At 38.2% G+C, this 57671-nt stretch carries 44 protein-coding genes (2 of these 44 cut by a window edge); 21 read left to right on the forward strand and 23 right to left on the reverse strand.

The features are described from left to right. The 3 genes in view from QL995_RS16980 to QL995_RS16990 are tightly spaced (at most 57 nt apart) and all read left to right on the forward strand, a layout consistent with a single transcriptional unit that may run on beyond the window. On the forward strand, positions 1-522 hold the end of the coding sequence (locus QL995_RS16980) for a glutathione synthase (RefSeq protein WP_121955029.1). 1458 nt of this gene lie to the left of the window's left edge; only the last 522 of its 1980 coding nucleotides appear in the window; its start codon lies beyond the left edge, outside the window; it ends in the stop codon at positions 520-522. Positions 523-527: 5 nt separating this feature from the next. After that, positions 528-2387 carry a DEAD/DEAH box helicase family protein gene (locus tag QL995_RS16985; RefSeq protein WP_290294670.1) on the forward strand — a complete coding sequence of 620 codons (1860 nt, stop codon included), beginning with the start codon at positions 528-530 and terminating at the stop codon, positions 2385-2387. Between the two features lie 57 nt (positions 2388-2444). Next, positions 2445-2903 carry an SEL1-like repeat protein gene (locus tag QL995_RS16990; protein ID WP_290294671.1) on the forward strand — a complete coding sequence of 153 codons (459 nt, stop codon included), beginning with the start codon at positions 2445-2447 and terminating at the stop codon, positions 2901-2903. A gap of 130 nt (positions 2904-3033) precedes the next feature. On the opposite strand, the gene QL995_RS16995 is transcribed toward QL995_RS16990, so the two are convergent. From QL995_RS16995 to QL995_RS17045, 11 genes are all read right to left on the reverse strand, one after another. Further along, positions 3034-3192 (reverse strand): hypothetical protein, encoded by a 159-nt coding sequence (locus QL995_RS16995; RefSeq protein WP_290192526.1) that lies wholly within the window; start codon positions 3190-3192, stop codon positions 3034-3036. 13 nt (positions 3193-3205) lie between these two features. Then, on the reverse strand, positions 3206-3922 hold the full coding sequence (locus QL995_RS17000) for a zeta toxin family protein (RefSeq protein WP_290294672.1): 717 nt from the start codon (positions 3920-3922) through the stop codon (positions 3206-3208). A 95-nt stretch (positions 3923-4017) separates the two neighbouring features. Then, complete coding sequence (locus tag QL995_RS17005) at positions 4018-5238, reverse strand: hypothetical protein (RefSeq protein WP_290294673.1); 1221 nt, start codon at positions 5236-5238, stop codon at positions 4018-4020. A gap of 21 nt (positions 5239-5259) precedes the next feature. Further along, positions 5260-6168, reverse strand: a complete 909-nt coding sequence (locus tag QL995_RS17010) for a DarT ssDNA thymidine ADP-ribosyltransferase family protein (RefSeq protein ID WP_290294674.1) — start codon at positions 6166-6168, stop codon at positions 5260-5262. Beyond that, on the reverse strand, positions 6169-6858 hold the full coding sequence (locus tag QL995_RS17015) for a hypothetical protein (protein WP_290294675.1): 690 nt from the start codon (positions 6856-6858) through the stop codon (positions 6169-6171). A 10-nt stretch (positions 6859-6868) separates the two neighbouring features. Further along, positions 6869-8923: a BREX-1 system phosphatase PglZ type B gene (pglZ, locus tag QL995_RS17020; RefSeq protein ID WP_290294676.1), complete on the reverse strand. Its 2055-nt coding sequence runs from the start codon at positions 8921-8923 to the stop codon at positions 6869-6871. Next, entirely contained in the window at positions 8923-12420 is a 3498-nt protein-coding gene (locus QL995_RS17025) for a DNA methyltransferase (protein ID WP_290294677.1), read from the reverse strand. Before QL995_RS17025 ends, pglZ begins: the two co-directional genes overlap by 1 nt. Positions 12421-12444: 24 nt before the next feature. Beyond that, the gene (brxC, locus tag QL995_RS17030) at positions 12445-15924 is read right to left on the reverse strand and encodes a BREX system P-loop protein BrxC (protein ID WP_290294678.1); all 3480 of its coding nucleotides are present in this window, start codon (positions 15922-15924) and stop codon (positions 12445-12447) included. 10 nt (positions 15925-15934) lie between these two features. Then, complete coding sequence (locus QL995_RS17035) at positions 15935-16480, reverse strand: BREX protein BrxB domain-containing protein (protein ID WP_290192518.1); 546 nt, start codon at positions 16478-16480, stop codon at positions 15935-15937. Continuing rightward, complete coding sequence (locus QL995_RS17040; RefSeq protein ID WP_290294679.1) at positions 16481-17263, reverse strand: hypothetical protein; 783 nt, start codon at positions 17261-17263, stop codon at positions 16481-16483. It abuts the gene before it with no gap. A 2-nt stretch (positions 17264-17265) separates the two neighbouring features. Continuing rightward, positions 17266-18141, reverse strand: coding sequence for a WYL domain-containing protein (locus tag QL995_RS17045; protein ID WP_290294680.1), 876 nt, complete (start codon positions 18139-18141; stop codon positions 17266-17268). A gap of 307 nt (positions 18142-18448) precedes the next feature. Between QL995_RS17045 and QL995_RS17050 the strand changes: the two genes are divergently transcribed. After that, complete coding sequence (locus tag QL995_RS17050) at positions 18449-20368, forward strand: hypothetical protein (protein WP_290294681.1); 1920 nt, start codon at positions 18449-18451, stop codon at positions 20366-20368. Between the two features lie 35 nt (positions 20369-20403). On the opposite strand, the gene QL995_RS17055 is transcribed toward QL995_RS17050, so the two are convergent. Continuing rightward, positions 20404-20601: an AlpA family transcriptional regulator gene (locus QL995_RS17055; RefSeq protein WP_290294682.1), complete on the reverse strand. Its 198-nt coding sequence runs from the start codon at positions 20599-20601 to the stop codon at positions 20404-20406. A 125-nt stretch (positions 20602-20726) separates the two neighbouring features. Between QL995_RS17055 and radC the strand changes: the two genes are divergently transcribed. Genes radC through QL995_RS17075 form a run of 4 tightly spaced genes read left to right on the forward strand, consistent with a single transcriptional unit; the run spans position 20727 to position 22474 of the window. Continuing rightward, the gene (gene radC, locus QL995_RS17060) at positions 20727-21200 is read left to right on the forward strand and encodes a DNA repair protein RadC (RefSeq protein WP_290294683.1); all 474 of its coding nucleotides are present in this window, start codon (positions 20727-20729) and stop codon (positions 21198-21200) included. A gap of 12 nt (positions 21201-21212) precedes the next feature. Then, positions 21213-21632, forward strand: coding sequence for a DUF2787 family protein (locus tag QL995_RS17065; protein WP_290294684.1), 420 nt, complete (start codon positions 21213-21215; stop codon positions 21630-21632). Between the two features lie 10 nt (positions 21633-21642). Then, positions 21643-22203: a tyrosine-type recombinase/integrase gene (locus tag QL995_RS17070; RefSeq protein ID WP_290294685.1), complete on the forward strand. Its 561-nt coding sequence runs from the start codon at positions 21643-21645 to the stop codon at positions 22201-22203. A gap of 31 nt (positions 22204-22234) precedes the next feature. Next, the gene (locus QL995_RS17075; protein ID WP_138488857.1) at positions 22235-22474 is read left to right on the forward strand and encodes a hypothetical protein; all 240 of its coding nucleotides are present in this window, start codon (positions 22235-22237) and stop codon (positions 22472-22474) included. A gap of 190 nt (positions 22475-22664) precedes the next feature. On the opposite strand, the gene QL995_RS17080 is transcribed toward QL995_RS17075, so the two are convergent. Next, the gene (locus QL995_RS17080) at positions 22665-23321 is read right to left on the reverse strand and encodes an inovirus Gp2 family protein (protein WP_024596065.1); all 657 of its coding nucleotides are present in this window, start codon (positions 23319-23321) and stop codon (positions 22665-22667) included. A gap of 195 nt (positions 23322-23516) precedes the next feature. Next, positions 23517-24899, reverse strand: a complete 1383-nt coding sequence (locus QL995_RS17085) for a hypothetical protein (protein WP_290294686.1) — start codon at positions 24897-24899, stop codon at positions 23517-23519. A gap of 279 nt (positions 24900-25178) precedes the next feature. Between QL995_RS17085 and QL995_RS17090 the strand changes: the two genes are divergently transcribed. Beyond that, positions 25179-25709 carry a hypothetical protein gene (locus QL995_RS17090; protein WP_182721299.1) on the forward strand — a complete coding sequence of 177 codons (531 nt, stop codon included), beginning with the start codon at positions 25179-25181 and terminating at the stop codon, positions 25707-25709. Positions 25710-25952: 243 nt separating this feature from the next. Here the strand turns inward: QL995_RS17090 and QL995_RS17095 are convergent, their stop codons facing one another. Then, positions 25953-28631, reverse strand: a complete 2679-nt coding sequence (locus QL995_RS17095) for a CHASE domain-containing protein (protein ID WP_290294687.1) — start codon at positions 28629-28631, stop codon at positions 25953-25955. 657 nt (positions 28632-29288) lie between these two features. Here QL995_RS17095 and QL995_RS17100 point away from each other — a divergent pair. After that, entirely contained in the window at positions 29289-30614 is a 1326-nt protein-coding gene (locus QL995_RS17100) for an OprD family outer membrane porin (RefSeq protein WP_165726146.1), read from the forward strand. A 107-nt stretch (positions 30615-30721) separates the two neighbouring features. Continuing rightward, positions 30722-31591 (forward strand): alpha/beta hydrolase, encoded by an 870-nt coding sequence (locus QL995_RS17105; RefSeq protein ID WP_290294688.1) that lies wholly within the window; start codon positions 30722-30724, stop codon positions 31589-31591. A gap of 68 nt (positions 31592-31659) precedes the next feature. Here QL995_RS17105 and QL995_RS17110 read toward each other — a convergent pair whose 3' ends face one another. Further along, positions 31660-32049: a DUF2750 domain-containing protein gene (locus QL995_RS17110; protein WP_007585609.1), complete on the reverse strand. Its 390-nt coding sequence runs from the start codon at positions 32047-32049 to the stop codon at positions 31660-31662. A gap of 236 nt (positions 32050-32285) precedes the next feature. On the opposite strand from QL995_RS17110, the gene QL995_RS17115 reads away from it, so the two are divergent. From QL995_RS17115 to QL995_RS17160, 10 genes are all read left to right on the forward strand, one after another. After that, positions 32286-33329, forward strand: a complete 1044-nt coding sequence (locus QL995_RS17115; protein ID WP_290294689.1) for an alkene reductase — start codon at positions 32286-32288, stop codon at positions 33327-33329. 202 nt (positions 33330-33531) lie between these two features. Further along, a complete protein-coding gene (locus QL995_RS17120) occupies positions 33532-35901 on the forward strand; it encodes a TonB-dependent receptor (protein ID WP_290294690.1) in 2370 nt (789 codons plus the stop codon). 73 nt (positions 35902-35974) lie between these two features. Continuing rightward, entirely contained in the window at positions 35975-37102 is a 1128-nt protein-coding gene (locus tag QL995_RS17125; RefSeq protein WP_290294691.1) for an alkaline phosphatase family protein, read from the forward strand. Further along, entirely contained in the window at positions 37099-38160 is a 1062-nt protein-coding gene (locus QL995_RS17130) for an alkaline phosphatase D family protein (protein WP_290294692.1), read from the forward strand. The genes QL995_RS17125 and QL995_RS17130 overlap by 4 nt, the downstream gene beginning before the upstream one ends. A 160-nt stretch (positions 38161-38320) precedes the next feature. Next, on the forward strand, positions 38321-41620 hold the full coding sequence (gene recC / locus QL995_RS17135; protein WP_290294693.1) for an exodeoxyribonuclease V subunit gamma: 3300 nt from the start codon (positions 38321-38323) through the stop codon (positions 41618-41620). Then, entirely contained in the window at positions 41607-45185 is a 3579-nt protein-coding gene (recB, locus tag QL995_RS17140) for an exodeoxyribonuclease V subunit beta (protein WP_290294694.1), read from the forward strand. The genes recC and recB overlap by 14 nt, the downstream gene beginning before the upstream one ends. Further along, on the forward strand, positions 45182-47236 hold the full coding sequence (gene recD, locus QL995_RS17145) for an exodeoxyribonuclease V subunit alpha (protein WP_290294695.1): 2055 nt from the start codon (positions 45182-45184) through the stop codon (positions 47234-47236). The genes recB and recD overlap by 4 nt, the downstream gene beginning before the upstream one ends. Before the next feature lie 193 nt (positions 47237-47429). After that, positions 47430-48755: a PAS domain-containing methyl-accepting chemotaxis protein gene (locus tag QL995_RS17150; protein ID WP_007585625.1), complete on the forward strand. Its 1326-nt coding sequence runs from the start codon at positions 47430-47432 to the stop codon at positions 48753-48755. Between the two features lie 621 nt (positions 48756-49376). Continuing rightward, positions 49377-50447, forward strand: coding sequence for a hypothetical protein (locus tag QL995_RS17155; protein ID WP_007585627.1), 1071 nt, complete (start codon positions 49377-49379; stop codon positions 50445-50447). A 55-nt stretch (positions 50448-50502) separates the two neighbouring features. Continuing rightward, positions 50503-51564 carry a hypothetical protein gene (locus QL995_RS17160; protein WP_290294696.1) on the forward strand — a complete coding sequence of 354 codons (1062 nt, stop codon included), beginning with the start codon at positions 50503-50505 and terminating at the stop codon, positions 51562-51564. An 85-nt stretch (positions 51565-51649) separates the two neighbouring features. Here QL995_RS17160 and ttcA read toward each other — a convergent pair whose 3' ends face one another. From ttcA to QL995_RS17195, 7 genes are all read right to left on the reverse strand, one after another. After that, positions 51650-52564 (reverse strand): tRNA 2-thiocytidine(32) synthetase TtcA, encoded by a 915-nt coding sequence (gene ttcA, locus QL995_RS17165; protein ID WP_007585631.1) that lies wholly within the window; start codon positions 52562-52564, stop codon positions 51650-51652. Between the two features lie 170 nt (positions 52565-52734). Beyond that, positions 52735-53661, reverse strand: coding sequence for a universal stress protein UspE (gene uspE, locus QL995_RS17170; RefSeq protein ID WP_007585634.1), 927 nt, complete (start codon positions 53659-53661; stop codon positions 52735-52737). 357 nt (positions 53662-54018) lie between these two features. Beyond that, positions 54019-55170 carry a right-handed parallel beta-helix repeat-containing protein gene (locus QL995_RS17175; RefSeq protein WP_169043467.1) on the reverse strand — a complete coding sequence of 384 codons (1152 nt, stop codon included), beginning with the start codon at positions 55168-55170 and terminating at the stop codon, positions 54019-54021. 237 nt (positions 55171-55407) lie between these two features. Then, positions 55408-56145 (reverse strand): FNR family transcription factor, encoded by a 738-nt coding sequence (locus tag QL995_RS17180; RefSeq protein ID WP_007585636.1) that lies wholly within the window; start codon positions 56143-56145, stop codon positions 55408-55410. 67 nt (positions 56146-56212) lie between these two features. Continuing rightward, complete coding sequence (locus tag QL995_RS17185; protein WP_024594369.1) at positions 56213-56884, reverse strand: sulfite exporter TauE/SafE family protein; 672 nt, start codon at positions 56882-56884, stop codon at positions 56213-56215. Further along, positions 56877-57044 (reverse strand): cbb3-type cytochrome oxidase assembly protein CcoS, encoded by a 168-nt coding sequence (gene ccoS, locus QL995_RS17190; protein WP_002963071.1) that lies wholly within the window; start codon positions 57042-57044, stop codon positions 56877-56879. The genes QL995_RS17185 and ccoS overlap by 8 nt, the downstream gene beginning before the upstream one ends. Beyond that, a protein-coding gene (locus QL995_RS17195; protein WP_290294697.1) for a heavy metal translocating P-type ATPase crosses the window boundary here: on the reverse strand, positions 57041-57671 show its 3' portion. 1745 nt of this gene lie beyond the right edge of the window; 631 of the gene's 2376 nt are visible here — the last part of the coding sequence; its start codon lies off the right edge, out of view; its stop codon occupies positions 57041-57043. Before QL995_RS17195 ends, ccoS begins: the two co-directional genes overlap by 4 nt.

Raw genomic sequence — 57671 nt, forward strand, 5'->3', positions numbered from 1 at the left:
AAGCTACTTTTAGCTGCTATTTCAGTATTACGAGAAGAATTTATTAAAAATGGAGCTCCGTCTGTTAAAGGCAGTAGGGCAATGCGCGGTAAGAAAAAAAACTGGATAAAAGCTCAGTGGGTTAATGGCGATAGCTACGATAACGCCCAGAAAGCAGGCGTGGATGGACCTCAAAAAGATAGAACTATAATGCTTACCAGCATGTTAGATAATGATGAATATGTTGAGTTTAATAGGGTTGTAGCGCCAGGTTCAGGAGAGCTATCTGAAAATAAGTCAGTTACTGCAACTGTTTTTAGTATCTATAACATATCAAGACGTAAAGTTACCAAAACGATCATGACAGAAAAGGATGTGTGGGACATGTGTGATTATTTCGATATTCCACATGACGATACCATGTTTGTTTTATATAAACGCGGTGAATATGACTTAGATAGAACACTAGATAAAAAGACTCATAATGAGTTACCTGAAAAATCAGGTGCTTTAAGTGACGAATCACAGTTTTCAGTGAAGTAAAGTTTATGAATCAAGCACAAAAGCACAGAGAGTATCTAGAGAAAATAGTATCTAGTGATACTTTCGAACATCAACAACATGCAGCAAAGAGAGCGTTTTCTCATTTTCAACAGGGTAGTCGTGCTGTTGTTATAACCGCTGAGATGCAATCAGGGAAGTCTGGTATCGCATTAGCATTAGCTGCATTACAAAGGCTGAGTTTATCAGATATAGATATTTGTGAGCGCTCAAAATTAAAAGATACACTTTATTTGGTCACTATGGCCGATTTGTCACTCCAAGAGCAGGCTAAGCAAGATCTTGCTAAATGTAATAATGTTGTTGTGAGTAACTTTACTAATATGAATTTCGCACTCTCAAGCAACTTTAAAGCCCAGCCACCCAAACTCATTATAATAGACGAGTGTCATTATGGAGCCGGCTCAGAGGCCGTAAGGTATGCCAAGGTTTTTGAGTATCTCGAAAAAGAAAATACAAACTGTAAAATTGCTTTTATTTCAGCCACACCTTTTAGCGCGCTTTATTCAGCAGGTGCAGATTCGATTCTTCGTCACGACTTTAAAACCAGTCTCGTTTTCCATAAAACAAGCGATGAGTATTTAGGCATCAGAGAGATGCACCGCAATAATCAAATAGTAAAGTTAACAGAAGAGCAGCGTAATTTTTGTGATGATTCTTTACTACGTAAGCGTTTTATTAGGCAGTTCAAAGAGCATCCCTCATCAGGATGGTCATTGATTAGGGTTCCTAGTAGCCAGGCTAATTTAGCAAAAAATATCCTACTAGAAAACGGTATAGCCGAAGAGCAAATAATGGTTATTGGCCAAAAGCTGGTGGGTGTTGAGGAGAGTGATTTAGCAAGTATTGACGATTTTAAACGTGAATATGAAGCAGCAGCAATGTTCGATGACAAAGTTATCGCTATTACTGTTGCAGGCTTTAGAGCTGGTATTAATTTTGGTCAAGAGATGAAAAGCACGCTCATTAATACTTGGGACAGTACGATTGCTAATATTGCTGCAATTGTCCAGGCTAATATTGGTCGTGCTTGCGGTTATCACAGTAATACACTTGCCAAACACTATACGAACCTTGATGCTATTAAAGCTTATAGTGACTTACTTAACCACCTTGAATTAAATAGTGATAAAAGTGACTTTGAAGGTTTACGTGCAGTTTTTGAAGATATTTGTGCTAAATATGATGTAAGAGGTTTTGATAGAGGGATTCAAATCTCACCAAATAAGGAATATACCGCCCCTTCTCGAAAAAAAGATGACACTCAAACATATTTAACCCAAAGTTATCTAGCCGTTCCAGGTAAATTAGCTATACCGAACTACGATTACTCAAAATACACCCAAAACCTCTTACTGCTTGAGGCTATTGCTCTAATTAAGGCTGAATTTTTAAAAGATGATGGTCCACACCGTAAGCAGGGTAGAGCCCTTAAAGGTGAACATCAGAATTGGATAAAGGCACAATGGGTAAACGGCGTTACTTATGATGATTACACTCCAAGCTGTGCAAAAAGTAGAACAATAGAATTCATGTCATTATTAGATCAAAACCAACAGTTAGAGTTTAATAAAGTGGTTAACCCAGGCGGTGGCGAGGCTACGACTGATAAGCGAGTCATGGCGAGTGTGTTTAGCGTATATAATCTGTCTAAAAAAGCAGACGCATTTAAGCGTTCAATGGATGAAGATGATTTACAAGAGATTAGTAAATTACTGGACGTAGAATTAGACGATACTATAATTTTGTTATTCCTCCGTGGTGAATATTCTGCTGAGTTAACAGTAGAAAAGCGAGATAGCTTAGAAGTGTTGTCTTCAAGAATTCAATTTAAGTCTATTTTTTAAATAACAGTAATAAGTATTCAGTATTATGGTTCGTCAGTATCAAAACAGGGAGAAAAGATGTTTGGGATATTTAAGAAAAAAGTGGATTTAACGGACTTATCAAAAATTACTGATAAGGACCTTAAGATACTTCAAAAAACTAAAAGTGGAAATGAATTTGGTAGGATCATAAGAGAAGCAGCATTTGCTGGCAGTGTCGATTGCCAGACTTTTATATCTATGGCTTCTTTATTACATTTAGATAGTTATGAGAATAAAGACTATCCCCAGGAAGTAGAGGAAACATTTACAACATTTACAACTATGGCCGCAGAAAATAATGATATTGGTTCTCAATTTAACTTAGCAAAGTTTTACTTAAATAAAGTAGACTTGTCAGATGGTAAATTGCACCAATCTGATCACAAATACCTAAAACAGGCGGAGTTTTGGTATGAGAAAGCGGCGCAAAATGGTGATTTAAACTCACAAAAGGCATTAGAGGATTGTGAAGAACTATTCCGTATGGCGGTTTAAATCTGAACTAATACAACTAATACAACTAATACAACTAATACAACTAATACAACTAATACAACTAATACAAGTTAGTACATTTTAAAAGCCGTTCTATTTGAACGGCTTTCATAATAAATCTGTTTGTTAGCTATCTACAGGCTTTCGATTCTTCGATCATCGCACGTTGAATAGCTACTGTTTCTTTGATTACTTTATCGAAGAACTTTCTCTTTTCTTTTGCTGAACCGTTACGTACAAATTCAGAAAAAGGCGTAGACTTAACTTTTTCACGAGATTGAACCAACATGTCATACTCCTATTTATGTTGAATTACTTATACCGGCTATACGCTCTAATGACTTACGATTATACTTTTTGCCAAGTAGAGCGTCAATGTTACTTACATTAAAGTAAGGCTTTTCTTTTGTTCCATCAAGGTTTTTTTCCATAAAAATAATATCAATTTGCTCCTTGAAAATATTTTTTAATTCGCTGACCACACGTTGAGACTCTAAAAACTGATTTACGAAAACCTCAGGTGGAACTCTTCTTCCTTCAACTATTTCGCGAGCCTTAACTAAACACCAGGCTTGTTCTGGATCTTGGTAAACAAATATAATCAAAACATAGCGATCTTTACGTAATGAGCGTTCTATATTCGATTTTGCCTTTTCAAAACTTGAAAGCGTAGAGTCGAGTAAAAAGCTTACCTTTTTCTTTAAAGCTCTATCATGTATAGCTTCCACTAAAATAGTTGCAGGCGTTTGGAATAGCGGTGAGTTTAATCCCTTGTAGTCATCAAACTCCTTTCTTAGTTCATCATTTTCTATGTGAACAACATCAACGCCATGCTCTTTTTTAAATTGAGAAATGATACTTTTAGCAGTCTCAGTTTTTCCTGCGCCAGGGGAGCCTGCCATAAAAACAGATACAGCACTTTCTTCTTCTGGCAAATGATCAATCATACTTTTGGCAAGAGCTTTCTTCATTGCCTTAGCTTTAACTAGCGCTTTGTTTGTAATTTCTGCATCTGTCATAAAATATCAAATCTAAGGTTAATTCACATAAATAAAGGGGTTAAAACCCTCTATAAATCCAGTAGTATACCAAGAGGTCATTCAACATTTTTGGCTTATGCCATCCCCCAAAACTCAGATTTAATATCATCAGCATTATTATTTTTATATATGTTTTCACTTATCAAATAGGCTTGAGATTGATTGTTATTAATCATAAAGTGCTTATTATTCTTTTTATACAGCTTAAATGTATAGTGATATTGGCTCGAATATGTCGCAGTAGCTGAAAATACATTGGTAATATTATTTTGCCCCATAAATTGAAAAATAGCTTGAGCGACATAGTTTAATCTTTCATCTCGGCCCATATTCATTGTAAACATTGAATACGAATCTTGATCATCAAATGCAACAAATATCTCAATAACTTCGTTTGAATCTTTAAAGATAAAGTTAACCACTCTGCCGTCTAGCTTCATATCACCATCTTTATCAATTTCATACAGGTGAGGAGTTTCATTATTAACATACATGACCTCACCATTTTTAACGATGAACATTATATCGACTTCAGCTTCAATAAGCCTCATTCCACCATCGTAATCGATTTTTTGATTACTGATATTATTGCCGGAATTAGAAGTAATACTTAATGAAATCAATTTATTAAGTATTGCAGTCCTAATTTCAAACATCTTTTGAGGATCACGACTAAAGCAACAAAGTATCCCTTTAAAAAAGACAAAAGCTTGTTGTGTAGTACCGCTCTCTGTAACGTTTACAAACTCAGAATGATCAATACCGCAATTTAAAGCATACTCCTGGTGTACTCCGCCCATCTCTTCAAGCTCTTTTATCTCCTCATTCACAAAGTGCTTGATAGCATTCAAATCGTTTTTTAAATGTGTATTGCTTAAAACTTCAGCCCAGCGAGTTGTAAAATGTTCGAAGCCATCATTCGCTAGTTGTCCTCTAATTTTATCGCCATTTTGTTTTTCAAAACTTAGAAATAGCTTTATTCGCTCTATGTTTTGTAAAGCCATCGGAGATGCTCGAACACCATCAACAGATTGCCTTTCTTTCTCCATGTCTATAACTTTACGATAATCATCATACGCCTCAAGGTACCTTTCTTGAATCATGAAACAGCCAGCTCTATTTAAATATACGCTTGAATGGTTTGGGCTTACTTCTAGTGATTTTGTAAAGAATAAAATAGCGTCATCTTGATTGCCGTATTGATGATACTGAAGAGCTTGGCGAAAGTATTGTTCACCTTGTGCTTCTGCCTTGGGGTCCGTTTTAATTCTTGAGAAAAAGCTAAATAGAGACATATTATTTCCTTATAATGAGATTTAGTTAAAGCAGTGCGAAAGAGCATACTGTCGATTGTGAAAGTAAGTATTATTGATCTGAAAATCGGTATTCGCTAATAACTCGATAGGTTTATCCAAACATATTGATCGGATATATTCTTTTGGGATATGGCTATTAACGAGAATTTCAGCTTGTGAGTCAGTAGGGTCACAAACTCGTAAATTGATAGGTTGATTATTAAAAAGCTGTTTTAATGCCAAACTTCCTGAAAGGGATGCCTCAGTTGCTGATGCTATAGAAGAGCTTGCAGCATTTGTGGGGCAAAATAAGCAGTCAAGTTCCCACAGAACGCTAGCAGATATTTCTAACACAGCCCAATTTTCTTCTGGCTGTGCTTGTCTGTATTTATAAAACATTTTGTCGTTAGGGTAGGATATAGATAATGAAATCATGTGAGTTCTGTAGTCAAACCTATTAGCATCGTTGTAAATATGACCTTTAGATATTTCGTTATTATAATCTTTACTATTAAGGCCTATATCCAAAATGCTTTTAATATTTTTTACTTTTGTAAAGTGTATTAATGTAGTAATTCCGCGCTCTTTGCAAAACTGCTTAATAAGGTTTTTATCATCAATATTCGCATACTTGCCTAATTGGAAATGCGTCATTACGGCATCAATTAATTCAAGACGTAGTGAAATAGTATTTTGATGCGTGCCTATTTGAGCCATTGAAGTCGAAAAATGAATGTTAGGGCTGTCTAATTCCAATAGTGGCATCTCAGCCTTTAATTTTACACCACTGGATTTAGCAAAGTTACGGACCAGGAGAGAGCTTTTGTTAGCGAATGATAATTCATTTACTACAAACTCAGCTGCAATAGCTGGGGTGGGTAAAAGGGCTAATGTCTTTTTTAACATAGTTTCAAACATATTAATTTCCATTTAAATAAATAAATCCTTTTGTACAGGGGAGGCGCAACTTTCGATGCTTTGGCTTAAGTGAGCTATAAACTCATCAGCAGAGCGAGTAACTTGTTCTAAAATGCCATTGTTGACTAAAGAAACATACAAAGCTGCAGCTCTAGCTTGGCAATTAACACTTTTTTTAGGATTAAATTCAATATCAGTAAACGCATTATACTGAATAATTTGAGAGTGTAGTTCTTTGTTTAATTTTAAAGCATTAATGTAAATCCAATCATAAAATATAGTTTTAGGTGTGAGTGGCCAGGTTTTTCCATTACTAAAAAAGCCAGTTAAACAGCCGCTCTCAACTAAACGGCTATCTCGTTTAACTTCATGTGTCGGAATTGTAAGAAGCTCTTTAAAAGGGCCGCCATTTTCAAACACTTTAGATGCATGAAAAATATTTTCTAGTGGAACCTCGCGACCATTTTTTAATGTAACTAGCAAATTGAAAGCACTTAGGCTTACACCCAAAGTACTCTCACTTTTAGTAGAGATCTCAAGTACATTTAAATCATTAAACAAGTTATGCGCAGCGTTATGTAAAGAGCGAACAGATTTTTGCTTTTGTGTGGCCGCCATTCCTTTATGCCATTCAAAGTCAATTAGTTTTTCCTGTACATAAGGAAACGGCTTAATCACTTTAAAAATGGGTCTGGAAGCCACTTAATAAACCTTAAGGTGTTGTTATATTGATTACGGGGGTTAAGCACTCTTGTATACTTAAACCACCATGATTGTAATAATCCCCACCCACATAACCTGCAATACCAGGAGCCATAGCTACAGAGACATTCTCGTTCCAATGCCATGGTACTTTTAATTCGTCAGTGCTTACATTGTCTTTTAAAATAGCACAGCGGGCTAAGCGTTTTTTAACCTGATTTTTTGGAATGTTTGCTTCAGCTAATTTACCTGGCACCCATAACCAACCGTGGTCGGTCACAATGCGTATATTTTTCCAGCCAGCAGCTATTAAGCCTTCAATACGGGTGACTACATCATTTAATATGCTATCGATATAGCGCGGCATTTTTAGTTGTTGCTTATGCCCCATGTTGTCTAAATCGCCAGTTTGTAGCCATGCATTAATAGATGGGTTGCCAGTATCTAACTCTTTCAAAAACTGCCAATCTTTTTTTCCTAATGCACTACTTAAGTGGTAAGAGCTAAACTCAGAGTTAGACTCGGTTATCTGAGGAATAAAGTTATCGTTTTCTTGTGCGCCACTTAAAATATCGGCAACAGGTGTTACGGCAGCCTTAGCGGTTGCTGTTAATGAGGGCAGGGCACACCAATTACTTGTTAAATTAATATTTATGTTTAATTTACTAAGCTTATTCTCAAGCATTTTTGCAGTATCAAAACGTAGTCCATCTACAAAAAATACAGCTTGGCCGTTGGTGTTATACGTCGCGGTCGACTCATTAATTTCACCGGCACTACTTGGCTTACCGGGGTAGCCTTCTTCCTTTACTAAGCGTTGAAAGTTCAACGTAACAGCTTCAAGCCAAGGGGTATAAATTACTGCCAGAATATCAGCTACTACTTGCTCCTGGTTTAAATCAGTAGCAGCAGCCATTGCGTTAATAGCAGCAGCATCAGCTTGCCAAAAACGCTCTTTGTAGGTTTGTGCCATTGCCTCAGCACTTGGGCCTGTAAAATTAATTTGAGTATGCTGCGCAACACTTACTAGCTGTTCTAATATATTAAGCCAAGGCGACATATCGAGCTTTTGCCACAACCAGTTTTTACGCTGTTCATGTAATTTAAACAAGGCAGTTAACTGCTGCCTTAACTCGGCTGGCGTTGCACTGATAATGTTAGCTAATTTATTTGCTAATTCAGCTTCATCTTTTAAGTTTTCAGATAAAAAATGGCTTGCCTCAAACGCTAAACCAGTAGGTGTTATAGTTTTAAGCTTTTCAACTAAACAGGGCAGGTTGTGTGCGGTGTCTTTAAATCGCTCCCACACAGCTTGCCATTCGCCTTCAGCCTCACATAAGTTGTAAGTAATAGCGCTTATATCGCTTATTGCATCAGGGTCAAAGTTAAATTGGCTTATACAGGCTTGTTTAAACACAGGCCATTTACTTTCACCCCAAACTTGTTTTTTTGCTTCAGGGTTATTTAACCAAGCTAAAATATCTTTAGCCGGGTCATCCATTACAATACTTATAAAGTCTTGGGCTTCTAGCTTTTTACCTTTTAATTGCTCAGCTGGCGTTTCAAGCAAATCGGGTAAAATATTCAGTATGGCTTCTTGCGTTTTTTTGTCTTTGGCAACATCAAGCTCTAATCCCACACGCGGGTTGGTTAAAAATGAGCCAACACTCCAATCCCTACCTGCAGAGTTGTAAGCCCACCAGCAGCCTCTGTATTGCAATTCGGCTAAAGGTCTCAGTTCGTCGGGGCATTGCTCTATTGCACGTAAGTCTTTACGGCCAACACCTGGTAAATAAATTATCGGGGTTTTACCTTTAGGTAATTCACAATCTTCTAATACTCCAGCTATCGCACATTTTATCCAAATAGCAGGGCCTATACGCTCTTCTGGGTTATAATTACCTAGCTCAATGAGTTCAGGTACATGCTGTTTTATAAACGGCATAGCAGGCTGCCACTGGTATTCAATGTCAGTCCACAAAATAGCCGCAGGGGCCACTTGCACCGCTGAATTATATTTAGCAGAACTTCTTAGCTGTTCAATTAAGTAGTCTATTAATTGCATTAAACTTTATCTCTCGCTGATTTTTTTTCGGCCAGTGTTAAGTGATGATCATTTATTCGGTCGCCTTGTTTGCCGCCATATTCCAAGCCTAAATCATACCAAGGGGCTGACGCTACATCGGTGCCGCGGTCTTTTTTCCAATGAATGTTAGGTTTTGAGCGCAGAATACCAGCGTCTTTTTTACCCACATCTTTTGCTTTCATGAATGGGCGGATATTCAAGCGAACACCGTCATTTAAGTCTGGATTCCAGCCTATCGGTTGTTCCGCTGGTGATTTCCACCGTACGAAGATATCAAGTCCCTGTTCGCCGACAAGTATCGCTTCTAGTTGCTCTCTCAAATTTCGAGCGGCGGTTAGTCTTAATTCTGCATCTTCATCGCCGTCTTTTTCTAATTGGATTTGGGTACTAATCCAATCATCAAGGTAAGTATAAATTAAACGTTCTAATCCTTTGTAATCCAGCGAGTGATAATTCACTAATGCCGAGAATCCATCAGGTAAGCCATCCCATATTTGCCAAATAAATGGGCGATGTTGAAATAGTTTTGAATGTTGATCAAAGAACTTATCACGCAGCCATAAATTTAAGTCACGAGACTTAACTGACTTTAATAAATTGTTTAAAATAGTGGCAGACCACTCATCACCGTAAGCGGCATGTAATACTGCTTCTAATCTGTCTTCCGCTGGACTCTCTCCCCTAACAGTTGGTAAACGTCTATCACCAACAAAAGAAGATAAGCAAACGATACCATCATCATCAATCAAATCATCAAAAATGTTATTTTTTGCAATTACTTCACGCATTTCAGGTGCCAATACCATTTCAGCATCAAGCTCAGCTGGCCAGCGGTACCCTAATAAGCGAGCGACAGCAACTTGTAATACGGTATCGTCTTGGCGTAATTTGCTAATAGCTGTGTTTTTCGTATCTTTATCCCAAATTATGGATGCACATGGGTGCCCATGAAAAATCCATTGATTCAAATCATTCACGAAAGGCTTTGGAAGCCCATTTGGGTATTTTTCAGCAGCAACCTTATTCCACCGTATTGAATCATAAGGTACCTTTGCTACTGTAGCTGAAGATATTGCTAAGCTGGGATTAACTAACCTTAACTCTGATTCGTAGTAATCAGAAGAGCAATATGCCCAAATGCCATCTAAATCACTTTCATTTTTGGGTAAAATAATTGCTACATTTTGATCGAATAACTCACCAGTATAAAGAGTTGTATTTATTTTCCCCATACGTGAGACTGCAATTGCTTTTTGACCCCATGCTTCATTTCCTCTTCTATGAGCATCGTGTAGCCTTTCTTTCGCCAATTCTGCGTACTCATGTAATGCTCCCTTTTCATTCTCCCATAAAAGAACAGATACTCTACCTGTAAACATTTCAGAAGTTGGAGAGTTTTCTTGGAGAGGTGCCCACTTATGTATGCCGACATCAGAAATTTCCCAATGTTTAAAACGAAAACGAGAGGCATCTCCATTTAAGATCCCTGCTAATGCTTTAGTTTTGTTTGCAAGCAATAAAAAAGATGCCGATTCTTCTGTCAAGATTGAAGAGTCAGGGTTTTTTAATTGTAGTTTCTGAGAAATTTCATTTAATTCTAAAGATATTAAATTATTAATTTTATCTTTGACCTTTTGAAAAGCACTAACATTTAATGCTGAGTACTTGTTTGATTCCGAAAAACAGTTCTGGTGAATAGCTAAACACACATTAACTACTTGTCCTGAAATAGTTTCAAACGCTCCAGTTCCTAACCGAGCCAATATATTTAATTGGCTATTATTGAGTATTTTTTTTCTAAATTGCTCGTATGAACCAAGGTAGTTCCATGCTTGAGGACTAACTTCGGCTACCATTCCCCCTGGAGCACATAATTCTAGGCACTTTGAAATCATAGCTGTAGCTAAATCAAAACGCTCAGCATAATAATTCTTCTCTAAAAAGCTCGATAATAATGCGCATTGTTTTCTAGTAGCCAAATAAGGAACATTTGTAACTACAAGATGATATTTATTAGAAAGCAAAGAAGCAGACCTATCGAGACCTTTAGCGACTGTTTTGGACTCAACAGACATGACTGATATATTTGCCATCGCTCTTTCTAATTTAGTCCAAGGGGCGGCTTCCCCCTTTTCCCAATTTGACTTACTTGGATCTATTAAACTGCCCAAAGTTGGAGCATCTTTAAATGTTTGTTGCATCCACTTAATTGAATCTTGTAACTCGTCATCACCTTTAGCTAAATCTTTCCATTCTTTCTGTGCTTCATTAATCGACATGCCTGAACAAGCTAGTTGTAGCTCAGGTAACTGGCGATAACCACCAGCACCAGGATAACGCCATGCTTCAAGTGCTAATGCAAAAGCAGCCAATTCAACACAACGTTGGTCTAGCTCTAAACCATGAATATTTTCAGCGATGACTTTATCAATCGCTTGTTTAGCCGTTAATGCTTCTAACTCCATGCGCATTGGCACTAACATTAGAAATTTAGCGACTAAAAAGTGACCTGATCCGCAACACGGGTCTAGTGTTTTAAGTTCACTTAAGTGTTCAGGCCATTTGTCAAAATCACCCGCAGCTAAAGACCAAGCTGCTTTTTCTGGGCTGTCGGCACTTGTCTCTTTATCTTTACTATCAGCCTTAGTAAAACGAAGGTAATCTAGCGGTACACCAGGAATGGCAGCTAGTTCTCGCAGCTCTTGTTCGCTGGTGGCAGTTAGTAAATCATCAGATGTTAATCGGCGTTTGGCCCACCAAGCCCCTAAAGCGTTGTCGAGTAAAAAACTGACCATATAAGGTTCAGTAAATAACTGAGTTACTGGGCTTAGCTCTTTGGCACCAATTTTTACGCCTGATTCATTAACCTGTTTTTTCTTTTTGCTTTGCCAAAATTGATAACACCAACCAAGTGCGTCAGATGCTTGAAAAGTCTCTTTATCAAGCGCAGCTATAAGCTCTTCCAGGTCATTAACATGGTTAATTGAAAGTTTAACGTCGAACACCGGGGAGTCTGCTCGGAATATTTGCGGCAACATCTTTTGTGCTAAACGGCCTGCTAAATCCCAACCGTCTTTAACTTCAGAACCATCACCTAATGGATCACCTTCTTCAACTAATTCAACACAATCACCCAAAGTAATTGGTGTGTTTTCGTCGTACATTAACAAGTCACTTTGCTCTAAAAAGCGAGCAAACAACATACGATGCCAGTGCTCATATACCATTTCGTTAACAAGCAATTCTGTTTCCTGCTTGCCAGAGTCCCGATTTAACACATCACCTAATTGACGACCGTGAGCACGTAAACGCGTTCTGAGCTTACGCTCTGCTTCACTTAAATAATTAGGAGCGCTGCCATCACTAATACCTAAACGAGTGAGTGCTTCTGTTACTGCGATTTCAACAATATCACGGGCTTTTTCAACGGCTTTTTCAAGCTTGCTGCGTAATGTTTTATCTAATGCTGTTCTCATCTATTTATTCCTTTAGCAAGCTTATTAGCTAGGTACCACAGGGCCATTGGCAAGCTCTGAACGAAGTTGTGTTTCAACGTCTGTTAGCCAAGCTTTAAGATCGTCTTCTGATTCGATCATCGGCTTATTTAAGCGGATGTGTTTTACTTTTGGCGCTAGTTCGCTAATGGCATCTTTTAGGGCTGCATCAAAGCGGCCTGGTAAAGCGGATATGCGGTCATTCCACTGTTCAAAACTTGTTGCTTCTATAGCATCGTATACCGCTGCCGATGAAGATAAATCAACGATAGGCACTGAGGCTAAACTGCGTTTATCTAACAGTACTTGTTTTTTGCTTTCATCTAGCTTGGCCCAATTAGCGTCATCCATTAAGTCGCGTTGGCATGCATTGAATTCGTCTTCATATTCAGATAGTTTTGCTGTAATGGCGTCACGTAATGCTGATTCTGCTTGTTTGAGTAGTGGACTAACAGGGCTAGGTTCAACTAACAAGCTACGGTTGGAAACAATTGATTCCATCTGTTGTTCAATAGTTCTGTAAATCGCTAAATTTTTACAGCGAAGAGCAGCGTTTTTCAGTTCGTTCCATTGGTTAATTCGTAGTTTTGCGAGATCTGCTTGTTCTTGCCACTGAGTAAATTGACTTTGAATTTCGTCTTTAGCATCATACGCTTGTTGTAACTGTTCGTTACCATTGTACATTTCTAAATTAGTTAGAATTGTGGTATTTGGTGCTAATGGCAATGGCGCTTCACCACCTGCACTGCGTGCTATTAGCTTTGCGTTTGCAATAGCAACTGGCAGTTTACTTTGTTCTTCATTTGAGCCACAGTTTTGCCCTTCAGGGAGTAGTGCATTAATTAAGCCACGTACCTTTATTATCTGTACTTTTGATAACGTGACGTTTTCAGGGCGGAACTTAGTTTGGGTCACTGAAGATCTATCTAAGTTTTTAGCATCAACAGCGCGCTCTTGGCCATCTTTTGCATTGAGCACTCCGGCAGCTACCATGGCAAAAAGGGCGCCTTCAATCGTATCTTTACCCCAGCCATAAGGCGCATCTTTAAAGTGTTCTATAATTTCTTTACCCGTTTTAACTAAGCTGATAAAGCGTTTAATTTCAGAGCATACAGGGTGTTTATCTGCTTCATCATTGTGGTCAATGGCTTCTAATGCATTCGGGTCACCTTGAGTACTGGCGCGGCTGTATACTTTTGCCCAACCTTTGTTGTCAGCCATTTTAAATTTACTGTATAAACGCTGGCATGCTAACACACCTGCATTTTGAATTTGCTCGGCTAAAGACTCGCCTTCAACGTCTTGACCACCAGCAAGCTGTACTTGGATTTGGTTAAATATATCTTTTAATATCGCTTTTTTAGTGCGGTCAGCTTCTTTAAAACGATATTCCATTGCTGCGTAGGCTTCTTTACCTGCATCGGTTTTAGCTGTGCCGCGCACATCAATGGTGGTTTCTGCCGCTTTTAATTCAACAATGGCTTTACGAAGTTCGTCACGTTGAGTGGTTGGAACATATATATAAATAGTAGCTGTATCAGGGTTTGCACCTCTGGCGAGATCGTTAAATTGCTTTTCAGATACTTCTGGAGCCCAGGCATATAGCTTTTTATCGGCATCACTTGGTAACTCAGTACCAAACTCTAAGTTAATAGTTCGCGGTTCAGCAACATCACCTTGAATTATTCTCGCTTGTGCTACTTGTTTACGCACATATTGTTGAATTTCTTGGGAGCGAAATACTTCTAGACGTTGTGGATTGCTTTTTAACTCGCTTTCTTGCTGACGATACATATCGTACCATTGCTGGCTTTCTACTGTTTGCAGGCGGTATTCTTCCCCCGCATTTGTTTGCATTGGCATTACCAAACCATCGTCAACCAGTTGAGCTAGTAGTTTAGGTACTTTAGCTCGAAGTTCGTGTTTGCCTTCTAGCAGGTTTTCAAGTAATAGATCAGATAGGGCATCAGCAGTTGCTGCTATGCCATATTCTATATCGTTAGGTAGTTTGCTTATCAGTAATATAAGAGCAAGGATACGCGCTTGTAATTTTTGGTCATTATCACCACCTTTTAAGCGGCTGATGGTTTCGTAAATATCTTTACCAATTACACCGCTATTAAGTAATTTAGTGGCAATTTGATCGTATATGTAGTCGGCTGGTACAACATACCCTAGAGGGTACTCTGCAGTTACTTTTGTTGCTTCGTGTACTACGCGTAACTGGTTACGTAACTGTGAGCCTGTGCCTGTTTTATCAAGTGCAGGAAGTACTCGCTCCCAAAAGCGGCGTCGCACAGGTAGTAATGGGTAATCGGCAACCATCCATTTTTCATCTTCTTTATTGTGCTCAATAATACTGCCACGTAAATGGCGTGAAATTTCACCTAATTCGTTATCTATAACTGTTTGGATTTGTGGGCGGGCTGTTTCTTTCTTTTGAAGAATTACCTTACGTATAACCGAGTCTACGTCCGTATCTTCTAATTGAACGTTAACTTGAAAACGTCCCATCAATCGATGCAAGTTTTCAGTACCAGATAGCGCACTTTGTCCTGTGCCAATAAATAATAACTTGGAGTTTAAGCGGCCATCATCACCACAGGTTTCAACTAATTCTTGAACGTCCATTGCTGTTTCAATACTGTCGCCAATATATTGTTGTACTTCATCGAGAACGACAAGTGTTAATGGCAGATCACCATCAATGGCAAGGGCATCCATAATCGCAGTAACCATTTCTTCGTTACTAATATCCGTAACGACTTGATATTGCGAACGTATCATATCTCTTACTTCTTTGGCATCACTGGCATAACCAGGGAGAGAGCTTAGTAAGGCATTACCAATAAGAGGTGAAACATGAAGGTTTTTTAGCTCATATTCCCAAGAGTTGCGGCCTTCCTTTTGTTTAGAGTTTTGGCTGATATAAGTTTTTACGTTGTCTAATATACCTTCTGCTTTTAGCCACATGACAAATTTAGCCAAATGGTATTGTTCTGGTAGCCCTACAGATTTAAAAATAATACTTAAAAATGATAATCTAACTCTCTTGCCTGCTCCAGAGCCCAGCGTACCTGATGCTGCATGTAAACCATTATATTGGGCTCCAAGTTTAGAAAGTATCTCAAATAGTTCTGAAATATCACTAGGTAAATCAACTAAGCTACGGGCATAGCTACCATCATTTAGTTTTTGATTAGTCCATAAAGCACGGATCATTTTAGCTAAATGTGATTTCCCCGAACCAAAAAAACCACTTATCCACACACCAGCCTGCTTTCCATTTTTTTCTACGCTTGTGTTATATGATTTTAGTATTTTTTTTAAACCTGCGGCATAAGCACCATCACACACGAATGTTCGTAATTCATATTCTAAAATATCGAGTTCTAATTTAGAAAGGTCATCCTTAACAGTTGCAACGCCTTCATTTGCAAGACTACGTATTGTAGGGTCGTTTAAATATACTTCGCGATTTAACATTCACTTATCCTTATGACATTGCTGTGATGGCTGTGGCGTGATAACCCCAGCCATCTCGGGCATCTAAAAGTTTAAAATTATTATTTTGATATTCACCAGGGAAGAAGACGATTAGTCGACCTTTTACTTCTTGTGCTATTTGCTCTACTAAGCCAGATACAGATGCAAACCCAAATAAAGTACCACAGCCAAGTAAAGCTACGACTGTATTTTCATTTTGCTTTTCAATAAATTGTGACTTTAATTTAATAATTAGTTCTTCAATAAAGTCTTCGTACAATCCCACTAAGTATTCTGGATCTTCGAAATAGGTTTCTTTATAGTCTTGCTCTGCCATCCAGTTTTCAAAGCTGTTAGTGATATCGAGTTGTAACCATGGGTGATTACTCTGTGTTGCACTGGCTTCAAATTCAACAACCCTAGCGCGGAGCTTTAATTCATCTTCTTTGTTATAAACGACGAAAATTGTACGTTCATCAGGCGAGACTGCATTAGGCCAGGGTATGCTGATATGACTTTCAAAGCTTTGCAGTAATTTTGATAATCGGTCTGACATTTAACTTTGTTCCTTTGGTTGAACCGCTTTTGGTAGCTCTATACTGGGAAAGGTAACTTCTATCACTTCACTAATCTGTTTAAAATTAATTAAACCTCTTAATGAAGCTCTATGCGCCAGCTCATATAAATGCTCTTTATCTTGCGATAACATCTTGCACCAAAAGCTGTCAAAAAGTCGTTGACCAGATAAGCCATGGCAATGGGCTAAAAATAATGCATATGCGATATTTACATAAGTCGCTTTAGGCTGCGAACGATATTTCTTTGTTTTACCTTCCAGGTAATTTGCCTGAGTCCATGTACCGTTAATGTTTTGTGCAAATGATTTAAGTGAGGCGGCACTAAAGCGTTCTGGATCATCTTTTGCCAAATGTTGTTCTACTGTTTCACGAGGTAAATGTTCACCCAATTGAAGTGGTAAAATTACACTAGCAGAATTTCTTAAAATAGGATCACGAGCCACGGCAAGCTGCAAAGCTAATATAGGTTGGGCATCTTCTGATAGCTCCCACCATTGGCGGAAAACATTGAATAAAGGAATATCCATTGATATACCGTATAAATCGACAAGGTGCCTAAAGGTTAATGCACGTGATTTTTCGGTTGGCTTATGCAATATATTAAAATTGATTATGTCGTCTTCGTAATCTTTTTTTGTTGCACTTTTATCGCGAGAAAAAAGTAGTGATTTAAGTTCTTCAATCATCATGCTTCTAGCTGAGTGTGCGCCATTTTTGCCAAATTTGAAGCCTATTTGGCTAAGTGTGTTTTCTTCAACCATGTTCATTCCTGATAGCCTGGTGCTATCTCTATATCTTTAAGATTAAGTTGTGATTTATTGCTTAAGTGCAGCTGGTAAGTATTACAGTTTAATGTGCCTTGTTCCGTGCAGTCTACGTTCCATTGTCTTAGTAAATATCCTAATAGAGCAGCTCTTACTTCTAATTTTAATTGCCCGTTTTCCATTGCGTAATCAAGCTCTATTGCTTTTGGGTATTTTAGCTTGGGATGCGGGGTTAAAATTATATCGTAAATGGTGTGCCATTGGGTGTCTTTATCTACTGATTCTTCACAATTTATAGAGTGTTGCAGTATTTTTGGGCATTCAATACGGGTAGTAACAAAATCTCTAAATTCTTGGTTTGATCTATCAAAAGCGCGTACATGCCAGCGAATACCATTATTTACAATAGAATGGGGGATTAACACTTTTGAAGTAGTGTCTGAAGTTAAAGATGTATATTGGCATTCTAAAGCGAGTTTAGAAGTAATAGCACGCATTATAGTGGCGATTATTTCGCTATTTGGGTGTATTAAGCGCGTTGCATCTTGGCAGTAACTGCTGGGCTGAACGCCGTTAGACAAACCATCACCAAAACCAAGGCATAAAGCGCTGAGAATACTCTCAGCGTTATGTTTGAATAAAGGTTTAAAACTTTCTAACCGGTGGTAGCTTTTGGTTGTGTGACTCAATATTAAGTTTTGCGGAACAAGCTCTTTGTAGGATGCTAAATCACGGGTGCACGCGGCTAAGCCAGTTTTAAAGCGCTGAATTAAATCAGCTCTTGCAACTTGGCCAAAGTACTGCAGATTAAAATCTATGAACGCTAGGCGTTCCCTCTGAGCATGTGTGAGTGCATCCAATGCGGTATTAGTCATAAATATACTAAGTCATTATTTTGTAGTAACTATATCAGGCAAATGAAAAGATGCAATCAAAATGAGTTAGTGTGGTGTGTTTCTTAAATAACTACAATAAACATTTGACATTAAATGTTTTTGCAATTAAATTGCGTTTCAAGGGCAGAGGCTTACCTGCGGTTTGTAATGTACTTCTTACAAAACAAAGCACTCGAATCGTTTTCAGATAACACCTACGATATACACATCATTCTTGGACTTAGTAGCCAGAAGTACGCCGTTTAAAATATACAACGGGGCTTTAACTATTTTTAAAGGTTTTAGAATGAAAAACAATACTACAGTTTCAACTACATATATCCCTCTAGAAAAATTTCACATTGTGCCTATTACTGGTTTAACACCAGAAAGCTTAAAATACTCAGCTAAAAAAACTATCAGAGACAGAGAAAAAATTCCTCATACCACAAAGCTTAATATATTAGCGAAAAGCCTCGGTATTAAGGGTGGGTTTGCTAACTACGAAAAAGAGTTTGAAGAAAAGCTTAAACCATTTATGTCAAAGCATAACCTGCACAAACGAGTTAATTTACTTGAGCATAAATACCGTGGAATGCGATTAGGCTACACGCAATTTAACCACCAGCAAGTATCTGAAAGACTGTTTTATTCAAAAGGGCAGATGCCGAGTAAGTTGTTTACTGGGCACGACTTCGATTTTTCAGGCGTTTTTGCCTGGGATATGCATGATCTTTATGAAGTATTAGCTAAAGATAAATATTTAGAAAATATTTTTATACAAAAGCTGCATATTAAGCTCTTTTGTGATGATAGCTTTGAACTTGATAAATATATCGAGGCTATGAAGGGACACTATTTTGTAGATTTTAATGAAGAGCGCTTTAAGGAACTATTATCTTTAGACCTTAATACAAAAATCCCACTTACAAAAAGGCGAACGGATAATCTTCCCTCTTTTTTTGACTCTGCTTCTAATAATTTAAATGAAGCTTCTACTCAAACTGCTGAATACGAAGAAGTGATGGTAAGCATTTCAGATCTGATAATTATTAGTAATATGTTTGAGATTGGTGGTTGCTATAATTTACTTGGTAACAACCTAACAAACTTTTACGACCATGCTTTCGGCTTAGATGTTGAGGTCTATTACGAAAATAGCATGTCTTCGGATGAATCTGAGGTGTATATAAAATCAGCGCAATTTTTACAAAAGATATTAAATCAAAGGTTTCAACAGTCAAATAAGGGATGGGTAAATGTAATTCCTTATAACGATAACCTTATATTCCTCTCTGACGATAACGGTAATTTTGACTTTGTCATCAAAAACCAAAGAGATAAGGTTTTTACACATCAAATATACGGTGATTACCTAAAGCGAGCTGATATACCAAGCTTTATTGAAGACTATCGTTTTAAGCGTTGGGAGTACTTTAACTATAAAGGTAATCGTGAATTAGATAGTCATTTAGCAGAGCAACATTACTATGCCAATGGTGGTTTAACTAAAAACTACCCAGGGCAACATGTAATATTACAAAATTATTATGAAACCTCTGGGGATTATATTATCGAAAGCCGCAGCTCTAATAAGCACTTGTATGGCTTTAAAAAAGTTAAGCTAGCAAATAAAGAGTTAATGGTTTCAGAGCTGATTACCATAGATGAACTAAATGATTTTTTACATAAAAACCATGAATATTTTGCTACCAGAAAGGGTGACTCGTTACCCTCGTTAAATACTGAGGCGGATAAAAATTTAGCCGCAACATGTACCTTTTATGATGTTTTAGCTTATGTAAGCTGGGCAGAAAAAGAAACAAACGTTCCACTAAGATTACTAGCATACGACGAGTACTTAGCTGTTAGGGATAACGACTTAGGGACAAATGCTAGCTTTAAAAACGGTGGCTATATGGCCTTTTATACACCTGACGGCAGGCAGTACCCAGGGCACCCTCCATACATGAATGAGAGTGACTTTGATGCATTAACATTACGGTTTCCTGAAATTTTAACTAATTTTGAAAGAAATGGGTTGGAATTTATAGACTCGAACTTTTTTGCAGAATGGTTATTGGAAGGCGTAAGTATACGCTCAGCAAGTTTAACCTCCTTTTATGGCGACGCTCATGTATTGAGGGCATCTGGACCACGAGATTGTACTGGCAAATATAAAGGGGTAAAAACAGGCTTTAGACTTTGCTATGAATTAAGTAAGTAGGCTTTATTAAAGCTACCCCGCTATGGGGTAGCATTTTAAGCTGCTGTATCTATAGCGTCCCTTTTCCCAATTTTTTCACTTATCCATTCTTCAACTTCACTTTCTACCCAGGCTACAGAGTTACCACCTAGCTCAACTTTCATTGGAAATCCACCAGCACTCATAAAGCGATAAACAGTAGATCGGCTTAAGCCTGTGATATGTAAAACTTCTTTTAATTTGATTAAACGCATGGGATTTCTCCGGTTAGGTTAGTAGTACATATCCTTTCCGGGGGTAGTAATTTTTTACTGGGACGAAACAAAAACGTTAAACATATACATCACTATTTTGCATAAACCATTAAGAGGGCATAACAATGCAAAATAACAAGTCACTATACGAATTTGATCACCCTGTAAGTGATGAACAAATACTTGAAGCGGCTGCTTACATAATCGCTCAAAAGCAATTTAGGCATGGGGCTTTAAGATGTCCGAAAGACAGTGAAGAATATTTAAGGCATAAGTTGGCGTTAATCGAGCATGAGGTGTTTGCTGTACTATTTTTGGATAGCCAAAACCGCATACTTGAATACAAAGAGTTATTTAGGGGGACTATAAACGCAGCAAGCGTATACCCACGAGAGGTAGTTAAAGAAGTATTAGCGCTAAATGCAGCATCCGTAATACTGGCGCACAATCATCCTTCAGGCGTCAGTACGCCGTCACAGGCCGACAAGTTAATTACTACCAAATTACAGCAGGCGCTCAACCTGATTGATGTTTCGATAGTCGATCACATCATCATTGGTGAAACCAGCTATTCATTCGCTGAGCATGGCTTAATTTAAAGGGAGTAGGGTATGGCTATTAAAATAGAGCAAGTGCCAGGATTAAACGTACCAGAATCATTGTTTGGTGTGATCGTTAATGTAGTTGCTAAAGCAGGGGAGTCGGTAGGATATGCTAAGGCGCTAATTATTAATTTTCGTGATAAAGACTACAGTGCTAAAGCCGGTGGCTTTCATCCAGTCGAGGTCAGGCTAGAAAAACGGGGTATTGGTTGGGAGCTTATATACATTACTGATTTTTCATACCAGGGCCGAGTGGACTCTGAATTAGTAAAGGAAATTGATGTGTGTTTTGTGATTAAACGGGTCTATCACATACTGGTGGGCTGGTTGAGTGAACGAGAGGGGAAAGAGCTTTTAACATTGTTTGTGACTAACTTTGTTGAGTATTACAACACAGGTTGCTACCAGGTCAGTATTACAACTGATTAAGGAGTTGGTTATGGCTGAAGTACAAGCGATTAAGGACCTTGATACAGTTAAGTTAATTAGTTACTTGCTCGAAAAACGTTGCTCTAAGCAGATGAGCCATATATGGAATATAGGTTTGAACTTGGCGTTACGTATATCTGATTTATTGTCTGTTAAATTTACGGATATACAAAACGACAGGTTAATTATATTTGAGAGTAAAACAGGCAAGCTAGCAGAGATTAAGCTTAATCAGAAAGCATTAGCGTTTATCCACGAAGTACGCGTAACTCACCCCAATCATGTTTACTTATTTCAATCGTATCGTAATCAACAATCTAAGAGTTCAATACCACGGCCCTTGTCACGCAGGGCTGTTACAAGAGCATTTGCGCTGGTGGGTGAAGAGCTTAATTTAAAGCTAGGTACTCACTCAATGCGTAAAACACGAGGTTACCACCTCTACCATAAAACCCAAGACATAGCGCGTGTAATGAAAATGCTTCGCCATAGCTCCGAAGCAACAACACTGCGTTACATTGGCATAACCCAGGAGGAAATTGATAAAGACTTTGAAGAGTTAGAGCTATAAATTTATTACATATAATAGGAGTAAGTTTGTTATGTCGTTAGAAAAAGCCGTTACATGCGGTGTAGTAGGAAATGAAGTATCTAAACAGATAACCGGTAGTAGTGAGCCGTCACTCGGACGAACGGCTATTGCTGTAAGCTCTGGTGCTGTAGCAGGAGCTGCTGTATCTGGTGCCATAGTAGTTGGGTTAGGTGTGGCATCTGCACCTGTTACGGTGCCATTAGCTCTTGCTAGTGGTTTGTTGGCTGGAGTAGCGAGTTTATTTGATTAGAAGTAAACAAAGAACGCATTTATACAGTGCGTTCTTTTTTTGCTTTTGTAGCGTAAATAGCGCTTCTCGTAATGCTATTTTGGGAACTTACCATCCCTTATATACTAAGGGTTTTAGCTTATTAAGCTAGTTGAAGGTCTCAAAAGCGCGTTAGAACAAGTTATGAGAAGTACAGGTCTTAATTAAAATATCACCTTTGACTATAACCAAAACAACGCTGTCCTAAGCCATATTGTTTCGTATTAAGCTTTGCTAAATAACTAGCTCGTTTATAAAGACTGCTGTAATCCGCTTTAAAATTTGTATTGTTAGCGTCAAGGTAGTAATGAGCATTTTTTGGTAAATGCACAAACTGTAGTACTTCATGAAAAGGTAAATTTAAAGCACTAGCCCATGCAACTGTAATTCTAGTAAATAAATTGTCATTACCGATGTCAATCTTACCTGTGCAGTGATATCTATCCTTATTGAAGAGTAGTACCCAATGATAATGCTGTCTATGTGCAGTGTTTTTCTCCCTTGCCCAAATATAACGAACACTACAAGGGTGTGGTTTTTTACCTTCGCGCTTTTTACGTATCGCATCAGCTTTAATCTGTGCTGTAAGTGATGCAATAAAACGAGTACAAACATCATTGCAATTTAAATCAATAGTATTTGAATAATCAGGTAACCTTAAGTCAACTCTTACTGCAAACGTTCTTTTATGTTCTGTGATAGCGTTATCCATTACTTTTTGAATAGCATCTAAGTAGGGAATAACTAACGGTTGTTTTTCTCTTGCTAGTACGCCGTACTCATTATACAAAGGGCCTTTAATTATTTGGTACTGTGTTGGGTTGTTCATACTGTTTCTCCTGGTATGTATTAGTTCATATCAGGTGTATGAGTTGTAGTTTTTTAATTGGTATTTGTTGTAACAATGACTCCGTGACTAGTAACTCTAATAAATATTACCAAACCGAAACTTACATTAATAAAATTAGCTCAGTTTGTGGTGGTTAATTTCATGAGCACATTACAGAGATGGTGTTTAGCGTATTCATAATTGCTCTGAAGTTATGACTGACTTATAAAAATGAGCAAAGGAATCATGAACACATTGAAATACGGGGTGTTGACCAGATTTTAAATTGGATTTAGGGTCTATAAAATCTACGTCTATATTGGTAATGTTAACTTTATCACTAAAGTCGATACTAGAAGAAATAACTAAATTTTCAATTGAACTTATATCTGGAAGTACAGCTTTAGTCGGGGTTTTTATGAGTTCTATATCGATATTTTTATCTGTACAACCCAAGCTAGTTACCCATGATAAATATTCTTGTTTACTAGGGGTAGTAGGGAGGGTGATATCACATCTATTCTGGTATAAGTTGAATAAAATATAATGAATGAGTATGTTCGCGAAACTTCCTATTAGCACAGAGGTTAAACGGCCATGAATAGCTGCCATGAACTCAAAGTTTGCAGGACTTAAAATCTGATTGAAAGCATCTTCTTCTGAAATAGGCTTAAGTACATGTCCCGTCTTATTCAGTAAGCGTAATAAACCGTAAGAAGCTAACCTGAATAGAACATCGTCGAAGTAATCGAAAACTTGAGTCGGCTGTTGTTTCAAAAATTGAATTTCATCTTTTTGCTTGGTATCACTATCTAACCACTTATTTTCAAGACGAAGTAACTCCATAAAAAGAGATTCTCTTCTATGAGGTGAATCGAGTAATAATGGTAAAAATACCGCTGTGTATAAATTAGGTTTTTTATTCTTAATTTGTGAGATTATTAAAGGGATAACCATCAGGTATATATTAGATGCTTTATTGCCTTTTTTTATTTTAAATACAGAACTACGTTTTAAATTATTAGCTTCACTACCAACTAAGCCTTTTCTTACTTTTGGCTTTAAACTGTGATATTTTTTGATCGTACATCCTGTTACTGGCTGGCTTATTAAGTTCCCATTTTTAAGTAGCTTTATAGCCGTTTTTAGCTGAGGCGATTCTAACCCACATGCTTTAGCTATACTTGCCATTGTAAAGCCTTCTATGTACCCATGTTCATCTTGGTTTAATGCAAAGAAAGACCATACTAATCTAACAGGCACCCTTAGTTTAAATTTCTCGAGCTTTGCCAGCATTTCGCTAGATATTAATTTACTAACATTGTTGGGTTTATCGTAGATAAAACTATATGAAAGTGTTGGTCTTCCACGCTTCAAATGCTCAGATCCGAGTTTTGATATTGCATTAATTTCTTGTAGCTCTTCTAGCACTTTTTTAAATTTATTGTGTGGACACCCTAATTTGATTAAGTCATTTTTAGATACTTCGTCTCCAATTATTCTCCCTGTAATTAAGCGGATTAATATCCACTTTGTATGTGGAGATAAATTAGTTGTTAAACTAAAAAACTCATTCATTTGACTGCTTCTATTTGGGATGTTGATACCTAGTAGTAGAGCAAAACATTTTAATAAACACAATAACAGGGTGTTATTTTATTGAATAAATAAAACATCTAATTAGTGTTTAATTGGAGTTAAAGTAAGTCACTAACTGGTACTTTATTTAAACGCTAATTAATGCGTAAGTTAGAATCTAATTGAAATGCAAAAATTCAAAGAAATATTTGCTAACTAATAGGTATTAAATTATTGTCTTGGATGAAATCTACAAACACCAAACACAAGGAAGAACTAATGACAGGTTGGATTTATAACAAGAAAATTTTGACTTGGGTCAAGGAAGATAACGAAGACTTGCGTAACTGGCTAGCATGCCGCTATGACAGTTACAGTAATTATTTTAAATTTCCAGATGCCACATTAGATAGCTTTATTAGAGATGAAATAAAACGTATAAGTGATAATCAAGATAGTCAAAAAGTTAACCTTGATAAGCTCTATAAAGCATGGAAAAGCTATGAAAGAGGCTTAAAAAATACATCTAATAAAGTGTGTAAACTTCAGCTGGAGGTGTCTAGATCAGCGCGTGATAAACTAAAGGCGCTTAGTGACGCGGATGAAATATCCCAATCTAAATATATTGAAAAGCTAATAAATTACGCTAGGAAAAATCCTAAGTTGATTTCTAAAGATACAAAAGTGCAAGAGCAATACGAACTTAAAAAGAGAACTTTTGATGATATCAGTGAGATTAAAGCTATGAAGGAAGACATATCATCTATAGATGCTAAGGTTACTAGGTTATTAGATGCTTGGGAAGGGTAGAGCAAGCTCAGCGAGGGCGTTGAGGGTGTTCAGAATTTTGTGGCAGTCATAGTTATTTTTAAAGATAAATAGCTTTTAGTATACCTATTAGTATTCCTTTATTTTATTTTTAAAGGTATTATTTTTTATAAACAATGGTTTATTGGTTTTCTATGAATCCCTCTCCCCCACCATTATTCTTAGAACCCAGTTACTAATATCGAAAGGTATTAGTAACTGGGTTTTTTAATGCCTTCGCAATGACTAACTATTAACTAAATAGAGTGTTGATAACATGCCGACAAGTTCATGTTTTTCAATTGGCTTAGAAACGTAACCATCAAATAACTGCCTGTATATTTCTTTTTGCTCTGTAAAAACATTAGCGGTTAATGCGATAACAATTTGTTCGCTATTAAGCGCCTTAATTTTTTTACATGCCTGAAGACCATCCATTTTAGGCATTTGAATGTCCATAAAAATAATGTCTGGCTTGTGTGACTCGTATAATGAGATTGCTTCTAAACCATTGTTAGCAATAATAATGGTGGCTTTTGTAGGCTCAAGCATCGCAGAGGCAACAAGCTGATTTATTTTATTATCTTCAGCTAATAAAATAGTTTTTCCAGATAGGTCAGGAAGCTCAACATTTTTTGTTATTAATGTGCTTTCATCAATCTGTGCTTGTTTTAATGGTAAGTACACATAAAACTGACTACCTGAATCTAATTGGCTTGTTACTTTAATTTCGCCATTCATTAAACCTATTAATGATTTAGTAATAGGTAAGCCAAGACCTGTACCGCCATATTCACGCGTAGTTGATTGCTCTGCTTGTTCAAAGCGCTCAAACAATCGCTCTATAGCCTGCTCAGAAATTCCAATTCCGGTGTCTGATATACAACAACATATTTTGTTTTCGTCGGTTAGCCTAAAGGTTACTGTAACGCCACCTTGGGACGTAAACTTAATCGCATTAGATATTAGGTTTAAAAATATCTGTCTGAGTCTAACGGGGTCGCCCACCCAATACTTATGCTCAATATTAATTATAAATTTAAGGTATATATTTTTATCACTGGCTTGCAGGCCAAGATCAGACTCTAAGTGGTGAATAAGTTCAAAAAGGTCGAATGATTTATATTCTAATGAAAGCTTCCCAGCTTCAATTTTAGAAAAGTCGAGGATATCATTAATAATAGTGGTGAGTGAGCGGGTCGAATAAAGTGATTTTTTCAAATACTCTTTTGATTTTTCATTCAATGGCTGCTCTTGCAGTAACTGTAATGTACCTAGTATGCCATTCATAGGTGTGCGTATTTCGTGACTCATATTTGCTAAAAATTCAGATTTAGCTTGTGATGCCTGTTCAGCTAATTCTTTAGCATGTCCGAGAGCTTGTTCGTGATTAATTTGTTCGGTCAAATCGTATGCTACACCCAAATAGCCAACAATTTCATTTTCGTTATTTAATAAAGAGGTAACACTTATATTAACTTGTATGTGCTCGCCTGTAGAAGAAATGTATGTCCACTGATTGATATCAGGCTCTGTAGAAGTTGCTTTTAAGATAAACACTTCAAAATCAGGGAAAACAGGTTCATTTAACTCTGCACTAAGCTGTTTGGCTTTTTTTATAATTTCTTCTTTTAAATGAAAAATACCCGGGTTTTCAATTCCAATAACGTCTTGCGCTTTATAGCCTAATAACTTTTCAGAGGCGGGATTAAACAAAGTAATTAAGCCATTTATGTCGGTCGCAATAATAGAGTAACTGGCACTGTTTAAAATACTTTGTTGAAGCATACTTATATCGGCAATTTCTTTAGTGCGTAATTTTACTTCTTTTTCTAATTTTAAATTTGTTTGCTGCAGCATATGCTTATTTTGTTTAGCTTTGATAATTCTTCGCTGTGTTCTTTGTGCTCTACGGTAAAAAAACAGCTGAATTATTAAAGTTATAAACATACAAATAAGGGTATAAAAAACACCATTGACAATAGCTTGATATTTACTCGGTAAGTGTAGTGATTCAATAAATGTGTCTGAAGCACTAAGTGTGATTTCCCATGTTCTTCCCATCACTTTAATTACTTTATTTAACTGATAATCAGCCGAGTTGCTTTTAATGCCGTAGCTAAAAAAGTCAGTTTTAACGTTGTTACCTATGTCGCTAATGACTAGCTTATTTTCATCAGCTTGGGAAAGAGAGTCTAAAATATTGTTTATTAATAAAGGGGAGTAAGTCCATCCAATTAATTGCTCTAAACGCTGGGTTTTATCAGTTGGAATACTAATATTTTTATAAACTGGTAGTAAAATTAAAAAGCCTTGTTGCGATTTGTTATCCGCTTGGATTAACGTAATAGGCGCCGATAATTGAACTTGGTTATTAATTGCAGAATTTAATGCTGCTTTTTTACGTGTACTTTCCGATGCAATATCGAGTCCTAGAGCCCGTGAATTACTTTGCTCAGGAAATATATACTGAATAATAAAGTGCTCATCACTTTCGTTAGCTAGTTTATTTAGTTCGAATATTTGGTTAGGCCGATCGGATTTTGCAGTTTTTAAGAATTGAGCTAAGTTTTCGGCATTCACTTTTCTTATAAAGCCAATACCATTTGCTCCAGGGAATTCTTGGGCGTAATTGCGACTGTTAGAGTAATTGGAAATTGTTTGGTAGCTTAAATTATTAACGCCAATGCCGTGTATAAATCCTTTTAAACCGTATAGCCCATATTTATATAGGTCGAATCTGCTAGTAACGCCTGTTGAGAGTGAAAAAAGGCGGTTGTTGAGGGCTTCATTTATTTTGTTATTAACAGCATCTTGATGTGCAGCGTGGGCAAAGTAAGTTAATACAATACCACTGATGAAAAAAATAGCATGAGTAAGCACTGAGATTAATAATCTTTTACTAATCGGTCGTCCTGAAAACATTAACCCATCCTTTATTATGGATATACTGAACGTATATCTGTTTTATCATCGAAATAAATATAGCACTTATTATTCAGGATACAACTTTGTTATTAATTAGAATATATATATTTTATAAAGGTTTAGAGTAGATGTAATGTAAGAGTTGATTTTACTCACCAAGATAAGACGAACATGTATATAAATATAATAATTTTTATGTTTTTTGCTACTTTATAGCGAACAACAAAAGTATTAGCTAAAGGTGCTGATTTTTATATTTATCGATTTTTTAGTGAATATTAGGTGCTCAAAAAACAACGGATAGCTTTTAGTTTTTGCTTATAACTTTACTTTGTTAAGTTTAAATAAAGTAAAATTTAACCAATATTATGACGCTTTTAAAGGGAGCTATCGGTATAGGTACGAGTAAGCAAGAGACGATGCTCACCTTACTTTTATAATTCATCCGAAACAAAACAAACACTTAATATTTTATAATATGAAAATTAAAACATTAAAAACTTATATTGTTCTATATTTTAGTAGCGTGAAAGAAAACGTGATTACTTAAAATGTAATTACCTTATGACATGTTTACCGTGTAGGTCGAAAAAATACACGCTGCTATGCACTGCACAGTTAAAACTTAAACAAAACAAGGTAACGGAGATAACTATGGCTCACCGAGTATCTAAATTACTTGCGGCAACAGGCGCAGTATTAACATGTATTTCTATTCCTTCGTATGCCGCTGTTAATGGGCTGACAGAACAAGATGAATTTAATATAAAACTTAGATCAATTTATTTTGACCGCGACTACGATAACGACGCAAGTGACGATTCAACTTTTGCTCAAGGTATAGAGCTCAATTACACATCGGGTTATATAAATGATTTAGTGAGTGTGGGTGTATCGACTTACACCGTGATGGATATTAATTCTACGGGTTCAGCCGCAGGTAATATTTTACCAGCAGGTAATGAGAGCGGTGGAGTTGACGATAGCTTTTCTAAATTTGGACAATATTTTTTAGATTTTAAATTGGGCAACAACGGTCACGTTAAAGTGGGCGGGCAAAAAACCAAAAGTATGTTGCTTAAAAGCTCTGGGAGTCGGGCTATTCCTAATACTTTTAGAGGCGTTTTTGGCGATTACAAAATTGGTAACACTAAATTATACGGTTACGTTTACGATAAATGGAGCCGTCGACACGATGATAGATGGGAAGACTTTTCTACCGATCAATCGGCAACTGGTGCTATTAGCGTAATTTGGGGCGTAGGTGCTACGCATAAAAAAGACAATCTAATATTAGAGGCTGAATATTTAAATTCGCACAATTATTTAAGTAAAATCGGGTTAAAAATCAGTTACGACATTAAGCTTGAGCAAAGTAAGTTAACCCTTTCAACTGGCATATTTACCTCACAAGATGATGGTGATTTATTTGTAACAGGCGCAGAGGGTGGTGATTTAGATGATGAAGATGCACCTGGTGCATTAACAGGTTTAACCAAAAGTGAAAACGATGGATTTGCCTATTACCTAGATGCTGATTGGAAAAAAGATATTTGGAGTGTAGGTGCGGCATTTACTAAAGTAAGTGATGCTTGGATTGAAGATAATTTCAGTGGCGACCATGGTACAAACCCATTTCCAACTCGCTCATTAATTGGTGCCGATTTAACAAACCAAAATGAAACATCATGGCAAGCTCGTTTAGGAATTGATTTGAAAGCAGTATCGCCTGGCTTAACAACTAAATTTTACTACACAGACGGCAGCGATGCTGAAAACTCTGCATTGGGTAAGTTAGGTGGTACAGCCGACGAAAAATATTGGGCTGTAGATACTCGCTATAAAGTTGAGAAAATAAAAGGCTTAAGCTTACGTTGGTTATTTGTAGATTATACAACCGAAAAATCAGGCAGTGTTGATGGTGTTAAAGGCGATAGAGCTGACCATCGAGTTTATGTAGATTACACTATTAAATTTTAACATGACTTTTAATAAGCCAATGCAAATTTTATGCATTGGTTTTGTTTCCTTTTTTCATTATCTTTATGATAAAACTAACAAATCAATAATAAAAATTAAGCTAATATATGTTTTCTCTTCAACAGTGGCAATCACAGGGTCAATTTACTCAAATTAGTGGCCATCAAATTTTTACTAAAACAGCTGGTGATATAACTAAGCCTGCGCTGCTTTTAATACATGGCTTTCCAAGTGCTAGTTGGGACTGGGAAGGTATGTGGCAAACCCTTAGTGAACATTATTTTGTAATTACACTCGATATGCTAGGTTTTGGTTTGTCAGATAAACCTAAAAATGCAGGCTATAAAATTACTGAACAAGCCGACTTATATACTCAATTTTTAAAAACGTTAAATATTAATGATATACATATTTTAGCTCATGACTATGGCGATACTGTGGCTCAAGAGCTATTAGCAAGACAAGTCGTTAGCCAAAGTGACTTTAAAATAAACAGTGTGTGCTTTTTAAATGGTGGGTTATTTCCTGAGGTGCATAAACCCTTATTTATACAAAAGCTTTTACTTTCAAAGCTAGGTTGGATAGTGCCAAAATTAATGAATAAACAAAAATTTGCCAATAATCTAGTTACTATTTTTGGTAAAAGTACACCGCCTTCAAAACAAGTGGTAGACACCCTTTGGGAGTTGCTAATTTATAAAGATGGTTTAGCCGTTATGCCTAAACTCATTAGTTATATAAAGCAGAGGCAGCAAAACCGAGCACGCTGGGTTGGTGCCATCATAAATAACAATATACCACTTACGTTTATAGCAGGCGCAGAAGACCCCATCTCTGGTAAGCATATGATTGAGCATTATAAAAAGCTGATCCCCAATGCGCGCGTACAAGAGTTTGTAGAGCTTGGGCATTATCCGCAAGTAGAAAATCCAGATGCAATTACGCAGGCTTATTTGAATTTTAGATATTGCCAATAAAAACGCGGCTACTAAATTAAGTGCCGCGTTTATAAATTTTAGAACTCTGAGTATTTAGGCTTTGAACCTTAATATTTTTGCTTTGGTGCTTTTAATTGTTTTTCAAACTCATCTGAAAACAATATCGTGCCATCATCTTCCTCTGTAGGGAAGGCAGCAATAAGTAAGTCATCTTCCTCAAGGCCTGGTGTCCAGCGACTAAACCAGTCAGCAAGTGGGATTGCTTTAGCGCTGCAGCCAGCCCATTCTCCAGTTGCCCATGCTTCTGCAAATTCACGAGTTGGCCAAACTGGCACACAGTCGTCATCTTCGTTGGCAAGCATAACGCAGCCATCATCATCGTTTAAAATCCATACTTGCTTGAACTGTTGTACGGTTTCGAACATATAGGCTAGGCGTTTTTTGGCTCCAAGCCCTAAAATTACTGCGTGTTCTTCGCTTAAATTTGGCGTTGTCATAATTAGCTCACTCTTAATTACTATTGATATTAATATATCTAAATTATATGCACACAAGTATATCGAGTTATATGACAGAGTGTTGAAAAGTTGCTATTTAATTTCAGCAATGCAGATCTAATTTGTAGATTGATCAGTATAATTTCTCACTAATTTGAGCGATCATTCAAAATAAGCTTGAATGTTTGTAAAAAGGCCACATTGTAGTAAGCATATACTTAATGAAGGATTGAAAAATGACAACTGATCTACTTGCTCCGTTTAAATTAAATAACACGATTGAGCTTAAAAACCGCGTACTTATGGCGCCATTAACGCGTTGTATGGCTGACGATAACTTAGTGCCAACACAAGATATGGTTGAATATTATGCTCGCCGTGCCGAAACCGGTTTAATTATTAGTGAAGCAACTATTATTCGTCCAGATGGACAAGGTTACCCAAATACTCCGGGTTTATTTACCAGCGAGCAAATTCAAGGTTGGAAAAAAGTAACTGACGCTGTGCACGCTAATGGCGGCAAAATGTTTGCACAGCTATGGCATGTTGGCCGTGTTGCACACCCTCACTTTTTTGATGGCGATGTACTTGCTCCATCAGCAATTGGTGTTGAAGGCTCTGTCCCTCGTATGCGTGAGCTTACATACATCACACCAAAAGCAGCCACTACTGATGATATTAAAAGTCTAGTTGCTGATTTCGCAAAAGCTGCTGAAAACGCAATTGAAGCGGGCTTTGATGGGGTAGAGATTCACGGTGCTAACGGTTATTTAGTTGACCAATTTTTACATTACGCTGCAAATACACGCAGCGACGAATATGGTCAAACGCCTGAAAACATGTCGCGTTTTGCACTAGAAGTAACCGATGCGGTTATTGCTGCTGTGGGCAGTGATCGTACTGCACTTAGATTAACACCGGGTGCTTACTTTAATATGAGCGAAGATAGCCGCGATAAAGCGGTATTTGATCACTTATTAACAGAACTTGAAAGCAGAGAATTAGCGTACTTACACGGCGGTATTTTTGACGACAGCATGCGCTTTGACTCGCTTGAAGGCAAAAGCATCTCTGAATTTTTACGAGCAGGCTACAAAGGTACATTAGTAGGCGTAGGTAGTTATAGTTTTGAGTCAGCAAAAGAAGCTATTAACGATGCTAAGTTTGACTTAATCGCTATTGGTCGTCCACTTATTGCAAACCCAGATTACATTAGCAAAATTGCAAACGGTGAAGAGTTAGTACCATACAGCGATGAAATGCTTGCACAATTGAAATAAATTACTATTTGTAATAAGTTCTAGAAAATAATTAAGACACCCAAAGTTAAACCTTTGGGTGTCTTTTTTTGTACATATTCCCGCCATAAATCTTCCATATTTGTTTAATTTTTATGTAAATAAAGTTCATCTTCGTTGTCATATTTAAAATTCATACTGTCCGCGTTTTCATATTTCATAATTAAAATCAAACGGGACAACAATGTACGCTTTAAAAAACAAATCGCTTTTGAGCATGGCTATTGCCATGGCTGTATCAACATCTGTTCATGCTAACGACAACACCATAGAAGAAGTAACCGTGGTTGCTAAACCAACAAGCTACGCTAACAATGTTATTGAGCCTGCAATGCTTGAGCAACAAAGTTCGGTATCGAGCATATTATCGGTTATTGATAATTTACCAGGTATTAGCATAAACGAAGGTGATGCATTTGGTGGCGACGATTGGTCTACTACAATCACCATGCGTGGTTTTAGTATTGATGGAAACCAACAACAATTAGGTATGACCGTTGATGGCATTCCCAATGGTGGCTCTAATTACGGCGGTGGTGCTAAAGCTAACCGTTACTTGGAGAGTGAAAATTTAGCAACGGTAGAAGTAGGTCAAGGTACCTCTGATATTAAGTCGGCTTCACTTGAAGCACTAGGCGGGACATTTAACTTTGTAAGTAAAGACCCAAGCCTTGAAAAAGGCACTACCTTTGCTTATACATCAGGGAGTCACGATGCCACGCGTTATTACTTTAAACACGAAACAGGCACTGTTTTTGATAACACACAAGCGTATGTAAGTTACTCGCAAACAGATACAAGCCGCTGGATTGGTTCTGGCAGTAATGGCGGTAAAGACAACCAACACGCAGAGCTTAAGTTTGTATCTAATTTTGACGATTTAACACTTACTGGTCGTTTATCTTACGATGATGTAAGCGAGACAAACTATAACAGCGTAAGCCTTGAGCAGTTTGAACAAACACCCGATTGGGATCAGCTAACATGGAATTGGACGGGAGTTCCGCACTTTGACCAAATGTTTGCAGAAGGTTGGGGAACGCTTCGTGAAAATACCTTAGGCTATTTAAAATTTGAATACGCGATTTCGCCAACTTCATTATTAACCGTTAGTCCTTATTATCATAAAAATTCAGGTCGCGGCGATTGGATCCCACCTTATTTAACAACGCCGGTTGATGAAAATGGCAACCCAACAACCGAGGGTGGCACTAATGCAGGCTCTTATGGTTTTGCTGATAGTGAAGGCAACCCGCTTGCACCAAATGCCGATTGTACGCAAAGTTTGAGCTGGCCATGGGAGTCGGGTCCTGGTTTAAATCCTGCGTGTTACGATGCAACAGCAACGCCGGTTATGTCTTACCGCCATACGCATTACAACAAAGATCGCTTAGGTGTAACGGCAAATTACCAAGCTACATTTGGTGATCACGATATCGAAGCGGGCTTTTGGTATGAGCAAAGCGAGCGTGACGAGTCGCGTGATTGGCACAAAGTAATTGACGCGCGTATTTATCATCACTTTGATAGCACGCCTTACTGGACACAATACAAAAACACTTTTGATACCGATACATTCAAATGGTACCTACAAGACTCGATTAATTTTGGTGACTTAACATTAAATATTGGTGCAAAACAATATTTAGTTGAATTACAAAAGTACGACCACTTTGCTAACGAAAGATCAGATAAAGTAGATAGCGACTCAGACGTGTTATTTAGCGGGGGTGTATTGTATCAGCTAAATAACAGCACAGAATTATTTGCCAGTTACAGCGAGAATTTTTCCGCAATAAAAGACGGTGTACTTGAGCGAGACAGCTCAACACTTACAAACATAGAGCCAGAAACTGCCGACAATATCGACTTTGGTGTACGTTACCAAGCCGACAGATTAACCCTTACAGCAACGGCTTACAGTGTTAAGTTTGATAATCGCATTACCTTTATTGCCCCTGGTAGTGGCACAGACGGCATTGATTACACGATTGGTACAAATGGCTCGTACGTAAATGTAGGGGGTATTGACTCAAATGGGCTCGAGCTTGCAGCAAGCTATATGCTAACACCAAGCTGGAGCGTGTACTCGTCGTATACGAATAGCAGTTCTGAATATTCATCAGATGATCCAAATGCATACGATTCACAAGGCGTAATATTAAGAGATGAAAGTGGTAATGAGGTAGCACCAAGCTTTAGAAAAGGCGACAGCATAATAGATTCATCAGAGGATTTATTTGTGGTATCTACCGATTACTTTAGCGATGGCTTTCGTGTTGGTTTATCGGCTAAATACACCGGTGAGCGCTTAGGCGCATGGCAAGACGAAGACACTCGCACGCGCAATAAAGTAGACGGCTACACAGTACTTGATTTTAATGCAGGTTATTCAACTGACGTAGATGCAGGCCCGTTTAAAGCCATTGACGTATCGTTTGTTGTTTATAATGTTACTGACAAAAGCTACTTAGCAGGTGGTACCGGTAACGGCTCTACTTATTACATTGGTGCGCCTCGCACCGCAGCAGTTACATTTACCGCTGACTTTTAATTAGGTTTTAGTAATTGAATTAAAATATAGCCCATCATTGATGGGCTTTATTATATGAAAGGGCGCAAACGCGATGAAAACAATTATAAAAGTAACACTATTTAGCTTAAGTGTATTAGCGAGCAGCTTTGCAACAGCAGCGCAAAATGTAGTGCTGGTAACGCTTGACGGAGTACGCTGGCAAGAAGTATTTAATGGGGCTGATAATAGCTTAATTAATAATACTGATTTTGTTAAAAAGCCTGAGCAATTAAAGAGACAATTTTGGGCAAAAACAGCAAATGAGCGCCAGCAATTACTAATGCCTTTTTTAACGCAAGTAGTGGCTAAAAAAGGGATTATAATTGGCGATAGAGCTAACGGCTCTACTATGTCGGTAAGTAACCCGTGGTATTTTTCATACCCTGGTTACAACGAAATACTCACCGGTGAAGTTGACGAAAATATAAATAGTAACAACAAAGTGCTCAACCCAAATAAAACTATTCTAGAGCGTTTAGATAATTTACCTGAGTTTAAAGGTAGCACAGCCCTATTTGGCAGTTGGGATGTATTCCCTTACATTGTAAATACTAAGCGCAGTAACGTGTATGTAAATGCAGGTTTTATGTCAATTGAAGATAATTTATTCACCGATGCGCCGCTGTTAAATGCGCTACAAAATGAAATCCCCAGTCCTTGGTATAACGTACGACTAGATAGTTTTACATATCGCTTTGCTAAAGCGTATATGTTGGCTAAAAAGCCTAAGTTGTTAGTGATAAGTTTAGGCGAAACCGATGACTTTGCGCATGATGGACATTACGATCAATACCTTAAATCGGCAAGGCAAAGTGACGCGTTTATAAAAGACTTATGGGCAACCATTCAAACTACAGCGGGTTATAAAAATAACACCACACTAATTATTACTACTGATCACGGCCGTGGCAATAATGCCAATGATTGGCAACATCACAGCTCTAAACGTGCACTTGCTGAGCTAGAGTTAGGTGAAAATACCTACCCAGAAGGAATTGTCGGCTCTGAACATATTTGGCTTGCAGCCATCGGCCCCGCAATAAAAGGACGGGGCTTAATTAAAACTAAAAATGAGCTTAAACAAGTACAAATAGCAGCGACCGTTTTAAAGGCTCTTGGGCAGAATCCAAATGAAATAAATTCAAATATGGCGCCTGCTATTAGCGAGATTTTAAAATGAAGAACCTATTAAAACCATTAACCCTAACTGCCTTGGCGTTGAGTTTGGTTATTAGTGCAAGTATTACTGCCGCGCCATCTAAAATTCTATTTGGTTCGTGTGGGCATCAAGATAAAAACATACCCATATTTAATGCAATTAACAAAGAGCAGGGGGATTTGTTTATATTTTTGGGTGACAATATTTACGGCGATACCAACGATATGGATGTACTTGCCGAAAAATACCAACGTTTAGGGGCAAAGCCTGGTTTTAAAACGTTAAAAGCGCAAACGCCTATCATTGCTATGTGGGATGACCACGATTATGGCCAAAACGATGCAGGTAAAGAGTATCCGCATAAAGAGCAATCACGCCAAATTATGCTTAATTTTTGGGATGAACCTGTAAACTCAGCGCGTCGCACTCGTCCTGATGGAATTTATACCTCGTACATGTATGGTGAAAATGAGCAAACCATACAAGTAATAATGCCTGATTTACGTTGGAACCGTGATGCGCTAAACCATGTAGGTGAGCTTGAATACTACACTAAGCGCAAACTTAATAACCAAGGCCCGTATAGTCCTAGTGAAGTGAAGGGCGCATCAATGCTAGGTGAAGCCCAGTGGCAATGGCTTGAACAAGAGCTTAAAAAGCCTGCTGCAATAAAATTGATTGCCTCAAGCTTACAGCTTTTACCTGATTTTACAGGTTGGGAGTCATGGGCAAACTTTCCTGAAGATAGAAACCGTTTATTTGCATTGATTAAAAAGCATAAGGTAAATGGGGTAGTGATCATCAGCGGCGATACGCACTGGGGTGAAATATCAAAGTATCAGCAAAACCTTGATTACCCATTAATTGAGATGACCAGCTCTGGCTTAACTGAAAAGTGGAAAGATGTAAGCCCTAACAAACACCGAGTAGGGAATTTTACTCATAACGTAAATTATGGTGATTTAAGCATAGACTGGCAGCAAATTGACCCCACTATTTCACTTAAATTAAAAGGCATTGATGGCGAAGTAATAATGCAAAGTGACTTTAGTTTATCAAGTATTAGCCCTTATAAATAAACTCACTACTACGCACAGTATATAAAATAGATGCTGTGCGTATAAAATCTGTAAGTTAGTTCTTAACTCTCTGATTTATTAAAGCCAATTACCCGTTTGCGCTACCCCTAATATTGAAAATATCTTACACTGGTTTTATCTCAAGCAAGGTCAGTGTTATATGCTAAATATTATTCAATCAAACCGGATGGAAGCCCTGCAAGCGCAGTTCCACCAGCTGTTAAAAGTAAACCCATTGCAAAGCCCGTTCGACAAAGAAGTAGTGCTAGTGCAATCGCCGGGTATGTCGCAGTGGTTAAAAATAGGTTTGAGCGAAAACTTAGGGGTTGCGGCGCAGGTAGATTTTCCGCTGCCGTCGAGCTTTATTTGGCAGTTGTATCAGCAATTACTGCCAAATGTCCCTAAAGAGTCGGCATTTAATAAGCCCAACCTTGCTTGGAAGCTGTTTGCCACTTTACCCATCTGTATTGATGAGCCGCTATATTTACCGCTAAAAACCTATTTAGAGGGCGATATTGACGGGCAAAAAACCTTTGCGTTATGCGAAAAAATAGCCGATGTGTACGACCAATATTTAATGTACCGACCGCACTGGATAGCCACATGGGATAGCGGCAAAGATGAGCTTGATGACGTAGATGTAACCATTGCCCCATGGCAGCCTGACTTATGGCGACGCATTGTAAAACTAAGCCAAGAACTTGGGCAAAGCCAATTTCATCGCGCTAATATGCAAGGGCAGTTACTTGCAGCACTTGAGACTATGGACAATAGCATACTGCCACAACGCATTAGCTTATTTGGTATATCGGCGATTGCCAGCTCCCAGCTAGACGTATTTGAAGCGCTGAGTAAAAAAACAGAGGTTATATTATTCTTTTTTAACCCGAGTGAGCATTACTGGGGCGATATTATAGATGAAAAAACAGCAGCTAAAATAAGCGCTAAATACGCTAAAATGCCGCTGGTGGAAGCGCAACAAAAAAAACACACCAACCCAGATGAAGAATACTACTTTATAGGTAATCCGTTGTTATCGTCGTGGGGTAAATTAGGTCGCGACTATTTTGAGCAACTCGTACAGTTAGATGCCCGTTGGATTGATGGTTTTATTGATGTGTTTGACGACACCTTACTAGGGCAAGTACAAAGCGAGATTTATCAGCTTGCGTTTAAAGGTGAATCGCTGACCGATAACAAAGAGTGGTTTATAAACGACGAAGGTAAATTACCAATCAGCGCAACCGACACCAGCATTACGCTAAGCGATTGCCATACTCCGCTCAGAGAAGTTGAGCGCTTGCACGACTACTTACTTAACTTATTTAATCAAAACCCAGCGCTTACCCCCAAAGACATAATCGTCATGATGCCCGATGTAGGCACTTACAGCCCTTACATTGAAGCCGTATTTGGCGGAGCACAAGGCAGCCGCTTTATTCCTTACGCATTGGCCGATTTAGCCATAGAGCAAGAAAAGCCCGTCCTTAGCTCATTTGCGAGTTTAGCTAACTTACCGTTTTCGCGCTTTGGTGTGTCGGATATTCTCGATTTATTACAAGTTACGCAAATAGCCGAAAAATTTGGGCTTGAAGCGCACGAATACGAGCAAATTCAATACTGGCTTGAACGTGTTGGGGTTAAATGGGGTATAAACGCAGCGCATAAAAGAAGCTTTGATTTACCAGCTATCGATTTAAATACCTGGCAACATGGGCTTAACCGTTTACTGCTTGGTATTGCTATGCGCGACGAACAATGCCCGTTTAACGGTATTTACAGCGCTGACGAAGTAGAAGGCATGGCGCTCGATACACTCAATAAGCTCGTGCACTTTATTGATGTACTGCAAAGCTTTAAAGAGCAGCTAACGCCCGACGATACGCTCACTAATAAAGCGCATATTTTAAGCGAGCTACTAAACGCTATATACGAAAGTGAAAGTGACGACAGCTGGGATTTATTAGTACTTCAAAACGTGCTCGAAGAATTACAAAAACACCACGACAACGGCGATTACAGCAAAGCTGTTTCGCAGCGTATTGTTAGTTACTTAGTTAAACAAGGCATTCAAGAAAAAGGCGTAGGGCAGCGATTCTTAGTTGGGCAAGTCAATTTTTGTACGCTTATGCCCATGCGCGCCGTACCATTTAAAGTGGTATGCATGCTGGGTTTAAACGATGCCGACTACCCACGTAACGTACAGCCCATTGGTTTTGACTTAGTGCCTTATTCTAAAAAGCAAAAAGGTGACCGATCACGTAAATTAGATGACCGCTACTTATTTTTAGAAGCGCTATTGAGTGCCCGCGACAACCTATACATGAGTTACATTGGTCGCTCGTGTTTTGATAACCAACCGCGCATGCCATCAACGCTTGTAAGTGAGCTTTTAGAGTATATTGGGCGTAGTTTTGTATTAAGCGATAAAAGCGAAAAAACGCTGCCAGCATGTTTAATCAATCAGCAGCATTTACAGCCCTTTAATAGCCATTATTACTTAGCCGATGAGCAAGCCAATACTGTGCTGAGCAACCACAGTTACAATCCAATTTGGCTGCCAAGTGAGTCAATTAAACCAGAGCCAGTTATTGCACTTGATGTGACTGTGCCAGAGCAGTTAGATCTTGATGTGTTTATTAGAAGTGTGTGCAGCGCACAAGAGAGCTTTTATCAGCAAACACTAGGTTTACGCCTGCCACAATTTAACGAAGTAGCAAAAGACGAAGAGCCATTTAGTTTAGATGCGCTGCGCCGTTATTTTTACCTTGATGAAATACTTAAAGCCAATATAAACGAGCAACCACTGAGTACCGAGCAAATACTGCAGCGGGGTGAGTTACCTCAAGCCAATGTAGGCAGCCTCATATTTGAGAGTATGGAGCACCGAGTTGATGCGCTTGCAGGGCAAGTTAAAGAGCATATTAAAAGCGGGAAAAGTGAGCCGATAGAAGTTTTGCTTACCATTGAAGGCACCAAAATAGAGGGCTGGCTCAATCATATTTATTTGCAAAAACAAGTGTTTTACCGCAGTGCGAGTATTAAAGCGAAAGATTTAATTAAAGGCTTTATTTATCACCTTGCAGCGCAAAGTATGGATCAACAAGTAGAAACATTGTTACTTGGGCTCGATAAGCAAATTACCTTTGCGCCCATAAACAAAGCCGATGCGGATGCACTATTAGCCGATTGGTTTGAGTTATACAAAGCGCTGCGCGCAGAGCCTGTGCCGTTCTTTCCGGTAAGTGGTTATGAATACGTTAAAAGCGGCGGCGATATAACAAAAGCAATGAGCAAATTTAGCCCGCAATACATAGGGCGAGGCGAGGGCGAAAATCCGTATATTCGCTTAACGGTGCAATCGCTAAATGACTGCCAAGAAGAATTTATAAAATGGAGTGATAAATTGCTCACGCCTTTATTTGAACACGCAAAGGAGAGTGACCATGCAAGCGCTTAATCCTCTTACTATGCCGCTCACTGGTCAAAGTTTAATAGAAGCCAGTGCGGGTACTGGTAAAACTTATACAATTACGGGACTGTATTTACGTTACTTACTAGGTATGCAAATAGAAGGTGAGTTAAATACGCCGCTCAGTGTTGAGCAAATTTTGGTAGTAACCTTTACCGACGCTGCCACCCAAGAAATTAAAGACCGCGTGCGCAGCCGAATTATTGCTGCGCGCGACGCATTGCTTGGGCAAGACCCAAACGACGAACTCATTGAAGGCGTAATTGCCAAAATTGATGATAAGCACCGCGCCTTTGATTTACTCGATGCAGCTGCTAAATCAATGGACGAAGCCGCTATTTTTACTATTCATGGCTTTTGTCAGCGGATGCTAAAACAACATGCGTTTGAGTCGGGTGTGGCGTTTAATCTCGAATTTATTTTAGATGAGCGCGACATACTGCTCGAAACCATTAAAGATTTTTGGCGCGCGTTTGTATACCCACTTAACAAAGAACGCACAGATGCTATTTTAGAGGTATTTGCCGCACCAGAGGCTTTATTCGCTCAAGTGGCGAGCATTTTAAATAAAGCTAATGCGCACATTACGCCACAAATAAATTTAGATGATGTATGGAAAGCCCGTGACGAGTACATAATCCGTGTACCTGCATTTAAAAAAGCGGTGTTAGAGCAAGAGTTTATAGGTGCTATTAAAGGCTCGGGTTTAAGCGGGTCTAAAACGCCAGCACGAAAAGGCAGCCTTAGTGCGCTTGAGGCATTTTGTTTAGGCGGCGATTTGTTTTTTGAATTTGGCACTAACAAGTATTCGTTTGAAGTGTGGAGTACAGAAAACCTAAGCGATGCAGGCAATTATAAAAAAAATCAGCCATTATTTGTGCATCCATTACTGAGTCAGTTTGACGAGCTTGCCGCCCTTAACAACACCATAAACCAAGGGCTCAAAATAGCGGTTGTACAACATGCAGCACGCTGGGTAAAAGCCGCAATAGTTAAGCGCAAGCAAGAGCAAAGCGTGATCACCCCTGATGACTTACTGACCAATTTACACAGTGCGCTTAATAACGAGCAAGGCGACGTACTGGCGCAAAAAATTGCGCAGTTGTTTCCGGTTGCCATGATTGATGAATTCCAAGATACCGATCCGATTCAGTACGGTATTTTTAGTAAAATTTATGGGCAACAAAATACCACGCTTGCCATGATAGGCGACCCTAAACAAGCTATTTATGGCTTTAGGGGCGCGGATATTTTTACGTATATTGGCGCAAAAGAAGCTGTACAGACTGATCAGCAATTTACGCTGGGTACTAACTTTCGCTCAAGCACCGATATAGTCAATAGTGTTAATAGTTTATTTGGCAAACACGCTAACAGCTTTATTTATAACGACGCTATACCGTTTAACGCAGTGGCTGCGAAAGGCAAAAAAGCGGCTGATTCTTTTTTAATTGATGGCAAACCCGCTACCGCATTCGAATTTAATGTATTTGTGGATGAAGCCGCCGATGAAAAAAACAAACCAACTAACAAAGGTGTAGGGCAAGCGCATTTAGCCACTCACTTTGCTAATAAAATAGTGACCCTGCTTGAAAAAGCAAAACAGGGGGACGCGTGCATTGGCAGTAACCCTGTAAGCGCTGCCGATATTTGTATATTAGTGCGCGACCGTGTTGAAGCACAAATAATGAAAAAAGCGCTAGATGATGCCAAAATTTCCAGCGTGTATTTATCGCGCGAAAGCGTTTTTAGCCAAGAGCTTAGCCATCACCTACTTAACTTTTTAACAGCGCTGCATGGTCAATATGATGAGTCATTGCTGCGCGGTGTTTTAGCCGGACCACTATTTTGTTTAAGTTATAACGAAATACACGCACTCGCCGATGATGAGAATAAATGGCAAGAGCATTTAAACTTTTTTGCTCAACTTAGCCACATTTGGAACAAGCAAGGCGCTATGGCAATGCTTGAGCGCTTAATGAGCCATAACCAGCTTAGCGCTAAATGGCAAGGATTGGGATATAACGTTGAGCGTTGGCTGACTGACTTTAGGCATTTGGGCGAAATACTTCAGCAAAAACAAATAGAGCTTGAAGGCACGCTGCGTTTGCTGCGCTGGTTTGCACAAAAGGTAAGCCAACAAGACGGTGAAACAGTACAGGTACGCCTAGAAAGTGACGCCAACCTAGTTAAAATTGTCACTATGCATGCCTCAAAGGGGCTTGAATACCCACTGGTATTTATGCCGTTTGCCAGTGGCTATCGCGAAACTAAAGAAGCGCTTTATCACGATAATGGCAAACTAATTTACGATTTAAGTAAAGACGAAGATGCACTGCAAAAAGCAGAGCAAGAGCGCCTAGCTGAAGATTTACGCCTGCTGTATGTAGCACTTACTCGCGCTGTGCATTTTTGTGCGCTTGGTGTTTATAACATTGGGCAAGGGCAAAGTAGCCGCTTAGCAATGCAAAGTAGTGCACTAGGGCATGTTTTATTTGCAGGGCTTGAGCTTGCCAGTAGCCAAACATGGCGCACGCATTTAAGTGAGTTTTGCGACGCTAATAGTGCGATGAGCTATCAGCAATTTACCTCACAAACATTATTAGAACAGGGAACACTTTGTTTTAATAACAGTGAAAGTGCGCAGCAAACGTTAAGTGTTAATAAAGTAACAGCAAGCATTGAGCGTAACTGGCGAGCAACCAGCTTTAGTGCATTGAGCTTTAAAAAGCACAGCGACCAATTAGCCCCAGGGCGAAGTGATGAAGATCACGAAAAAGACGAGTTTGCAGTGCAAGAGGACGAGCTGCCATCACCTTATAGTTTTCCTAAAGGGCCAAAGCCGGGTAGCTGTTTGCACGAAATATTTGAACAAATAGATTTTACTAGCCCAATAGTTCACCCAACTAATACCGAGCAAAACTTATCTGAGGTAGTTAAGCGCAGCCTTGAAAAGTACCACATAGGTGATCAATGGCGAGAAGTGGCTGAAAAGTGGGTGCTTGATGTTCTTGCGTGCCCCCTAGATAAAAGCTCTCTAGAAAACAGCCTTCTTTCATTAGGTGTGCTTACACCAAGCGACTGCCTAGTCGAAATGGAGTTTAATTTACCACTTGAGAGCTTAAGCGCACCTAAGCTAAACGAAATGCTGGTTAAACATTTTGGCTTTACGCAAAGTAAGCTTGAATTTTCACAAGTAAAAGGCTTGTTAAAAGGCTTTGTCGATTTAATATTTTGCTACCAAGGCAAATATTATATTTTAGATTATAAGTCTAATTATTTAGGCAGTACGCCAGCTGATTACGAAGGCGATATGCTTGAGCAAGCGATGAGCAGTCATCAGTATCATTTACAGTATTTAATCTACACGGTAGCGCTGCATCGTTTATTAAAACAACGTATAGCTGATTACTCGATAGAAACCCATTTAGGCGGCGTGTATTACACGTTTTTACGTGGAATGCCGACAGGGCAAGGCGTGTACTTTAAAAAGCTAACTGAAGAACAAGTGATTATTTTAGATGGCTTATTTAGCCAAGGAGCTATGCTATGAGCGATTTAAATGAGCAACCTGGCTTGTTTGACGATATAGACGAGACACTTAATAATGAAGCCGCAGAGCCTCTTACTTCAAAAAATGTAGCACAAGATGCCCCATTAGAGGACATTGTGTTAAATAATACGATTACCGAAGTCCCGTTACTTGAGTATTTATTAGCGCAAAACCGACTGCGTGTAGTTGATGTGAAGCTCGCTGAATTACTGTGTGCTAATGACATTGAGCAAACTCACAATGAACTATTTTATATTATTTTATTGCTGTGCTTATCACAGCAAAGCCAGCATAGCTGCCTAACCTTAAATGAGGTTGACTGGAGCAATCCTTTTAACTTGCGCAAAAGTGACTTTAATAAACTCGATGGCAATGTACCCAGTACGCTAAGCCCGTTTAGTGATGATTTTAATGTACACACAGCGCTTAATTATTTACAAAGCCATGAAAGCGTAGGCGAAAATAAACCACTACAACTGTTTAACGAGCGACTTTATTTTGCGCGCCTTGCCGGTTATGAGCAAACACTCGCGGATAGACTATTAAGCATGAGCGAGCGAAAGCTCAATATTAATAATGAAGTATTGGCTGAACTTTTAAATACCTATTTTCCTGCTGATTCAACAATTGAGACTGATTGGCAAAAAGTGGCGTGTGCGATTGCGGCCACCAAAGGCTTTAGTGTGATCACGGGTGGCCCAGGTACAGGTAAAACTACCACAGTGACTAAGTTGCTGGCTATTTTGCAGTCACTTTATAAAACCGCGCCGCTTAGCATTAAGCTGGTGGCACCGACAGGTAAAGCCGCTGCACGTTTAAGTGAGTCTATTTTAGGCGCTAAAAATAAGCTCACAACGATTCCTGATGATATAAAAACGCTGATACCGCAAAGCGCTCAGACTATTCATCGCTTATTGGGCGTAAAACCGTTTACTAATAAATTCAGACACAACAAAAGCAATCCGCTGCATTTAGATGTGCTGATTATTGACGAAGCCAGTATGGTCGATTTATCGCTGATGGCTAAATTAATAGAAGCATTGCCTACGCACGCGAGATTAATACTCCTAGGTGATAAAGATCAGCTTGCCTCGGTAGATACCGGCAGCGTAATGAGCGATTTATGCCAAGGTTTAACACTTGGGCAAACGCCACGCTACTCGCAAGCACGTTGTGATGAGCTAAATAGCCTATGTTTTAATAATGAACCTAAGCTCGTAGCGCAAAGCGTGAGTGAATTTAAACTCGCAGATTGCGTTGCTTTTCTACAGCACAGTTATCGATTTGATGCACAAAGCGGCATTGGTCAACTCGCACTTGCGGTAAACACAAATAACACCGGTATTTTAAATTACGTTGAGCAAGAAAGTACTGAAGGGCGTTTTAACGATGTAATTTTAGATTACGACTTTGTAGCAAAACCAATTGAAAAGCTGGTTAAAAGTGCAGCAAGTCATTATGCAAAATACCTTAACTTAATTGCCCAAGGTGCAGATGTTGCACAGGTGCATGCTGCTTTTGCTAGTTATCAGCTTTTAGCTGCAGTGCGAGAGGGCGATTACGGCGTGCATAGCTTAAATCAGCGAATAGAGCGCGTATTGCAACAGCAAGGTTTAATAACAGTTAGCCCTAATACACATCATTACACAGGCATGCCCATTATGGTGAGCCAAAACGATTATCAACTTAAGTTATTTAACGGTGATATTGGTATTTTAATGCCCGATGAAAGTGATCAACTCAAAGCCATATTTATTGATGAGCAAGGTAATCAACGAACATTTTCGCCAGCACGACTCCCTGCGCACGATAAAGTCTATGTAATGACTATTCATAAATCACAAGGTTCAGAGTTTAGCTACACAGCCATGGTACTGCCACCGCTAAAACAAGCGCGCATGGGTATTAACAGGCAATTAGTGTATACGGGAATAACCCGCGCTAAAAATAAGTTTGAGCTGGTGGCTGACAAAAAAGTACTGCAATTAGCAATGAATAAAAGCGTATCAAGAGCGTCTGGATTGTATGAAAGATTAAAGTTTGAGAATTAAAGGTTCTGCTGGGACATAGAAGTTATTTTATTGATGTATCCACATATTTGTAGATACCAGTGTTTATGTATTGGCTATTTTAAAACTTTCTGAATCTAGTAATTAAAGCTCTTATTATTTATCGCGTTATAAATAATATCTTCTATAATAAAATTAATTTCATTTCATATCGAATGTATTAGTAGGGATATTAATGTTTTTTTCTAAAAATAAACAAAACGAAATAGCTTCTCTAAAAGCTGAACTTTACCCATTACAACAAGTATGGGAAGGGCTTTACCGAGAGATGTTAGTACTAAACATTCTTTATGATGGCCGAATTTCGCACGCCAATGATAAGTTTTTAGAAAACCTAGGCTACAGTGAAGATGATCTAACTAATAATTCTTTTGACGATTTTATTACAGATTCGTCTCGTCAATCTTCAGAGTTTAAAAGCCTACAGCAAGCTATTAAAAAAGAAGGGCATTGGGGCGGTGCATTGCAAGTTATGCGCAGCGATGGTAAAGCTGAATGGTTACGTTTAATAGTACATCCAGTAAAAGGGGAGCAAGATCAGTTGCTCTATTTTTCTATATTCGGAAGTGTACTTACAAAAACAATTACGGCTTCTCGCGAGCAAAGCGATACTATTAAAGCGATATATCGCTCTATGGCGGTAATTGAATTTGATTTAGAAGGCCATGTCTTAAAAGCAAATGATCAATTTTTGGCTGCAATGGGTTATCAAGAAAGTGAAATACTAGGTAAACATCACCGTACGTTTTGTGAGGCTTCAGAGTATAACTCCCAAGAGTATCTGCAATTTTGGGCTAAATTAAGAGAAGGTAAGTTTATTGCTGAGCGTTTTAAGCGCGTAGATAAACATGGCAACATTGTTTGGCTAGAAGCGTCGTATAACCCAATCTCAAATGACGCGAATGAGCTTTATAAAGTGATGAAGTTTGCAACTGTTATCACTGACCAAGTAAATCAAGAAATTGCGATATCACAAGCTGCCGAAATTGCTTATAGCACCTCAACCCAAACTGATAAAAAAGCAGAGCAAGGCGCGAGCGTTATACAAGATACAGTCGCAGTAATGACTGAGCTGGCTATTAACATGGAGCAAGCTGCAAATGAAATATCAGCGCTTGATCAGCAGTCGCAACAAATATCGAGTATTGTACAAAGCATTAGTAGTATTGCTGAGCAAACAAATTTATTAGCATTAAATGCCGCAATTGAAGCGGCAAGAGCTGGCGAGCAGGGGCGAGGCTTTGCTGTGGTTGCAGATGAAGTGCGATTGCTTGCATCGCGTACCTCAAAAGCAACAGAAGAAATTGTAGAAGTTGTACAGCGCAACCAATCACAAACCCAAAATACGGTGGCTGTAATAGAAAAAGGTAAAGAGAAGGCAGAGCAAGGCTTGGCGTTATCTAAAGAATCTGGTGAAGTGATGCAAGAGATCCAACAAGGTGCACAAGAAGTTGTAAATGCGATTGGGCAATTTACCAGTGAACTTAAAGCTAACGGTTAGATTAGCTTCGTCCTTATTCTAAAGCGGGCACTTTCAATGGTATCCGCTTTAATCTTACTACCCTCAATATACCCTCAATATACCCCTTGAAACCCATCTAATAATTTCAAATATAACAACTATACCTCTATTAACTCATTAATCGGTATGAAATAAGTTTCTTCTCTTCCCTAAATGATAATAAGTTGTTGCATTTTTGTTTGTTGTTCCTAATACTAGAGTCTGTTGATCTTTCAAGGTTAAATTTGCAGCAGTCTGTTTGGTATTTAGGCAAGGCAGAGCCTAAGTAGTGTGGTTGTTCCCCATAAATAGGCGATAACGTAGCATTAATGCCAAACAGACGCTGCCCAAAGGGTACTTCCTAGAGGCTATTTACTCTTTGTTGCTCGTTTTTTACTTATTCTTACATGGATGTAAGCCAGTAGAGTAACGCAGGAGCAGTTACCGAGCCCACTAGGTTACAAATCTCGCGCCGTGATTAAATAGCCTCTAGTTTGAACAAATTTTAATCCGCAAAGAACAACAGACCCTAGTGAACACCTAAGCTGACAAGCTTATGTAAACCAACATGAATACCTTAAATGATAATAAAATATTAAGTACACAACATTAAGGAATTGTATGAACAACACAAAACGCACACACAAATTAATTAAGCCAAGCCACCTAATTGGTGCGGGGTTAGCTATGTTAATGAGCTTTTCTGCAGCGAGTAAAGACTACAAAATTATATTAATTCATGGGTTACAAACTTCGCAAATAACAAATAAGTCGGGTAGTGATGTAATCAATGATGGTGAAACATATTGGCAATCGTACTGGAATAATCGTGCAGATGAGCGAATTGATTGGCCTGCTTATGAACGTATTGAAGGTAAAATTGCTACCGATTGGGTGTGGCCAAAGCTAAAGCAAATTTCACGCTCTAATTTATGCAGTGATGGCTGTGTATTTGTAACACATTCAACAGGAGACTTAGTTGCACGCCATATTATTGATAATCAAGAAAACTGGTTAGAAAACGAAGGCTTAGAGCCGCTTAATATTGTTGCTACGTTTGATTTAGCAGGCGCGGGTGGTGGAAGTGAGCTAGCTGACGTAGCTGTTAGTGCTTTAACTGGCGCATCATGGAACTTTGCGGTCGATGCTGCACTCAAATGGTGGCTAGGAAGTGATGTAACCGAAGCTGTTGGTGTATTACACGATTTAAAAGTAAACAATGCACGTAAAATTTCACCATTCCCAGATGCACGTACGCCACGTTTACGCTTTGTTGCCGATGGAAATGCATATTTGGGTTTAACGGGTGGTTTTTTAAAAGGCAATGATGATTCGGTTGTTGCATCGCACTCTTCATGTGGTGCCAGTTCGGCTGGCTCGTTTGGAAGTTGTAGCAGCAGTATTGATACAAATGGCCATTTAAAATCGCAAGGTGATGCAGTAAGTAGCTTTATGCCAAACCATTATCCAATGATGATGAGTGACAGTTATAGCCATAACGAAATACATAACGCGCAGCGAAAAGGTAATGTAACAATAGCCATGAATAACGTAAATGTGGAAGGTGACACTGTAGGTTTTAATACGTTTGATAAAACTACAGGTAGTTGGTTTTGGAAAAAACAATATCGTTATATTAAGGATTCAAATAATTTAAGCGCATCAGCACTTATTTATAATGTGATTCCATAACATACAAGGCGTGTAGTTAAAAACTATACGCCTTATAAAAGATTGAAATATAAAAATGAAAAAATTTTATGTCGTTGCTTTAATTATTAGCACTATTTTATTCTCGCTATGGTTTACAGGTAAAAATGATGCTCATAAAGTTGCTGAGCCAATAACACCTCAGGTTAAACACAGTGCGAGCGTAGCTGATTTATCGCCAGTAAAAGTGATCCCTATAGATGTACCTACAGCAAAAAAAACACAATCAAAAAAACAAATCGCGTTTAATGAAGACTTAACAAAAGCAGCGCAGCAAGTGGTTATGCAATATGAAAGTGCACTTAAATTTCCTCCTTATTCTCAGCCATTGAGTCCATTAGATGAAGATCGATTAAAGCCAAATCAATTCTACCCGGTATCGAGCCCTATTGATGAAAGTGGCGATGCTTTAACGTTAAGTCTTAAGCAATATCGTTTTGTATACCCAGAAGAAATAACAATAAAGATAAGCGCTCAAGGGCTTGGAAAAGTGGTCGTTGAGCTTGCAAATACAGATACAAAAGAAGTGTTAAATACCCATACAGGCAATGCGCGTGACGGTGAAGCAATTATAACATTTGAAGAGGATGAAGATTACCCTCGTAGCTTACAAGTGTTTGTAGAGGGTGATGTTGCGGGTAAAAAAGTTCCCGTAGTTGCGCAAATTCAATATATGCCGCCGAGTGCAACTTTAACAGGTTTTGAAACTGCTTATGCACAAAACGAAAACATGATTTTGCCAGCTAACATAGTGGTAGTAAAAAGTGGTTTGTATCGTGTTAGGGCTAATTTATACAGTGGCGATACACCACTTGCTCATTTAGTATCTAAAGAGCGGTTAACGAAGGGAAGCCAAACTCTTAATTTGAAAGCCCACTGGTCGGTATTACCACAAGGCATTACAGATATGCGCTTAAGCGACTTTGTTATTGAGAGAATGTCGCCAAGCCCAGGTGAGCGAAACAGCTTTGGGAATAGTGAAATAAGTCATTTTGATATTAACGATTTTTCGTACGATAGCTTGCAGCAATTACCATATCAGGCTAATGCACAAGAAAAGTTAAGTTTGGAATTTTTACAAGGCTTAGCTGAGAGTTAAAGTAAAGCTTAAGATTAAATTGGTAAATTAAAGGGTTTGTATATAAATACAAACCCTTAATTCTTTACTCTTAGCTAACTAAAAGTTAGCTTAGATTTATAGTAACTACACTTGGCGCTTCTTGTTCATCAAGCTCATTAGCCACAGGCACTTTAGGAATGTCTGGTTTATCAAGGGCTATATCGCCACCATCAATTACTTCACCTGTTTGTAAGTTTTTAAAATCAAACAAGTCGGCATCAGCTAAATGTGAAGGCACTATGTTTTGCATTGCTGTAAAAATGCTTTCAATACGACCCGGGTGCTCCGCATCCCATTTAGCGAGCATTGTTTTTGTATGTTTACGCTGTAAGTTTTCTTGCGAGCCACATAGGTTACACGGAATGATAGGGTAACCTTGTACAAATGCGTATTGGCTTATGTCGCTTTCTTTACAGTATGCAAGTGGGCGAATAACCATATGTTCGCCGTTATCACTCATTAATTTAGCCGGCATACTTTTTAGCTTTCCGCCGTAAAACATATTTAAAAACAATGTTTCAATCATGTCGTCACGGTGATGACCAAGGGCTATTTTAGTAGCGCCTAGCTCTTTTGCTGTGCGGTATAAAATACCACGACGTAAGCGTGAGCAAAGTGAACACGTTGTTTTACCTTCGGGGATAATATCGGTAACAATACTGTAAGTATCTTCTTCTACAATTTTGTATTCAACATTCAATTTATCAAGATACTGGGGTAAAACATGCTCAGGAAAATCAGGTTGTTTTTGATCAAGATTTACAACAACTAGGTCAAACTTTATAGGTGCTACACGTTTTAAATGTTGAAGCATTTCAAGCATTGTGTAGCTATCTTTGCCGCCAGAAAGGCATACCATTATACGGTCACCTTCTTCAATCATATTGAAGTCCATAACGGCTTGACCAGTTTGGCGACGTAAACGCTTTTGCAGCTTATTTAAGTTAAATTGAGCTTTAGCTTGATCTGAGTGTGACAATTACGCCCCCTAGTAAAACAATACAGCAAAGTTATTTGCTAAAAATAAAGGGGCGTATTATACCCAAACCACCTGAATATGCGAGTTTAGGATGTAATTAAAATTGATTTAAACGTGCCTTATTAACACGTAAAAATAACTCGCTTATAACTTGCACATAAAGCTTAAAATTAATCCTTTGCCATAGGGCTCACGTAACCATCGGGTTTGAGTGCCAGTACATCACAGTCTAGGCTATCAATTACATGCTCTGCTGTATTACCTACAAGAGCGGCACTTAAGCCCGTGCGACCTACGGTACCAATAACAACTAATTCGCTATTTAACCGCTTCGCTACATCAGGGATTACATCCTCTGGCAGGCCTTCTTCAATAAAACATTGCTCTGGGTTTAAATTAAACTCTGCAGCAAGTGCATTGGTTGATTCATGATGATGCTTTTTAACTGATTCGTTATAAAGTCCTGGGTTAAACTCAGGAATTTCGATGGCAATATTAATAGGAGTTGCAGGGTAGGCATTAACTAAATTAAGTTTTGCGTTGGCAAGTTCACATAAATATTGTGCGTCTTTAATAACGCGTTTATTAAGTGCTACATGTTCTTCGTTTTCACTAACCGCATTTACAGCAGCTAAAATATTACCGTTTGCTGGCCATGCCATTTCTTTTACAAATAATACCGGGGCTGGGCATTTGCGTACTAAGTGCCAATCGGTCGGGGTAAAAATAACTGATTTAAGTGCACCATGTTGATGTGTGCCTTTAATTACTAAATCGTACTTTTCATCAATTACAGTATCGATTATGGCTTCGTAAGGGCGATTATGCCAAACCACTTGGGTTTCAATATTTATATCTTTGTAAGGGGAAACTAAATCGTTTAGCCATAGCTGGCGATCTTTTAGTACGGCATCGCGCATTGCTTCGCGTTCATCGCCAGATAGCATAGTCGTCATTTCGTAAGAGAAGTCGTAAACCGTCATAAAGGCGGTAATACTTGCGCCAGATTTTTTAGCTAAATCTATAGAACGTGCTAAACCGTGTTGATCATCTTTGGTGGGGTCAATAACCGCAATAATGCGTTTAATAGTGTTCATATGCTACTCCATTTACCTAACGGGTGTACATTTAGTGTAACGTAAATATAAAACAGTTAAAGGGGTAGCATATAAATTGTTGTTCTAAATCAAAAAATATTTTCGTTCCAAGTTTTAAATATACTTGATGTTTTTTTTGCTCTTTTTTAATTTATAGCGATTTAATTGCGGTGCATGTTTGCCTTTTATAGATTTCCATTTCCTATTCATTGGGAGTACGTAAGTTGCATCGACTCAGTCTCACCTAAGGCCAAAATAGACTGAAGAAGCCTTAACCCATAAGGATATCTAAAATTTAGTAACTCAAAGGCTGTGAAATATACTGAAAAGTTACTTCAAACTAAAAAATTATACTTTTTAATTATTCTTAGATTCCAGTAATATATTATTTTCTTGGGAAAATCCGTAAGTTTCTTTTACAAAGCTTACCCCTGGGAGTAGGTTATAGGTATTGTCTTTAATTGTAGAAAATAAATAATTTTTCCCACCGCGAGTAAATAAGTTAATTAGATCCCAGTATTTTTTTTCTGGGTAAACGGTCATATCAATATCAAGAAAGTGATTATTATTGATATAAATGCCTCTTACGTAATTATCGTCAATGAGCTCTCCCGTCACATCAGATTGTATTCTAATACCCCCTTTCGAACGTATAATACTGTTATGCGTAAAATAAATACTCCCCCAATTAAAAGGAATTGTCACACTTTTTGGCTTGTTTGGATAAGCATTGAGTATAAATTTTTTTGTGTCTAAAAAAGTATTCGCAATGATTTTAACATTTGAATAATAGGTCAGCTCGATAGCAGTACCTTTTGTATTTCTAAACGTATTATATCTTACTAAAGCCTTAGACACTGGCTTTACAGAGGCGAACTTTAAAGAGCCCTTCATGCCTTCGAAAGTATTATTTTCAACTCTAATATCATGCGTACCACCAAAGTTATTATTCCAAGGATGAGTGGTTGTAACTTGCGTGATATTTTCAAAGTAATTATTACTAATTTTGATTCTGAAAGAATTAATTGGCCCATCGAAAGAAGATAAGTGAGAGGAAGTAGCTCTAATTGCAGCATCTCCGAAGTTAAAAAATTGGTTATGATGCACTGAAATATCTGAAGAGCCGGCTAAAAGTAAACCTTGCTCGCCCCAAGCGTAATTAACCTTATCTTTTGTTAGCCCTTCAAAGATGAAGCCTTCAATAGTTAAAAAATGTGAGTTATAAAAAGCTAAAATATATTCACCTTCAAATCTATCACACTTTCTCAGCACTACTCCCTTTTTTGCAGAGATAACAACATTACTGATGTTTTTAAAAATTATAGCTGAGCAAATATCATAAACGCCTGGTTGTTCAATAATTAATTCACCATTCTCCTCAGTGTTCAAAATTAATTCTTTTAACGATTGAGAGTCATCGGCCCCATCATCTGGAATCATGAAACTTAATGCTTGAGCACTGAATATACCTAAAGAAAAAATAAACAAGAGACATAAAATATTACGCATAATATTTCCTTTCATTTAGTGAATAAAATAGAAGTTTTTAACGATGATAAAATTGCATTATTGCTTTTGTAAAATGCGCTGCGCCAAATAATGGTACTGAGTTAAATGAAGTTCTTTATTTGTAGAACTTTAATTAAGCCCACTTCTAAAGTATTAGTCGAAGGTAAGTGTAATTGCAATAATTACACTTTATTTACATAACAATTACGAGTAAAGGATTGTTATTCGAGGCAGGTACTAACGAGGTTTTACTATTGCTGCGGTTTTAGCCAAGGCATCATTATCTAAAATTGTAATAAATTTACCCTCTACTTTAATTAAGTCAGCTTTTTGAAAACGACTCAATAAACGACTAATGGTTTCTACTGTTAGACCTAAGTAATTACCAATTTCACCGCGAGTCATCGTAAATCTAAATTCTTTACGCGAAAAACCACGCTCACCAAAACGCTCTGACAGGTTATAAATGAAACTAGCTAAGCGTTCCTCTGCTGATTTTTTATTGAGTAATAGCAGCATTTCTTGATCGTATGTAATTTCACTGCTCATTAAGCGCATTATTTGTTGGCGAAGCTTTGGTAATTTTCCTGATAGTTCATCAAGAGTATCGAATGGGATTTCGCACACCATTGACGTTTCAAGTGCTTGCGAAAAACTGGGATGAGTCATTTTACTTATTGCGTCAAAACCAACTAGGTCGCCTGCTAAATGAAAGCCGGTAATTTGCTCATCACCTCGCTCCGATAACGTGTACGATTTAAATGAACCAGAACGAACCGCATAAATAGCCTGTAAAGGTGCACCTGATTCAAATAGATAGTCGCCTTTATGGAGTGGTTTTTTTCGCTCAATAATTTCGTCAAGCTTGTCCATTTCTTGGCCATTGAGTGAAAATGGCAAACACAATTGACTAATACTGCAGTTATTACAGCTAATAGCACAATTACCTTTAGCGCGACTTTGAGAGAAATCCATAATTTAATCCGTTTAAATTTTTATACACGACTGCAAAATAACCTTAAAGGTTAATAATGCGAATAGATTAATGTACCAGTTTGTCAGTTGCAATAATCAATAAGTAGATACCATACCAAATTATAACACTGCCTAATACAATTCGGGTCCATGGATGGTTAATAATAGTATTTAGTTTTTGCGCGGTAACGCCTAATGTGATCATCGCGGGAAAAGTACCCAAAGCAAAGCAAAGCATAACTAAGGCACCGTCAAGGGCACTTGGGCTAGTCATCGCCCATGTAAGCGCTGAGTATACAAGTCCACAAGGCAGCCATCCCCACAAAGCACCGTAACCTAGGGCTTTAAAAGGAGAGTTAATAGGCATTAAATATTTATTTAGTTTAACAATGTGTTGCCACACCAAGGTTTTACCTATTTTCTCTAACCATTGCAAAGTAGGGCCCAAGCGCATTATATACACGCCAACGAGGAGCATAAAAATAGCTGCAATGAACGAAAGTACTAAAGAGAAGGAGGTGTTTTGCCTTGCAAATTGGCTGCTAATACCAGCAACAAGTGCGCCTGCTGCCATATAGCTCAGTGCACGTCCAATATTATAAGCAAATGAATAGGTAAATGTTTTACGTTTGTCACTTGCCAGTTGTAATGAGCTTGCAATACCACCACACATAGCAATGCAATGACCGCTACCGATTAGTCCCATTAAAAATGCGCTGGTATAAAGAGGGTCAATCATTACTTTTGTTATGTTGCTCTTTGTCATCTTCAAACAAAATACTATGACCTTGCTTGTTTAAATCCGAAAACTGCTCGCTTTTTACGGCCCAAAAGAAAACACCAATAGCAATAATGACGAACAAAATGGCGATAGGGATCAAAATGTAAATTATGCTCATAACTTTAATAGCCTTAGTGAATTACTAATCACAATAATTGAGCTGGCAGACATGCCAATAACAGCCATCCAAGGAGCAACTAAGCCCAACGCTGCCAGTGGTAATATTGAAGCATTATACAATAAAGACAGCGCAAGATTTTGCTTAATAATACGTCTGGTTTGTTTTGCTACATTAAGTAAGTGACCAATGGAGGCTAAATCGCTATTAAGAAGCACTACATCGGCGCTATTTTTTGATATGTCTGCACCGGTTTCCATAGCAATAGATAAGTGCGCACTGGCAAATACTGGGCTGTCGTTTACACCATCACCTACCATTGCAACGACTTCATTTTGTGAAGACCATTGCTCAACGGCGGTTTGTTTATCTTGTGGAGAACATCCAAATTGCACACTTTCAAGTTTAAGTTGCTTAGCTACTTTTTGCCCAGCATCTGACGCGTCACCGGTTAACATGTGACACGTTAAGTTTTGCGATTGAAGTGAGTCTATAAGCTTTTTAGCATCGCTTTTTACTTTATCAACAAAGTAAAAGCGTGCAACAACTTGCTTATTTATATACAAGCTCGCTTGTGCATTCGATTTTTTGCTATTAAACCAACCACTTTTACCAATTGCGTAATGA

Origin of the sequence: Pseudoalteromonas sp. APC 3358 (assembly GCF_030408075.1) — a bacterium.
GTDB lineage: Bacteria > Pseudomonadota > Gammaproteobacteria > Enterobacterales > Alteromonadaceae > Pseudoalteromonas > Pseudoalteromonas arctica.

Bases quoted from the DNA above. Each gene is read 5' to 3' on its own strand.
- QL995_RS17110 (WP_007585609.1), bottom strand. From the start codon at position 32,049: ATGACAACGCCAAATTTAAGCGAAGAACACGCAGTAATTTTAGGGCTT.
- QL995_RS17105 (WP_290294688.1), top strand. From the start codon at position 30,722: ATGTTTTCTCTTCAACAGTGGCAATCACAGGGTCAATTTACTCAAATT.
- QL995_RS16985 (WP_290294670.1), top strand. From the start codon at position 528: ATGAATCAAGCACAAAAGCACAGAGAGTATCTAGAGAAAATAGTATCT.
- QL995_RS17180 (WP_007585636.1), bottom strand. From the start codon at position 56,145: ATGGATTTCTCTCAAAGTCGCGCTAAAGGTAATTGTGCTATTAGCTGT.
- QL995_RS17100 (WP_165726146.1), top strand. From the start codon at position 29,289: ATGGCTCACCGAGTATCTAAATTACTTGCGGCAACAGGCGCAGTATTA.
- QL995_RS17050 (WP_290294681.1), top strand. From the start codon at position 18,449: ATGAAAAACAATACTACAGTTTCAACTACATATATCCCTCTAGAAAAA.
- QL995_RS17005 (WP_290294673.1), bottom strand. From the start codon at position 5,238: ATGTCTCTATTTAGCTTTTTCTCAAGAATTAAAACGGACCCCAAGGCA.
- QL995_RS17040 (WP_290294679.1), bottom strand. From the start codon at position 17,263: ATGGTTGAAGAAAACACACTTAGCCAAATAGGCTTCAAATTTGGCAAA.
- QL995_RS17035 (WP_290192518.1), bottom strand. From the start codon at position 16,480: ATGTCAGACCGATTATCAAAATTACTGCAAAGCTTTGAAAGTCATATC.
- QL995_RS17025 (WP_290294677.1), bottom strand. From the start codon at position 12,420: ATGAGAACAGCATTAGATAAAACATTACGCAGCAAGCTTGAAAAAGCC.
- QL995_RS17085 (WP_290294686.1), bottom strand. From the start codon at position 24,899: ATGAATGAGTTTTTTAGTTTAACAACTAATTTATCTCCACATACAAAG.
- radC (WP_290294683.1), top strand. From the start codon at position 20,727: ATGCAAAATAACAAGTCACTATACGAATTTGATCACCCTGTAAGTGAT.
- QL995_RS17175 (WP_169043467.1), bottom strand. From the start codon at position 55,170: ATGCGTAATATTTTATGTCTCTTGTTTATTTTTTCTTTAGGTATATTC.
- QL995_RS17075 (WP_138488857.1), top strand. From the start codon at position 22,235: ATGTCGTTAGAAAAAGCCGTTACATGCGGTGTAGTAGGAAATGAAGTA.
- QL995_RS16990 (WP_290294671.1), top strand. From the start codon at position 2,445: ATGTTTGGGATATTTAAGAAAAAAGTGGATTTAACGGACTTATCAAAA.
- brxC (WP_290294678.1), bottom strand. From the start codon at position 15,924: ATGTTAAATCGCGAAGTATATTTAAACGACCCTACAATACGTAGTCTT.
- QL995_RS17055 (WP_290294682.1), bottom strand. From the start codon at position 20,601: ATGCGTTTAATCAAATTAAAAGAAGTTTTACATATCACAGGCTTAAGC.
- QL995_RS17010 (WP_290294674.1), bottom strand. From the start codon at position 6,168: ATGGAAATTAATATGTTTGAAACTATGTTAAAAAAGACATTAGCCCTT.
- ccoS (WP_002963071.1), bottom strand. From the start codon at position 57,044: ATGAGCATAATTTACATTTTGATCCCTATCGCCATTTTGTTCGTCATT.
- QL995_RS17045 (WP_290294680.1), bottom strand. From the start codon at position 18,141: ATGACTAATACCGCATTGGATGCACTCACACATGCTCAGAGGGAACGC.
- QL995_RS17155 (WP_007585627.1), top strand. From the start codon at position 49,377: ATGAACAACACAAAACGCACACACAAATTAATTAAGCCAAGCCACCTA.
- recB (WP_290294694.1), top strand. From the start codon at position 41,607: ATGCAAGCGCTTAATCCTCTTACTATGCCGCTCACTGGTCAAAGTTTA.
- pglZ (WP_290294676.1), bottom strand. From the start codon at position 8,923: ATGCAATTAATAGACTACTTAATTGAACAGCTAAGAAGTTCTGCTAAA.
- QL995_RS17120 (WP_290294690.1), top strand. From the start codon at position 33,532: ATGTACGCTTTAAAAAACAAATCGCTTTTGAGCATGGCTATTGCCATG.
- QL995_RS17115 (WP_290294689.1), top strand. From the start codon at position 32,286: ATGACAACTGATCTACTTGCTCCGTTTAAATTAAATAACACGATTGAG.
- QL995_RS17125 (WP_290294691.1), top strand. From the start codon at position 35,975: ATGAAAACAATTATAAAAGTAACACTATTTAGCTTAAGTGTATTAGCG.
- QL995_RS16995 (WP_290192526.1), bottom strand. From the start codon at position 3,192: ATGTTGGTTCAATCTCGTGAAAAAGTTAAGTCTACGCCTTTTTCTGAA.
- QL995_RS17130 (WP_290294692.1), top strand. From the start codon at position 37,099: ATGAAGAACCTATTAAAACCATTAACCCTAACTGCCTTGGCGTTGAGT.
- QL995_RS17160 (WP_290294696.1), top strand. From the start codon at position 50,503: ATGAAAAAATTTTATGTCGTTGCTTTAATTATTAGCACTATTTTATTC.
- QL995_RS17000 (WP_290294672.1), bottom strand. From the start codon at position 3,922: ATGACAGATGCAGAAATTACAAACAAAGCGCTAGTTAAAGCTAAGGCA.
- QL995_RS17095 (WP_290294687.1), bottom strand. From the start codon at position 28,631: ATGTTTTCAGGACGACCGATTAGTAAAAGATTATTAATCTCAGTGCTT.
- recD (WP_290294695.1), top strand. From the start codon at position 45,182: ATGAGCGATTTAAATGAGCAACCTGGCTTGTTTGACGATATAGACGAG.
- QL995_RS17070 (WP_290294685.1), top strand. From the start codon at position 21,643: ATGGCTGAAGTACAAGCGATTAAGGACCTTGATACAGTTAAGTTAATT.
- QL995_RS17090 (WP_182721299.1), top strand. From the start codon at position 25,179: ATGACAGGTTGGATTTATAACAAGAAAATTTTGACTTGGGTCAAGGAA.
- QL995_RS17150 (WP_007585625.1), top strand. From the start codon at position 47,430: ATGTTTTTTTCTAAAAATAAACAAAACGAAATAGCTTCTCTAAAAGCT.
- uspE (WP_007585634.1), bottom strand. From the start codon at position 53,661: ATGAACACTATTAAACGCATTATTGCGGTTATTGACCCCACCAAAGAT.
- recC (WP_290294693.1), top strand. From the start codon at position 38,321: ATGCTAAATATTATTCAATCAAACCGGATGGAAGCCCTGCAAGCGCAG.
- QL995_RS17080 (WP_024596065.1), bottom strand. From the start codon at position 23,321: ATGAACAACCCAACACAGTACCAAATAATTAAAGGCCCTTTGTATAAT.
- QL995_RS17065 (WP_290294684.1), top strand. From the start codon at position 21,213: ATGGCTATTAAAATAGAGCAAGTGCCAGGATTAAACGTACCAGAATCA.
- QL995_RS17185 (WP_024594369.1), bottom strand. From the start codon at position 56,884: ATGATTGACCCTCTTTATACCAGCGCATTTTTAATGGGACTAATCGGT.